61 protein-coding genes and 3 pseudogenes (1 of these 64 running past the window's edge) are annotated in these 55,379 nt (G+C 62.0%); 19 read left to right on the top strand and 45 right to left on the bottom strand.

Annotated features, from left to right (window positions below):
- Positions 1-12: 12 nt before the first annotated feature.
- Together R3F00_RS16150 and R3F00_RS16155 are read right to left on the bottom strand one after the other, a co-directional pair.
- A complete protein-coding gene (locus R3F00_RS16150; protein ID WP_371282799.1) occupies positions 13-729 on the bottom strand; it encodes an HD domain-containing protein in 717 nt (238 codons plus the stop codon).
- Between the two features lie 226 nt (positions 730-955).
- Positions 956-2,530, bottom strand: coding sequence for an Arm DNA-binding domain-containing protein (locus tag R3F00_RS16155; protein WP_371282800.1), 1,575 nt, complete (start codon positions 2,528-2,530; stop codon positions 956-958).
- Between R3F00_RS16155 and istA the strand changes: the two genes are divergently transcribed.
- Complete coding sequence (gene istA, locus R3F00_RS16160; RefSeq protein ID WP_371282869.1) at positions 2,515-4,011, top strand: IS21 family transposase; 1,497 nt, start codon at positions 2,515-2,517, stop codon at positions 4,009-4,011. The genes R3F00_RS16155 and istA overlap by 16 nt on opposite strands.
- Positions 4,004-4,810: an IS21-like element helper ATPase IstB gene (gene istB / locus R3F00_RS16165; protein ID WP_371282801.1), complete on the top strand. Its 807-nt coding sequence runs from the start codon at positions 4,004-4,006 to the stop codon at positions 4,808-4,810. Before istA ends, istB begins: the two co-directional genes overlap by 8 nt.
- A 234-nt stretch (positions 4,811-5,044) precedes the next feature.
- Here istB and R3F00_RS16170 read toward each other — a convergent pair whose 3' ends face one another.
- Both R3F00_RS16170 and R3F00_RS16175 read right to left on the bottom strand, forming a co-directional pair.
- Positions 5,045-5,530: a hypothetical protein gene (locus R3F00_RS16170; protein WP_371282802.1), complete on the bottom strand. Its 486-nt coding sequence runs from the start codon at positions 5,528-5,530 to the stop codon at positions 5,045-5,047.
- Between the two features lie 260 nt (positions 5,531-5,790).
- Positions 5,791-7,380 (bottom strand): hypothetical protein, encoded by a 1,590-nt coding sequence (locus R3F00_RS16175; protein WP_371282803.1) that lies wholly within the window; start codon positions 7,378-7,380, stop codon positions 5,791-5,793.
- A 673-nt stretch (positions 7,381-8,053) separates the two neighbouring features.
- Here R3F00_RS16175 and R3F00_RS16180 point away from each other — a divergent pair.
- The 3 genes from R3F00_RS16180 (at position 8,054) to R3F00_RS16190 (ending at position 11,626) form a co-directional block, all read left to right on the top strand.
- Positions 8,054-9,034 carry a transporter gene (locus R3F00_RS16180; protein ID WP_371282804.1) on the top strand — a complete coding sequence of 327 codons (981 nt, stop codon included), beginning with the start codon at positions 8,054-8,056 and terminating at the stop codon, positions 9,032-9,034.
- Between the two features lie 170 nt (positions 9,035-9,204).
- Positions 9,205-10,629, top strand: a complete 1,425-nt coding sequence (gene hemN, locus R3F00_RS16185; protein ID WP_371282805.1) for an oxygen-independent coproporphyrinogen III oxidase — start codon at positions 9,205-9,207, stop codon at positions 10,627-10,629.
- A gap of 250 nt (positions 10,630-10,879) precedes the next feature.
- The gene (locus R3F00_RS16190) at positions 10,880-11,626 is read left to right on the top strand and encodes a helix-turn-helix domain-containing protein (protein ID WP_371282806.1); all 747 of its coding nucleotides are present in this window, start codon (positions 10,880-10,882) and stop codon (positions 11,624-11,626) included.
- Between the two features lie 12 nt (positions 11,627-11,638).
- Here R3F00_RS16190 and R3F00_RS16195 read toward each other — a convergent pair whose 3' ends face one another.
- From R3F00_RS16195 to ccoN, 10 genes are all read right to left on the bottom strand, one after another.
- A complete protein-coding gene (locus tag R3F00_RS16195; RefSeq protein ID WP_371282807.1) occupies positions 11,639-12,346 on the bottom strand; it encodes a sulfite exporter TauE/SafE family protein in 708 nt (235 codons plus the stop codon).
- Between the two features lie 8 nt (positions 12,347-12,354).
- The gene (gene ccoS, locus R3F00_RS16200; RefSeq protein ID WP_371282808.1) at positions 12,355-12,531 is read right to left on the bottom strand and encodes a cbb3-type cytochrome oxidase assembly protein CcoS; all 177 of its coding nucleotides are present in this window, start codon (positions 12,529-12,531) and stop codon (positions 12,355-12,357) included.
- Positions 12,528-14,984, bottom strand: a complete 2,457-nt coding sequence (locus R3F00_RS16205) for a heavy metal translocating P-type ATPase (RefSeq protein WP_371282809.1) — start codon at positions 14,982-14,984, stop codon at positions 12,528-12,530. Before R3F00_RS16205 ends, ccoS begins: the two co-directional genes overlap by 4 nt.
- The gene (locus R3F00_RS16210) at positions 14,981-15,226 is read right to left on the bottom strand and encodes a hypothetical protein (RefSeq protein ID WP_371282810.1); all 246 of its coding nucleotides are present in this window, start codon (positions 15,224-15,226) and stop codon (positions 14,981-14,983) included. The genes R3F00_RS16205 and R3F00_RS16210 overlap by 4 nt, the downstream gene beginning before the upstream one ends.
- Positions 15,223-16,683, bottom strand: a complete 1,461-nt coding sequence (gene ccoG / locus R3F00_RS16215; protein WP_371282811.1) for a cytochrome c oxidase accessory protein CcoG — start codon at positions 16,681-16,683, stop codon at positions 15,223-15,225. Before ccoG ends, R3F00_RS16210 begins: the two co-directional genes overlap by 4 nt.
- An 867-nt stretch (positions 16,684-17,550) precedes the next feature.
- Entirely contained in the window at positions 17,551-17,877 is a 327-nt protein-coding gene (locus R3F00_RS16220) for a hypothetical protein (RefSeq protein ID WP_371282812.1), read from the bottom strand.
- Positions 17,874-18,815, bottom strand: coding sequence for a cytochrome-c oxidase, cbb3-type subunit III (gene ccoP / locus R3F00_RS16225; RefSeq protein WP_371282813.1), 942 nt, complete (start codon positions 18,813-18,815; stop codon positions 17,874-17,876). Before ccoP ends, R3F00_RS16220 begins: the two co-directional genes overlap by 4 nt.
- Entirely contained in the window at positions 18,812-18,964 is a 153-nt protein-coding gene (locus tag R3F00_RS16230) for a cbb3-type cytochrome oxidase subunit 3 (RefSeq protein ID WP_371282814.1), read from the bottom strand. The genes ccoP and R3F00_RS16230 overlap by 4 nt, the downstream gene beginning before the upstream one ends.
- Complete coding sequence (ccoO, locus tag R3F00_RS16235) at positions 18,961-19,584, bottom strand: cytochrome-c oxidase, cbb3-type subunit II (protein WP_371282815.1); 624 nt, start codon at positions 19,582-19,584, stop codon at positions 18,961-18,963. Before ccoO ends, R3F00_RS16230 begins: the two co-directional genes overlap by 4 nt.
- 11 nt (positions 19,585-19,595) lie before the next feature.
- Positions 19,596-21,020 carry a cytochrome-c oxidase, cbb3-type subunit I gene (gene ccoN / locus R3F00_RS16240; protein ID WP_371282816.1) on the bottom strand — a complete coding sequence of 475 codons (1,425 nt, stop codon included), beginning with the start codon at positions 21,018-21,020 and terminating at the stop codon, positions 19,596-19,598.
- A gap of 264 nt (positions 21,021-21,284) precedes the next feature.
- Here ccoN and nirK point away from each other — a divergent pair, with 264 nt between their 5' ends.
- The 4 genes from nirK to R3F00_RS16260 all read left to right on the top strand — a co-directional run bounded on the left by nirK (position 21,285) and on the right by R3F00_RS16260 (position 24,843).
- Entirely contained in the window at positions 21,285-22,799 is a 1,515-nt protein-coding gene (gene nirK, locus R3F00_RS16245; RefSeq protein WP_371282817.1) for a copper-containing nitrite reductase, read from the top strand.
- A gap of 83 nt (positions 22,800-22,882) precedes the next feature.
- Positions 22,883-23,635 (top strand): formylglycine-generating enzyme family protein, encoded by a 753-nt coding sequence (locus tag R3F00_RS16250; RefSeq protein WP_371282818.1) that lies wholly within the window; start codon positions 22,883-22,885, stop codon positions 23,633-23,635.
- On the top strand, positions 23,632-24,219 hold the full coding sequence (locus R3F00_RS16255; RefSeq protein ID WP_371282819.1) for an SCO family protein: 588 nt from the start codon (positions 23,632-23,634) through the stop codon (positions 24,217-24,219). Before R3F00_RS16250 ends, R3F00_RS16255 begins: the two co-directional genes overlap by 4 nt.
- A 453-nt stretch (positions 24,220-24,672) precedes the next feature.
- On the top strand, positions 24,673-24,843 hold the full coding sequence (locus R3F00_RS16260; RefSeq protein ID WP_371282820.1) for a DUF1328 domain-containing protein: 171 nt from the start codon (positions 24,673-24,675) through the stop codon (positions 24,841-24,843).
- A gap of 206 nt (positions 24,844-25,049) precedes the next feature.
- On the opposite strand, the gene R3F00_RS16265 is transcribed toward R3F00_RS16260, so the two are convergent.
- Both R3F00_RS16265 and R3F00_RS16270 read right to left on the bottom strand, forming a co-directional pair.
- Complete coding sequence (locus tag R3F00_RS16265) at positions 25,050-25,184, bottom strand: hypothetical protein (protein ID WP_371282821.1); 135 nt, start codon at positions 25,182-25,184, stop codon at positions 25,050-25,052.
- A gap of 41 nt (positions 25,185-25,225) precedes the next feature.
- Positions 25,226-27,259, bottom strand: a complete 2,034-nt coding sequence (locus tag R3F00_RS16270) for a transglycosylase SLT domain-containing protein (protein ID WP_371282822.1) — start codon at positions 27,257-27,259, stop codon at positions 25,226-25,228.
- Between the two features lie 142 nt (positions 27,260-27,401).
- Here R3F00_RS16270 and R3F00_RS16275 point away from each other — a divergent pair, with 142 nt between their 5' ends.
- From R3F00_RS16275 to R3F00_RS16290, 4 genes are all read left to right on the top strand, one after another.
- A complete protein-coding gene (locus R3F00_RS16275; RefSeq protein ID WP_371282823.1) occupies positions 27,402-28,472 on the top strand; it encodes a class I SAM-dependent methyltransferase in 1,071 nt (356 codons plus the stop codon).
- On the top strand, positions 28,469-29,185 hold the full coding sequence (locus tag R3F00_RS16280; protein ID WP_371282824.1) for a pseudouridine synthase: 717 nt from the start codon (positions 28,469-28,471) through the stop codon (positions 29,183-29,185). The genes R3F00_RS16275 and R3F00_RS16280 overlap by 4 nt, the downstream gene beginning before the upstream one ends.
- Positions 29,182-29,769 (top strand): DUF1415 domain-containing protein, encoded by a 588-nt coding sequence (locus R3F00_RS16285; RefSeq protein ID WP_371282825.1) that lies wholly within the window; start codon positions 29,182-29,184, stop codon positions 29,767-29,769. Before R3F00_RS16280 ends, R3F00_RS16285 begins: the two co-directional genes overlap by 4 nt.
- Before the next feature lie 63 nt (positions 29,770-29,832).
- A complete protein-coding gene (locus R3F00_RS16290) occupies positions 29,833-31,677 on the top strand; it encodes a diguanylate cyclase (protein WP_371282826.1) in 1,845 nt (614 codons plus the stop codon).
- Between the two features lie 431 nt (positions 31,678-32,108).
- On the opposite strand, the gene R3F00_RS16295 is transcribed toward R3F00_RS16290, so the two are convergent.
- From R3F00_RS16295 to R3F00_RS16320, 6 genes are all read right to left on the bottom strand, one after another.
- A complete protein-coding gene (locus R3F00_RS16295; RefSeq protein WP_371282870.1) occupies positions 32,109-32,912 on the bottom strand; it encodes an endonuclease/exonuclease/phosphatase family protein in 804 nt (267 codons plus the stop codon).
- A gap of 115 nt (positions 32,913-33,027) precedes the next feature.
- Complete coding sequence (locus tag R3F00_RS16300) at positions 33,028-33,390, bottom strand: hypothetical protein (RefSeq protein ID WP_371282827.1); 363 nt, start codon at positions 33,388-33,390, stop codon at positions 33,028-33,030.
- Between the two features lie 182 nt (positions 33,391-33,572).
- Positions 33,573-33,704 carry a hypothetical protein gene (locus tag R3F00_RS16305; RefSeq protein WP_371282828.1) on the bottom strand — a complete coding sequence of 44 codons (132 nt, stop codon included), beginning with the start codon at positions 33,702-33,704 and terminating at the stop codon, positions 33,573-33,575.
- A 132-nt stretch (positions 33,705-33,836) separates the two neighbouring features.
- Positions 33,837-34,223 carry a hypothetical protein gene (locus R3F00_RS16310; RefSeq protein ID WP_371282829.1) on the bottom strand — a complete coding sequence of 129 codons (387 nt, stop codon included), beginning with the start codon at positions 34,221-34,223 and terminating at the stop codon, positions 33,837-33,839.
- Positions 34,220-34,429 (bottom strand): hypothetical protein, encoded by a 210-nt coding sequence (locus tag R3F00_RS16315; protein ID WP_371282830.1) that lies wholly within the window; start codon positions 34,427-34,429, stop codon positions 34,220-34,222. The genes R3F00_RS16310 and R3F00_RS16315 overlap by 4 nt, the downstream gene beginning before the upstream one ends.
- Before the next feature lie 196 nt (positions 34,430-34,625).
- On the bottom strand, positions 34,626-34,910 hold the full coding sequence (locus R3F00_RS16320; protein ID WP_371282831.1) for a cytochrome c: 285 nt from the start codon (positions 34,908-34,910) through the stop codon (positions 34,626-34,628).
- A gap of 435 nt (positions 34,911-35,345) precedes the next feature.
- Here R3F00_RS16320 and yihA point away from each other — a divergent pair.
- Both yihA and R3F00_RS16330 read left to right on the top strand, forming a co-directional pair.
- Positions 35,346-35,888 (top strand): annotated as a pseudogene (gene yihA, locus R3F00_RS16325) (ribosome biogenesis GTP-binding protein YihA/YsxC); the annotation flags it as partial.
- 145 nt (positions 35,889-36,033) lie between these two features.
- A pseudogene (locus tag R3F00_RS16330) lies at positions 36,034-37,365 on the top strand (glutamate--cysteine ligase).
- Between the two features lie 311 nt (positions 37,366-37,676).
- Here R3F00_RS16330 and R3F00_RS16335 read toward each other — a convergent pair.
- The 4 genes from R3F00_RS16335 to R3F00_RS16350 form a co-directional block, all read right to left on the bottom strand.
- Positions 37,677-37,913 (bottom strand): DUF1761 domain-containing protein, encoded by a 237-nt coding sequence (locus R3F00_RS16335; RefSeq protein WP_371282871.1) that lies wholly within the window; start codon positions 37,911-37,913, stop codon positions 37,677-37,679.
- A gap of 797 nt (positions 37,914-38,710) precedes the next feature.
- Positions 38,711-38,851, bottom strand: a complete 141-nt coding sequence (locus R3F00_RS16340; RefSeq protein WP_371282832.1) for a hypothetical protein — start codon at positions 38,849-38,851, stop codon at positions 38,711-38,713.
- Between the two features lie 411 nt (positions 38,852-39,262).
- On the bottom strand, positions 39,263-39,520 hold the full coding sequence (locus R3F00_RS16345; protein WP_371282833.1) for a hypothetical protein: 258 nt from the start codon (positions 39,518-39,520) through the stop codon (positions 39,263-39,265).
- 1,111 nt (positions 39,521-40,631) lie between these two features.
- Positions 40,632-41,051 carry a hypothetical protein gene (locus R3F00_RS16350; protein WP_371282834.1) on the bottom strand — a complete coding sequence of 140 codons (420 nt, stop codon included), beginning with the start codon at positions 41,049-41,051 and terminating at the stop codon, positions 40,632-40,634.
- A gap of 47 nt (positions 41,052-41,098) precedes the next feature.
- Between R3F00_RS16350 and R3F00_RS16355 the strand changes: the two genes are divergently transcribed.
- Entirely contained in the window at positions 41,099-41,728 is a 630-nt protein-coding gene (locus R3F00_RS16355; protein WP_371282835.1) for a hypothetical protein, read from the top strand.
- 537 nt (positions 41,729-42,265) lie between these two features.
- Here the strand turns inward: R3F00_RS16355 and R3F00_RS16360 are convergent.
- The 11 genes from R3F00_RS16360 to R3F00_RS16410 all read right to left on the bottom strand — a co-directional run bounded on the left by R3F00_RS16360 (position 42,266) and on the right by R3F00_RS16410 (position 47,622).
- Complete coding sequence (locus R3F00_RS16360) at positions 42,266-43,147, bottom strand: SDR family NAD(P)-dependent oxidoreductase (RefSeq protein WP_371282836.1); 882 nt, start codon at positions 43,145-43,147, stop codon at positions 42,266-42,268.
- A gap of 128 nt (positions 43,148-43,275) precedes the next feature.
- Positions 43,276-43,737, bottom strand: a complete 462-nt coding sequence (locus R3F00_RS16365; protein ID WP_371282837.1) for an SDR family NAD(P)-dependent oxidoreductase — start codon at positions 43,735-43,737, stop codon at positions 43,276-43,278.
- A gap of 442 nt (positions 43,738-44,179) precedes the next feature.
- Positions 44,180-44,449: an acyl-CoA dehydrogenase family protein gene (locus R3F00_RS16370; RefSeq protein ID WP_371282872.1), complete on the bottom strand. Its 270-nt coding sequence runs from the start codon at positions 44,447-44,449 to the stop codon at positions 44,180-44,182.
- Positions 44,385-45,044, bottom strand: coding sequence for a hypothetical protein (locus R3F00_RS16375; RefSeq protein ID WP_371282838.1), 660 nt, complete (start codon positions 45,042-45,044; stop codon positions 44,385-44,387). The genes R3F00_RS16370 and R3F00_RS16375 overlap by 65 nt, the downstream gene beginning before the upstream one ends.
- Before the next feature lie 163 nt (positions 45,045-45,207).
- Positions 45,208-45,723, bottom strand: coding sequence for an acyl-CoA dehydrogenase family protein (locus R3F00_RS16380; RefSeq protein WP_371282839.1), 516 nt, complete (start codon positions 45,721-45,723; stop codon positions 45,208-45,210).
- A 67-nt stretch (positions 45,724-45,790) separates the two neighbouring features.
- The gene (locus R3F00_RS16385; RefSeq protein WP_371282840.1) at positions 45,791-46,045 is read right to left on the bottom strand and encodes a hypothetical protein; all 255 of its coding nucleotides are present in this window, start codon (positions 46,043-46,045) and stop codon (positions 45,791-45,793) included.
- 11 nt (positions 46,046-46,056) lie between these two features.
- On the bottom strand, positions 46,057-46,287 hold the full coding sequence (locus R3F00_RS16390) for a hypothetical protein (protein WP_371282841.1): 231 nt from the start codon (positions 46,285-46,287) through the stop codon (positions 46,057-46,059).
- 114 nt (positions 46,288-46,401) lie between these two features.
- Entirely contained in the window at positions 46,402-46,878 is a 477-nt protein-coding gene (locus R3F00_RS16395) for a MaoC/PaaZ C-terminal domain-containing protein (protein ID WP_371282842.1), read from the bottom strand.
- On the bottom strand, positions 46,784-47,152 hold the full coding sequence (locus R3F00_RS16400; RefSeq protein WP_371282843.1) for an acyl-CoA dehydrogenase C-terminal domain-containing protein: 369 nt from the start codon (positions 47,150-47,152) through the stop codon (positions 46,784-46,786). Before R3F00_RS16400 ends, R3F00_RS16395 begins: the two co-directional genes overlap by 95 nt.
- Entirely contained in the window at positions 47,149-47,412 is a 264-nt protein-coding gene (locus R3F00_RS16405; RefSeq protein ID WP_371282844.1) for a hypothetical protein, read from the bottom strand. The genes R3F00_RS16400 and R3F00_RS16405 overlap by 4 nt, the downstream gene beginning before the upstream one ends.
- Positions 47,413-47,430: 18 nt before the next feature.
- On the bottom strand, positions 47,431-47,622 hold the full coding sequence (locus R3F00_RS16410) for a hypothetical protein (protein WP_371282845.1): 192 nt from the start codon (positions 47,620-47,622) through the stop codon (positions 47,431-47,433).
- A 118-nt stretch (positions 47,623-47,740) separates the two neighbouring features.
- On the opposite strand from R3F00_RS16410, the gene R3F00_RS16415 reads away from it, so the two are divergent.
- Positions 47,741-48,019: a hypothetical protein gene (locus R3F00_RS16415; protein ID WP_371282846.1), complete on the top strand. Its 279-nt coding sequence runs from the start codon at positions 47,741-47,743 to the stop codon at positions 48,017-48,019.
- Between the two features lie 940 nt (positions 48,020-48,959).
- On the opposite strand, the gene R3F00_RS16420 is transcribed toward R3F00_RS16415, so the two are convergent.
- A complete protein-coding gene (locus tag R3F00_RS16420) occupies positions 48,960-49,253 on the bottom strand; it encodes a hypothetical protein (protein ID WP_371282873.1) in 294 nt (97 codons plus the stop codon).
- A 360-nt stretch (positions 49,254-49,613) separates the two neighbouring features.
- Here R3F00_RS16420 and R3F00_RS16425 point away from each other — a divergent pair, with 360 nt between their 5' ends.
- Positions 49,614-49,847 (top strand): hypothetical protein, encoded by a 234-nt coding sequence (locus R3F00_RS16425; protein ID WP_371282847.1) that lies wholly within the window; start codon positions 49,614-49,616, stop codon positions 49,845-49,847.
- Positions 49,848-50,438: 591 nt separating this feature from the next.
- Here R3F00_RS16425 and R3F00_RS16430 read toward each other — a convergent pair.
- The 7 genes and pseudogenes from R3F00_RS16430 to R3F00_RS16460 form a co-directional block, all read right to left on the bottom strand.
- On the bottom strand, positions 50,439-50,687 hold the full coding sequence (locus tag R3F00_RS16430; protein WP_371282848.1) for a hypothetical protein: 249 nt from the start codon (positions 50,685-50,687) through the stop codon (positions 50,439-50,441).
- 54 nt (positions 50,688-50,741) lie between these two features.
- Positions 50,742-51,032 (bottom strand): 3-hydroxyacyl-CoA dehydrogenase NAD-binding domain-containing protein, encoded by a 291-nt coding sequence (locus R3F00_RS16435; RefSeq protein WP_371282874.1) that lies wholly within the window; start codon positions 51,030-51,032, stop codon positions 50,742-50,744.
- Positions 51,010-51,114: pseudogene (locus tag R3F00_RS16440) on the bottom strand (3-hydroxyacyl-CoA dehydrogenase NAD-binding domain-containing protein); the annotation flags it as partial. The pseudogene R3F00_RS16440 and the gene R3F00_RS16435, both read right to left, overlap by 23 nt.
- 169 nt (positions 51,115-51,283) lie before the next feature.
- The gene (locus tag R3F00_RS16445) at positions 51,284-52,204 is read right to left on the bottom strand and encodes an enoyl-CoA hydratase/isomerase family protein (protein WP_371282849.1); all 921 of its coding nucleotides are present in this window, start codon (positions 52,202-52,204) and stop codon (positions 51,284-51,286) included.
- A gap of 35 nt (positions 52,205-52,239) precedes the next feature.
- Positions 52,240-53,061, bottom strand: coding sequence for an alpha/beta fold hydrolase (locus R3F00_RS16450; RefSeq protein ID WP_371282850.1), 822 nt, complete (start codon positions 53,059-53,061; stop codon positions 52,240-52,242).
- Positions 53,058-54,113, bottom strand: coding sequence for a phosphotransferase family protein (locus tag R3F00_RS16455; protein ID WP_371282851.1), 1,056 nt, complete (start codon positions 54,111-54,113; stop codon positions 53,058-53,060). The genes R3F00_RS16450 and R3F00_RS16455 overlap by 4 nt, the downstream gene beginning before the upstream one ends.
- Complete coding sequence (locus R3F00_RS16460) at positions 54,113-54,826, bottom strand: 2-phosphosulfolactate phosphatase (protein ID WP_371282852.1); 714 nt, start codon at positions 54,824-54,826, stop codon at positions 54,113-54,115. Before R3F00_RS16460 ends, R3F00_RS16455 begins: the two co-directional genes overlap by 1 nt.
- A 248-nt stretch (positions 54,827-55,074) precedes the next feature.
- Here R3F00_RS16460 and R3F00_RS16465 point away from each other — a divergent pair, with 248 nt between their 5' ends.
- Positions 55,075-55,379: the beginning of an acyl-CoA dehydrogenase family protein gene (locus R3F00_RS16465; RefSeq protein ID WP_371282853.1), read on the top strand. Its footprint extends 934 nt past the window's final position; 305 of the gene's 1,239 nt are visible here — the first part of the coding sequence; it begins with the start codon at positions 55,075-55,077; its stop codon lies beyond the right edge, outside the window.

Genomic DNA, 55,379 nt, shown 5'->3' on the forward strand with positions numbered 1-55,379 from the left:
TCGGTCCGGTGATCATGATTCGTTGGTTTCCGTGATCAACTCCATCGGTGTGCGCAGGGCTTCAAGTGCATCGAGTGGGTCTTTGAGAAGGAGGACGCCGGCAAGTTCGTGACCCAGTTCTTGAGAAGACGTAAATCCCTCCTTCCCGTAGCACAGAATCTTTCCGACATCGTGGAACAAAGCATAGACGATAGCGAGATCGCGGTCGTTGGGCGATGTGAAAGGGGTGCGGGCTACCCGTTCGGCCATTTCGATTGAATGCACGGCCAGCCCGCTCGGAAGTGCGTGGTGGTAGTCCTGCGATGCCGGACAGGTAAAAAAGTGTCGGTAGACCTGACTAAGCGTGAACACGTCATCGATGAAGTCAACGAGTGGAATCGCTTCGACTGTCTCAACGACGTTCCTGAGGCGATCAGCAAGGCCCGTCGCATTGCTGCAAGAGGGGAAAATCAACGGGAGAATCGGTGCGTTTTGTGCAGCCACCATGTTTGTGATCACGGGACACCAAGAGAAATCATCGGCGAGCGCATCGACCTCGGTCACATGGACTTTTCGCATCCTTTCCGCGCCCACTGGTTTGGGCGGAATCCAGGTCCATGCCTTATGGATCCCTTTGCCACGACACAGCTTCATGCGGAACGGAGCCGCGCTGCCCCGGTCCGCAGGCTCGTGCGCTTCGAGAATCGCGGTGTAGCCGATCGTGGACGGCGCTGCCATTACTGCTTCCATGACGTTGCTCCTTGATTCATTTCGCCTGACTCAGGCTGGCTGGCATTCGGCAGGCTATGCACCACGCGTTCATGCATCCTTTCTATGTCGTTCGCCGACATTGCGAAGGAGAAGGGTGGTGTGCGCCTTGTCCCCTGGCTTGATCGGTCATTGGTGGTGGTCGCTCGGCGTGCCTGTCCGGCACACGTCACAAGCCCCGTCGGGCATATGTAGGCCAATGTATTCATCAGCTGAACCCTCCGTTCGCCTGCTGACGTGACAGTTCCGCAAACAGCGCTGCTTTCTGCGTAGCGGTCATGCTTTCCACCGTCGTTGACATTTCTTCGCAGTCGTTATTGGATCCCGCCGTGACTTCGCGTGCATTGAGCAATCCCGAGAATGCGCGGCCATCGTTGCGCGTGTTGTTAGGTACGAATCGCGAATAAAAGCGGAACAGCATCTCGGTGGTTGAGTGGCCCAGAACCTGTGCCACCCATTCCGGATTTTCTCCGGCTGCCAACATGAGCGTCGCCGCCGTGTGTCGCATCTGATAGGGAGGCCGCTTCGGCAAGTTCAGGTACCGAAGCAACGGGTACCAGACGCGGTTGGTGAAGTTCACGGCATCAATAGGACCACCACGACCCGTCGTGAATACCCACGGGCATCCCTCGACGGCGCGCAACTGCTGTTGCTCAAAGGCGGCTCGAACCTGGGGAACCATCGGGATCTCCCGTTTCGACAGTTCTGTCTTGGTGTCCCCGTCGCCGTCGCGGGAATGGGTCCGCTCGACGCGAAACACATTGCGCTCAAAATCCAAGTCGCTCCATTGCAATCCGTTGGCTTCGCCTGTGCGCAGCCCTGTGAGGCAACGCACGGTGACATAAAACGTGTACTCGCTGCGGATGCCGCTAATCAGAGCTGCAACTTCGTCCAGCGAGAAAGGGCGGATCTCGGAACGCTTCTGTTTAAGCGGCTTGATTCCGCGTGCCGGGCAGTCCAGTCCAAAACGATCGCAGCCCTCGGCAAGGATGGCCTTGAGCTGCATCATCAACTTGTTGATGCGTTTGGCCGAAAGGCTCTGGCCGGCCCGCCCTGGCCGCTTCGCAATCTGCGCACGGAATGCCAGCACGTCGGCGCGACCGATCTGCGACAGATGCTTGTCGCCAAAGGAGGGATTCAGAATCTTGTCCAGCGTGGCTCGAATGGCCAGACGATATCGCTGCCGCCAGCGTGGCTCGGATTCGTGGAACCACACTTCAGCGAACTCGCGGAATGTCGGTGTGGTGGAAGCCGCTTCGGTTGTGGATCGTGCTTCGTGGGTGGTCGAACCGCCGAGTTCCGTGTTGCCACCGGCAGGGACTTTGGCGCGAGAGCTATCCGGGAAGTAGTCGGCATACACGAAGGTACCTTGGCGAATGGCCTTGTCGATTCGATCTGCCAACTTGCCGAGCCGGACGCGATTGGCCGTTGTGTCCGGAAGTCGCGTATGTTCCCGGCAACGCTGGCCCTGGTAGCGGAAGTCTAGAAGCAAGAGGCCGGTGTCCTTCCGGCAACTGACGTTAGCCATGAGCGACACCCCCACCGGCCATCGGAATAGCCTCAGCGAGGGAGCAGCGCTTGATGTCGCGTTCGATCGCCTCCCAGACAAAGAGCAACTTGCGACCGCCGAACGGGCGGAAGTAGTGAATTGTTGCTGCCCGTTGAAAATTGACCATAAATCGAGGGTTCTGCTCGCTGAAAATTGACCAGGGTGTTCTGACCTAACCTGCCGGCCTTTTGGACCGGTAGGGAGACGAGGTGCACACCATGGCAACGTACGCAAAGGTGCGACGGATGCGGCTCCGCGAGGGGCTGTCGATTAGCGAGATCGCCAGACGAACGAGTCTGTCGAGGAATACGATCAAGTCGTGGCTGCGGGAGTCGACCCGCAGTGAGATGAGCTACCGGCGCGAGGCTGGTCCGAAGAAGCTCGATGGGCATCGAGAGTGGTTGCGACAGGCGCTTGAGATCGATGCCCGTCGGCCAAGAAAGGAGCGGCGGACAGCGCTGCGGCTATTCGCTCAACTGCAGGCGGAGGGCTTTGCCGGCAGCTACACCCGGGTCACGGAGGCGATCCGCGCCTGGCGTGCCGAGTCCGGCGCAGTGACGGCGCGCTCGGCCTTTGTGCCGTTGCGCTACGAGTGGGGTGAGGCGTTCCAGTTTGATTGGAGCGAGGAAGGTATCGTCATTGGCGGCGTCTGGCGCAAGGTGCAGTTGGCGCACATGAAGCTGTGCGCGTCACGGGCCTTCTGGCTGGTGGCCTACCCGGCGCAGAGTCACGAGATGCTGTTCGATGCGCACCTGCGTTGTCTAACCGGACTGGGCGGCATCGCTCGACGCGGCATCTACGACAACATGAAGACGGCAGTGGACCGGGTGCCGGGCCGAGGCAAAGCGCGGATCGTCAACGCACGATTTGCCGCTATGACCGCCCACTACCTGATCGACCCGGACTTCTGCAATGTGGCGTCGGGTTGGGAGAAGGGGCGTGTCGAGAAGGGCGTGCAGGACGCCCGCCGCCGTATTTGGCAGCGAGCGCAGGAGCAGCGCTTTTCCAGCTTTGCTGAGCTCAATGTGTGGCTGGCCACGGAGTGCATCGAAGGCCGCAGCGCAGCGCATCCGGAATTTCCGGGCATGAGCATTGCCGAAGCGCTGGAGCACGAGGTACCGCACCTCATGCCGATGACGGCGCCGTTTGATGGCTATATCGAATCACCCGCACGGGTATCGAGCACCTGCCTGGTATCGGCGGCGCGCAATCGCTACTCGGTGCCCTGCGCCTTTGCGGGTCACCGGGTCAGCGTGCGGCTGTATCCGGAGCGCATCGTCATCGTGGGTGACCAGGAGGTCATCGCCGAGCACCCGCGGGCGACCGAGCGCGACCACGTGGTCTACGACTGGCAGCATTACGTGCCGCTGATCGCGCGCAAGCCCGGCGCGCTGCGCAACGGCGCGCCGTTCGCCGACATGCCCGAGCCGCTCAAGCGGCTCAGTCGAGCGCTGCTGCGTCGCGCAGGTGGTGATCGGGTGATGGCGCAGGTGTTGGCGGCGGTGCCGCGGCATGGGCTGGAGGGGGTGCTGGTCGCTGTGGATCTCGTGCTCGAAGCAGGGCATCCCAGCGCCGAGCACGTGCTCAATGTCCTCGCCCGACTGAGTGAGGGGCCGCCACCGGAAGCGGTCAGCACATCGCTCGTTGTTGAAGAGCCACCGACTACCGACACCCGTCGCTACGACACCCTGCGCGAGGAGATGACCCATGTCTGACCTGATATCCGAACTCAAGCAGCTACGCCTGTACGGCATGGCCAGCAGCTATGCCGAGGTACTGCAGAACAGCGCCGGCGGCGGCACCGAACAGGCCGAGTGGCTGCTACGCCATCTGATCACCGCCGAGCAGACCGACCGCGGTCTGCGCTCGATTCGCTACCAGATGCATGCGGCCAAGTTCCCCGTGCATCGCGATCTCGCCGGATTCGAATTTGATCGATCCAAAGTCGATCGCCAGCAAATCAGCGTGTTTGCCAGCACCGAGTTCACCGAGCGGGCCGAGAACATCGTCCTGGTCGGCGGCACCGGGACCGGCAAGACCCACCTCGCCACCGCGCTGGGCATCCAGGCGATCACCCGCCACGGCAAGCGCGTGCGCTTCTATTCCACCGTCGATCTGGTCAATCAGTTGGAGCAGGAGAAGGCCGCGGGACGATCCGGTCGACTGGCCAACCAGCTCATGCACCTCGATCTCGTCATCCTCGACGAACTCGGCTACCTGCCGTTCTCGCAGGCCGGAGGCGCGCTGCTGTTTCATCTGCTATCCAAACTCTACGAGCACACCAGCGTCATCATCACCACCAATCTGGTGTTTGCCGAATGGGCCAACGTGTTCATCGACGCCAAGCTGACCACGGCGCTGCTCGACCGACTGACCCACCACTGCCACATCGTCGAGACGGGCAATGAATCCTACCGATTCCATCAGAGCAGCGGACAGGCCAAAGCCCGAATCAAGTCGCGTGAGCAGGCCAAGCAGCGAGCCAACAAGGAGGTGATGGAAGAACCCTTCTGATCCCACTGACGCCACGCTCGGGGCTACACTCCGACCAAGCCGAGGGAACTCTCCCTCGGCTTCCATCCCTGGTCAATTTTCAACGAGCAGAGATGGTCAGTTTTCAACGAGCGCCAACACCTTCTTCTCTTGCACACAGAAGCGGGGCATGTCGCGCAACGATTTGCCGCACACGTTTCTTACGTTGTGAGGCAGCCAGTGCGCGGCTGTGTTTGCGCGAGGCAATCGAATCGGTCAGTTCTTCAGTCCGGGGAGAACTTTCCATCCCGCGTGCTCCGATAGTAGTTGTAGGGGTGCCTCAATGTCTTTGCGAAGTCGCACGGCCGAATAGCAACTATGCCGTGCATAGGGCTCTTCCCCATGTGCTCCATGACCAAGCAATGCGTCGATTGACTGCGCAGGGACATCCAGCTCACGTAGTCGAGTTCGCAAGTAGTGCCGTTGTGCGTTCATCGGATACACATGAGACTTTGGTCCAACGCGCTTCAACGTATCGATTCGTACAGGAACAGCATGAGCATCGTCATCGATGAAGTAGAGCTTTTTCCCCTGCCCAGCGAGGTCCGGAAACAGTGCCTGCATTACCTCCAGATGCTCAAGGTAGGTATCGATCTGACGTTGAGCAATCGGCGGGATCCATACGACGCGTGAGGAGTAGTAGCTGTCTGTATTCTTGTCGGAAACGCCGAGCATTCCCGTTGATCGATCGTAGAGAGCCATCTCCACTCCATCGGTCACGGCCCGAATCCCGGTATGCCACATGACTAACTGGCAAGTGTAGGCAACGAGAGCGTTGTGCACCCGGCGAGTCCGCGCAAGATCACGGCGACCTCTTAACGTGCTCCGAAAGTGATTGATCAATGCTTGAACCATCGAGGCCACGCCGACATCAGTCGGGCAGCAGCCACTGCCGAGGTAGGGGCCGGCTGGTTCGATCGAGGATTCCTGGTCTGTCCGCGTTGATTCGTTCGAGCTATCCCTCACGAACAATCCCATTCCCCTGTAGATGCCTTCCCAGATCGATTGTTGGCACTTCCGCAAATGGGCGATACTGGGGCGTAGTAGTAAAGGCGTGCGTCCGCCATTCCTCCGGTGATCAGCGCAGCATCAGCGCGGTCTCCACTCGTGGCAACAAGTTGGCGCGCCAGAAATTGACTGATTCGTGCGGGAGTGAGCCGCGAACCAAACCGATCGTTGACAGCTTGCGTAAACAGTCCCACATACTCGACATATGCCGGCTCGCCAAAGGGTTGGTTGCCAATCTGCTGATTGGCGAAGTCAAGCAGAAGCTGAATCCAGTTGAGCCGTTGAGGGAGCTTCAAGGTCAGGCGACTGAGAACGGGGCGATAGTGCTGGCTGTCATTGTCGGATGGGACAAACCCGCCTTTCAGTCGCGGTCCCGGGATGACGAGGAGCGCGTCGGGCGCAACTAGGTAGTGCTTCGTCGGGACAGACGGTACGTCTGCCAACGTCTTGGCGACCTGCAGGTCGCGGATGCCCTCCATGGATAGACCCGTGACAAGCATGGCGGCGGCCACAATGGCCCCTTGGGTCGATTCGACAGACGGAGATCGAATACCGCCTTCTCTCAATTCGGTCGCGTATCGCTCGCCCGCTTCGAGATCCACGAGCTGCAATCGATCGCCGGCGAGCAGAAGTGATTGCGCGGAGGTCCTGATGCCACGAGCCGCGTACGTTGCCCGCCAGAGCATTTGCTGAGGACCCACAAACGCGGCTGGAACCGTAAGGGGCACGCTGACGGTGATGGTCGATCGCTGTGGCGATTCGGCCACGGCGGCAGTGCCTTCGGCTATGTCTCCCAAGTCCGGGAGACCGTCTTCTATTTGCTCATGGATAGAGTGCTGAGCAACCAAGTCATCGATTTCTGCGGCAGGGGCAGCTATCCGCTGGCGACGCCCGCCCGAACTCTTTCGGGAACGGGGCATCCGCTCGTCCACCGCATCTTTGACGAGCACGCTGATTCCAGCCAGCAACGCATTCTGCCGGGGGGTCAGGACTAAACCATCGCGACGAGTGAATTCCACCGCGCAAAGCACTTCAACCAAGGATTGAGCGCGACCCAATGCTTCAGAAAACCCCGTCGGGGTATGTTCATTCTGTCCGATCCTCCTTACGGAAAGGCAGGCCGTCTGGGCGGCTGCGGGAAACCAGACCAGACCGGTTTCATCCTCCTCAAGAATGGCTGCGGCAAGCAGAACTGCGGCCTGCGCCACCCGACCTGCTCGCTCAAAAGCTGCCAGTGGCTGCGCCCAAAGTGCGCAGTACAGAGGCATTTTGGTAATCCATCCTTTGGTCGGTTGAAGCCCGGGTTGCACGCGCGGAAGACTGTCTATCGGAGTACCTGAGCTGAGTGCTTTCCGTAGAGCTGGTGGCGTCTCTGGCCATTGCTCCAACAACGGGGCCAGCCGCGCCAGGGAATACTCCACAGGCAAATCCGCAGCCACGAATTCAGCAAAAGGCAGGGTGTAGCCAGGATCGCCAGCAGCGGTACAGATGGGCGACCAGCGAATCAGGTCTGAGAGAGCTGCTACCCGCATTAGTTCTGTCATGAGAATCCCATCCCACTGCGTGCATCGAACCAGCGCATTGAGGCCGGTACGAATTCAGCCCGGGATATTTTCTCCGTCGGGTCCTCGATCCTCGACTTCGCTGCCTGCCAGCAAAGCAGCGGGCGCGATAGAAACTCTAGTTCCGAAACCCCTGAATTTGCCCTCACAATGTAGGCCGATACTCAATAAAATGCCACATCATGCCTTATCACTAGTGACACGAATAGGGCCCAAACGGTGTCGATCTGTCCTCGGACAGATCCGTCGAGTCAGCGCAACTTAATGAAAATACAGGGTATAACAGATTAAGACCAATCTGGGTCGATCTAGCCATGGTTGGCAGTTCGCCCTCCGAAGGCGGTGGTCGGGGGTTCGAATCCCTCCGGGCGCGCCAGTCTCCTCGCCGCTTTGTCGGCCCCGCCCTCGTAGGAAGACCACCGGCGTGCGCCCGCTCCTGGGCGAGGGTATGCCGCATCGTGCTATTCGCCAGGCTCCGAAAGCTACGTGGATCCTGGCGATCCGGTTCACAATCGGCCGGGCGCAAACGGTCGTCTCTGGCGCACTGCCGTAAAGGGCTCGGCAGCAGTGATGTTGTCGGGAGACTATTGAGTGCCGATTGTTGCGTAGTCATAGTAGGGGCGGCTGCCATGCTGGCAATTTCAGGGAAGACCCGATGTCGAGGTCCACGATGATGCACTGCTCGTTCCGACCTGCTTGCCTGGCGGCTGCACTTTCGACGCTGTATCTCGCGATCGGTGCGACCGGTCTCGCCCGGGCCGATGAAGGTGGCGTTCCGTTCTGGTTTTCCGGGGCCTACGCCAGTCTGGCCGCCGTGCCGGCAACGCCTGGATGGACATTGCCGGTGCAGGGGTACTACTACAGCGGTGATGCGTCTGCGACGAGGTCGTTCCAGCAGGGAGACAGCATCAGCGCCGGAGTCCGCTCGACGAGTCCGCTCATTCTGGTTCAGCCCACCTATGCGCCGAAGACGAAGCTGTGGGGTGGACAGGCGGCACTCGGGCTGGGTTTTGGTTACGGTCAGAACAGGACCAGGGCCGACGTTTCCATCACCCCGGGCGGGACAGAGTTCGGCCGCAGCGACACCACCCGTGGCGGCACGGATCTGTATCCCGTCGCCAGCCTCGCCTGGAACCACGGTGTGCACAATGCCATGGTCTACATCACCGGCGATATTCCGATCGGGTCCTACGACAGCAATCGACTTGCCAATCTGGGTATTGGCCATGCGGCCGTGGACATGGGTGGCGGCTATACCTATCTCGACGAGAAATCAGGGCGAGAGTTCTCCGCCGTACTGGGCCTGACCTACAACTGGGAAAACGAGGATACGAACTACAGGAACGGCGTCGACTCGCACCTTGACTGGGCGGCCTCGCAATTCCTGTCAGCCAACTGGCAAGTGGGCATTGCGGGCTATGTGTACTACCAGCTAACCGGCGACAGTGGCTCTGGCGCGGTTCTGGGCCCGTTCAAGTCCCGGGTTGCGGCAATTGGCCCTGAAGTCGGTTATGTCTTTGCCATGGGCGGCAAACAGGCCTATACAAATGTGCGCGGCTACTACGAATTCTGGGCCAGGAATCGCGTGGAAGGCCATGCGGTGTTCGCCACGCTTGCCATCCCGCTGGGCAAGTAGGCCGATCCGGGCGAACAGGGCTTTGGGCCACTCGATCACGGGGGTTCCTGGCAAGCGACAGGGGCGGTTGCACACGGCAATGTCGACGCCCAGGCAGGTCCCTGGAATGACCGAGCCTTCGATTGACGTGGATCAAGGTGGCGCAGCCGGCTTGACGGCAGGATGCGCTCATGGAATCGCCGACGCTACTGCACCCACAACTCTCGCGCGCGCCCGTCTTCGATGCGGAGCTGATCTCGCGCTACGATGTCAGCGGACCACGCTACACCTCCTATCCGACTGCGCCGCAATTTCATGATCGCTTCTCGGAAGTCGATTTGCGCAGGATCGCACAGGCCTCCAACGAGGATCCGATTCCACGAGCGCTGTCGATCTACGTGCACGTGCCGTTCTGCCTGAGTCCGTGCTTCTATTGCGGTTGTACGCGCATCATCACGCGCGACCGACGCAAGGCCGATGAATACATGCAGCGCCTGCTGCGTGAAATCGCCATCACTGCGCCGCTGTTCGACAATGACCGCCACGTCAACCAGTTGCATCTCGGCGGCGGCACGCCGAACTTCCTTGACGAGGAGCAGATGCGATGCCTGCTCGGGGCGCTCGCCGAAGGCTTCAGTTTCTCTGACGAGAGTGATCGCGAGTTCGGTATCGAAGTCGACCCGCGCTATGCCGATGCCGACACGATCCGCATGCTGGCCGCGGTCGGATTCAACCGGATCTCGCTGGGCATCCAGGATTTCGATGCCGAGGTCCAGCGTGCGGTAAACCGCATACAGAGTGTCGAGCAGACCCGGGAAGTGATCGAGACGGCGCGCGAGTGCGGCTTTCGCTCGGTCAGCGTCGATCTGATTCATGGACTCCCGCTGCAGACTACTGCGCGCTTTGCCAGAACCCTTGAAGAAGTGCTGACGCTGAAGCCCGACCGCATCGCAACGTATTCCTACGCGCACATGCCGGCCCGCTTCCGCGCCCAGAATCAGATCATTGAAAGCCAGCTGCCCGACGCCGCAACGCGCCTGGCTCTGATCGGCCAGACCGTGGAAACCCTGACCGGTTCCGGCTACCGCTACATCGGTCTCGATCACTTCGCCTTGCCGGAGGATGACCTTTCGATAGCGCAGCGTCGCGGAACCCTGCAACGCAACTTCCAGGGCTATTCCACGCACGGCGATTGCGACCTGATCGGACTCGGCATGAGTTCGATCGGTCATGTCGGACGCAGCTTCCACCAGAACGCACGAGACCTCAACGGCTACTATGCCGCCATCGAAGCAGGCCACCTGCCTGTGCATCGTGGCATGGAACTTAGCGACGATGACGTGATTCGCGCCGATCTCATCCAGCAACTCATGTGTCACGGTGATCTCGATATTGAAGTCTTCGAGCGGCATCACGGCATTCATTTTGGCGATTACTTCGCCCTTGAGATGCGTCGCCTCTCCAGACTCGAAGCGGATGGTCTGGTGACCACGCGGCCCAATGGAATCCGGATAACGGCGCGCGGTCGATTCCTCATGCGCATTGTCGCCATGAACTTCGATGCCTATCTTGGAAGGACCCTGGAAGCGGCACCTGCCTACTCGAAGGCACTCTGAACAGAACGAAGCCGACGCCCTATCGATTCCTGACTCCAGTCGGCCAGGTCCGCGAATGGCGATCAACCAGGGATTCGTTCTTGCTCCACGCTCCATCAAGTCCAGGATTTTCCCCGGAGCGAAAGGGGTGCGCGCAGTCCTGACTAACATTGCGATTTCGCCCTGATCGACGCGCCAACCCGTCCACTGTGCCTGTCGGAAGCACTTAACAGGGATGGCGCGAGCACCGGCTTGTGCGAAGATGCGCGCCATGCGTGAATCCGGCAAAGTCATCAATCTTCGCGAACTGCGCCAGTCCTGTGCGGACTGCGCGCTGAACCAGCTTTGCTTGCCGGCATCGATTGGCGGCGAGGACATGCTCAGGCTGGACTCGGTGGTCAAGCAGCGCCGCCCACTGGAACGCGGCGAGTGGCTGTATCGCGAAGGCGATTCGCACGCGGCCCTGTTCGTAATCCGAGCCGGATCCCTGAAGACCTACACCACCTTGCCCGAAGGTGATGTGCAGATCCTGGGCTTCCATATTGCCGGCGAGCTCATCGGTTTCGATGGTCTGGCCGGTAACGGCAATCACTGCACGGCCGAGGCACTGGAGCACTCCAGCGTGTGCGAGGTTCCACTGGACGCCCTGTCCGATGTGGCGGCACGCGTCCCCGGACTCCAGCGCCAGCTGTTCCGCATCATGGGTCGCGAATTCGATCGCGAACAACAACACCCGGTCATGATGGGACGCAAGCAGGCGATGTCGAGGCTGGCGATTTTCCTGCGCAGCCTGTCCGAGCGCCTTCAAGGCATCGACCACGATCCCAGCGTGCTCAATCTGTCCATGTCGCGCCAGGAGCTGGCCAACTATCTCGGCCTCGTGATCGAGACGGTCAGCCGGCTGTTTTCGCGTATGCAGGCACTAGGCGTGCTCAGGGTCGAGCGGCGCACCGTGCATATTCTCGACATGGCGGGCCTTTCCGCACTGGCCGAAAAAGCGGACGACGACAACGGCTGATCGACCCGGGTTTCAGCTGCAGTCGAACGGAAGCCAGCGCTGCAGCCAGGGTGCGTGTCCGACCAGCATCGGCGCCGCGAGCGTGATCGCCGCGCAGGCCAGCAAGACGACGCCGGCCGAGCGACGCAAGCCGAGGCTGGAAGAAAACCGCATCAACTTCGGCGCGCCCCAGGATGTGGCCAGCATGGCCGGCAGGGTACCGAGGCCGAATGCGGCCATCACGCCCGCCGACTGGATGGGTTGCGCACCGAGCGCCGCGACCAGCAGGATGGTGTAGACGAAACCGCAGGGCATCCAGCCCCAGACTGCGCCGAAACCGATCGCGCGCGGCAGCGTGTTGACCGGCAGCAGGCGCTTTCCAATCGGCGCGAGTCTGGGCCAGAGCCGATTGCCGAAAAACGAGCCGGGGTCGCGCAGCACGCCGAGCATGACCAGCGCAGCAAGCAGCAAGGCCGCAGCGCTGGCGATGCGGAGGGCCAGGCGAACCTCGTTGACATCGAGCAGCGCGATCAGCGCGCCACCCGCGCCGCCCACCAGCAATCCGGCCAGGGTGTAGGAAAGAATGCGTCCGAGCTGATAGCCCACCAGCAAGTGCCGTCGCGGCTGACCTCGTTCATCCTTGTCGGTTGCGACCCCGAGGGCGCCGGCAATGCCGCCGCACATGAGCACGCAATGGCCACTGGCGAGCAGGCCAAGGAAGAAAGCAGCGAAAAGGCTCATCGGACTGTTCACGATTCCGGCTCTTCGCTCACCTCGGCGGCTGGGTCGGACTCCTCGCTCATCGGCGTCAGGGCGGGGGTGTCGAGGTCGTCGAACTGGGAATGATTGACCGCCCAGAAGAAGGCCCAGACGCCGAGGCCGAGCAGGAGCAGGCTGATCGGGATAAGCAGAAGGATGATATTCATGTGACAACACCAGCGGTGCCTGAGCCCGCGTGGACTCGACGGTCGCTGTGAGCTGCATCGATACCTCGTCCAACGCCTCGGCCAATGCGCAGGGAGTTGAGCAGGACCAGGATCGAACTCGAAGACATGCCGATCGCCGCCAGCCACGGCGGCACGAAGCCGAGTGCCGCCAATGGAACGGCCGCCAGGTTGTAGGCCAGTGCCCAGTTGAGATTCTGATTCAGTCGCACCAGCATCTCGGCAGCGATTGCGCGCGCCTCGGCCAGGCTGTCCAGTCGCGACGACGCGAGCAGGATTCCACTGGCGGCATGCGCGACGGCGCTGCCTTCGCCGATAGCGATGGCGACGTCGGCGCCGGCCAGCACCGGGGCATCATTGATGCCGTCGCCGATCATGGCAACGACATGCCCTTCACGCCGCAACGCTTGGAGACGCGCGAGCTTGTCCGCAGGCGTTGCTGTCGCCGTGGTCTGCCTGATATTCAACAGGCGCGCAATGGACGCCACCCGGCTGCTGCTGTCGCCACTGAGAATTTCGCAACCGATACCGATCTGTTGCAGGGCATCGATCTGCGCGAGTGCGCCCGGGCGCAAGCGTTCCTGCATCGGAAATCGTGCAATCACGCCCTCGCCGTCGGCAAGTATCAGTGCATCGCAGGCACTGCTTTCGTCTCCGACAGGCGAGGACAGGGAGAAGGCGCTGCGTCCGAGACGATAGTGGACGCCGCTGATCTCGCCTTCGACACCCGCGCCGGGAATCTGTCGCAATGAGGCAGCGGTCAAATCGGGCGCGCTTTCAGCGATGCGGCGCAGTGCAATGGCCAGCGGGTGGCTGCTGCCATGTTCCAGTGCGCCGGCAATGCTCAGCGCCTGCTCACGGGAGCCGCGAAGCACTTCGATTGCTGCCGGGTCGAAGCTGGGTTCGGTCAGGGTGCCGGTCTTGTCGAACACGAAGTGGTCTGCCCTTGCCAGGGCTTCCAGCGCGTCGGCATCAATCACGAGGATGCCGCGCCTGGCGAGTACGGCGATGGCCCGGGTCAATGCTGCCGGTACCGCAAGCGCAAACGCACAAGGGCAACTGACCACCAGCACGGCCAGCGCTGCAGGCAGTGCGCGCGCGGGATCGAACCAGGCCCAGGCGGCCGCAGTGAGGATGGTCAGGATCAACACTCTCAACACGAAGCGTGCCGCCCGCGTATCAGCCAGGCGGGTAAGTCGGGGGCGTTCGCTGGCAGCGCGTGACACCAGACGCACGATGCCGGCAAGCACGGTGTCGGCGCCGACATGGCGCACTTCCACCTCGACCGGACCATCAATCACGTGACTGCCTGCAATGACGGTCTCTCCGGGAAGGCGTCGCACCGGTGCCGACTCGCCGCTGACCAGCGATTCGTCGATGCGGCAGGCCGGGCCGAGCAGCAGTCCGTCCGCAGGAAGAGCCGAACCTGCACCGACGCGCACGATGTCACCGCTCTGCAACTCGTGAATGGCAACAGTCACGAAGTGCTCGCCCTCGCGCCGGTCGGCATGCACCGGTTGCAGGCGCGACAGTGCATCGACGACATCGCTGGCCCGGTGGCGTGCGCGCATGGCCAGGTGGCGTCCGACCAGCAGAAACAAAACGAACATGCTGACCGAATCAAAGTAGATCTCGTGGCCACCGGCCAGGATGCCGATCAGGCTGGCCAGGTAGATCAGTGCGATGGCCAGAGCCACGGGCGTGTCCATCGACAGTTGTCGCGAACGCCATTCACGCAGGGCACCCTGGAAGAAGGGCTGTGCCGAGTAGAGCACGACCGGCGTTGCGACGAGAAAGCCGAGCCAGCGAAAGAACTCGCGCACATTCGGATCGATGCCGTCGAACACGCCGGCATACAGTGCCACTGCCATCATCATGGCCTGCATCGTGCCGAGGCCGGCCACGACGAGTCGCTTGAGTGCGCCGCGCGATTCGCGCTGACGTTGCGAATCGATCATGTCGGCTGTCAGCGGAGAGGGCGCATAGCCCAGTTGCGCCAGTGCCCCGAGCAACTCGGCCAATCCCGTCTGTTGCGGGTTGAACGCGAGCACGACCCGACGCGCCAGCGCATTCACGCCGACATCAAGGACTCCGGTCGTCGATCGCATTGCCCGTTCGATCAGCCATGCGCAGGCCGGACAGCGCAGTCCATCGACCAGCACGACAACCTCGCAACGTTCCTCGCTGACATCGCGCACGTGCAGACGTCTGAGTGCCGGGCGCTCCCAGGCTGAAAAATCCGGCACTTCATCGTGGCGCAAGGCAGGCTCGCTGCGCAGCGTGTAGTAGGCGCCCAGGCCGAGCTGCTCGATCCATTCCGCGGCTGCCTTGCAGCCGACGCAGCAGACCGCATGCTCGCCGCCGCGCACGTTCGCGAGCAGGCGCGGCGAAGCGGGGTTCAGCTCATCGCAATGAAAACAACGCTCCGCGTTCACGGCGTGTTTCCGTTCTCTCCACGGGTCGCTTCGGCTGGCGGCTTCGCGGCCTCGCTTGGCGGAATGCGGCTGGGTCTGGGTACGTCATTGGGCACGGTGACGTGAGTATCGGATGTTCGTATCGCCGTTGCCAGCAAGGCAAACGAACCGACTACCGTAGCGCCGAGCATGATCAGGATCAGCCACAGCTCGGGAACCCTGTACCAGGCCAGGAACGGCGTGCCGACGGGGTGCTTGCTCATGGTTGTTCCGGTGCAAAGAAATGTGAGTCGCCGCGCGCAAGCTCGGTGCCCTGCGCGTCCAGCACCAGCACCACGATGGGCTGGCGTCCCGAGGTCGTGCCGCGGTCGGCGCGCAGGGTCAACGGCAGAGAGAATACTTCGTTCGGAGCCAGGGTGACCGAAGGCTTGCCGATCATGCGAAGCGGCAGATCCGATTCGGTGCGCAGGGATACGGTCTTGTCCGCATCAGTCTTGTTGACCAGCTTGACGTTGTAGCTGTTTTCGATCGCACCCTGACTGATCTCGCGGAACAGGGCGTTGCGATCGTGCAACACCTCGATGATCACCGCATCGCGGGCGCCAACCAGCCAGGAGAACGCGGCGATCACGCCGGCGAGGATGCCCGCGTAGATCATCGTGCGCGGACGCAGCAACCGTTTGGGTCGACCGAGCAGGGCGTTGTCGGTGGTATAGCGAATCAGCCCGCGCGGGTATTCCATCTTGTCCATGACCGCATCGCAGGCATCGATGCAGGCGGCACAGGCAATGCATTCGATCTGCAGGCCATTGCGAATGTCGATTCCGGTCGGGCATACCTGCACGCAGGCCAGGCAATCGATGCAGTCGCCGAGCACCCGTTGCTGTCCGGCAGGTACTTCGGGGTCGAGCGGGTTGGCGGCGTCCAGGGAAGCCGAAGCGGGAGCAAAGCGGGCCGCATTGCGCTTGCGATGCGCGCGCGGTTCCCCTCGTGTTTCGTCGTAGCTGATGACCAGCGTGTCGTGATCGAACATCGCACTCTGAAAACGTGCGTATGGACACATGTACTTGCAGACCTGTTCGCGCAGATACCCGGCGTTGCCGTAGGTTGCAAAGCCGTAGAAGAGAATCCAGAACGTCTCCCAGCCACCCAGTGTTCCCGTTGCCACTTCCGCACCGAGCTCGCGGATCGGCGTGAAGAATCCGACGAACGTGAAACCGGTCCACAGGGCGAAGGTGATCCAGACGAGCTGCTTGGCCGACTTGCGCCAGATCTTTTCAGCCGTCCACGGCGCTGCATCCAGGCGCATGCGCGCATTGCGGTTGCCCTCGATCTTGCGCTCCATCCAGAGGAACACTTCGGTCCATACGGTTTGCGGGCAGGCGTACCCGCACCAGAGGCGGCCGGCTACCGCGGTGAAAAAGAACAGGCTCAACGCAGCCATGATCAGGAGCAGGGTCAGCAGATAGAAATCCTGCGGCCAGAAAGTCATTCCGAAAATATGAAAGCGCCGGGCAGGCAGGTCGAACAGCACGATCTGCTGGCCACCGACACTGATCCACGGAAACGCGTAGAACATGCCGAGCAACCAGAACACGGCAATCGTGCGCAGGCGCTGGAATCGACCCTCGATCTCGCGAGGGTAGACCTTGGGTTCCTTCGCGTACAGGGAGCCGGACCCGTCGACGACCTTGATGTCGAGTTTTGATTTGTTGCTCATTGGCGTGTCCGCCACGGAATGTTCACCGCCCCAATTCTTGCCGCTTTGCTGCGCTCTTCAATTGCAAAGCATTCACACGCCTGCGGCGCGCGAGTCACTTCTCTTTGACTGGCCACTGCGCCGCAGGAGCGGCGCGAACAGCGCAGCTGGCCCGAAGGGCGTAGGGCAGGAAGCCCGGAGTCAAGGAAGTAACCAAGAGAAAGGCCACCCCGATGCAGCGGTCTCCGGGCATCCTGCCCTGCGACTGCGCGAAGCGGCTTCGGGGTTGTCTGACAGTCCATCCATGGCCTGGCAGCCAACTGGCTCGCATCCCTGCGAACCACCCTGCGGGCTTTTCCTACGCCACTCCGCCACTGCAAAGGGGCCCCATTCACTGCGCATCCTGCACAGCCAGGACGAAGCAGATTCCCGCAAGTTTGTGACTCTGTCGCTGCCCTTGATCTTCCTTCTCCCGCCTCGCGGGAGAAGGTCCCGGAGGGGGATGAGGGCGTTCTTGCTCTGGCGCGCAGGAAGCGCGCTAACAGGGTCCCGTAAGCGGTGGCGACAGGGTGCAGGAAAGGCCCGAAGGGTGGGCGCGAGGGATCGCGCCCAGTTTGCTGCCAGCACAAGGATGTGCTGTCAGCGAACCCCCGGAACCCTGTTTCGGAGTCGGAGGGCAGGAGCCCGGAGACCACCGCTTTGGGGTGGCCTTCTCTTTGCCTACTTTCTCTTGGCCACGCAAGAGAAAGTAGGGCGCGCGCCGAAGGCGTGTGAAAGCCTTTGTCCGATGCCGCGCGTCGAACAGGCGTATGAGCGCAAGCGCGCAAACATCCATGTCGAGCCAAAGAGCGCGATTCCTCAAGCCCGATCAAACCACCACCACACGTCTCAACCTTTCCCATGACCACCCTTGCCCCCATTGCCGTCGGGCAACGGCGGCGCGACCAGCATGGCCGTAAACAGGCAAGCCGAGATCGTGCACAGCCAGAACATGAAGAAACCGATCGAGTAGCCGGTCATGCGCGTGATTTCGATGTTCGGCCAGGTGATCCCGGCCAGCTCGACCGGGTCCACGATGGCGAAGAACATGATCGTTGCCACGCCTGCGGCAAAAAAGGACGGCCAGACCACCGCGCCGACACGGCGCACCATCGAGTCGTGCGGGTTGTCTTCGAGCGGACGCAGTGCGCCCGGTGGCGGGTGGTAGGTGGTCACGGCGAGGCCCCGCTGTGGGCGGCATCCTCGCGCTCGGACTCCGTCGCCGCCGTCGCCTGCGCCAGGATCCAGGCGGCCGCCAGACGAGCGCGATCTTCGCCGATGATCGGACCCCAGGCGGGCATCACGCCGCCGACGCCGTGCAGGATGATGTTGCTGACACCTTGTGCCGTGCCCTCGCCATGCAGCCAGATGCCGTCGGTGAGATTGGGTGCGCCGAGTGCGTGATTGCCCTTGCCGTCGGCACCATGGCAGGCCGCACAGATGGATTCGAACTTGGCCTTGCCCGCTGCCGCGAGCTTGCTGTCATGTTCGAGGCCGGAAAGGCTCAGGGTGTACTGGGTCACCTCGGCGACGCCATTGCCGGGCAGGGTTGCGCCCATCGGTGGCATCAGGCCATTCCTGCCATTCATGATGCTGGCCAGCACGGTTTCCGGCTCGCCCCCGTACAGCCAGTCGCTGTCGACCAGATTGGGGTAGCCCTTGGCGCCGCGGGCGTCGGAGCCGTGGCAGGCCGCGCAGTTGTTGGCGAACACGTTGCGCCCGACCTTGGTCGCAGCAGGGTCGGCCGCGAGCGCGCTCAGCGACTTGCCGCGGAATCCCGCGTACAGCGATTCCAGCCTGGCCTGATTGGCGTCGAGATTCTCCTGCACCTGCCGATCCGAGGTCCAGCCCAGAGTGCCGGCGAAATTGCCCATGCCCGGATAAAACACCAGATACGCAATGCCAAAGATGAAGGTGAGGATGAACAACCCGAACCACCAGCGTGGCAACGGATTGTTGAGCTCCTCGATGTCGCCATCCCAGACATGGCCCATGGACTCCGCCGCAGGCTTGTCATTCTTCGGTTTGGCTGCGGTTGCCAGCAGCAACCATAGAATTCCGACCATGTTGGCCACGGTCAGCACGATCACATACCAGCTCCAGGCACCGTTCATGCTTCGTCCTCCTTGGTCGGGGAGGCATCATCTTCCAGTGGCAGCCTGGCGGACCTGGTGAAATCGGGCTTTCGCTTCTTGCTCCAGGCCCAGATCCAGATGCCCACGAAAACGATCAACAGGATGGCGGTGTAGATTCCGGAAATCATGGCTGGGCCTCCTCTACGCCGGTGTCCGACTTCACGCCGAGGCCTTGCAGATAGGCGACGACTGCATCCAGCTCGGTCTTGCCGACAACACTCTCGTTGATGCTGGCAAAATCCGCCTCGGTGTACGGATGGCCCATCCATGCCAGCGTGCGCATCTTGGTTTCGATCAGTTTCGGATCGATCAGGGCCTCGGTCAGGTTCGGATAACCCGGCATGTTCGATTCCGGCACGACGTTGCGCGGATTGAGCAGGTGCACGCGATGCCAGTCATCGGAATAGCGTCCGCCGACTCGGGCCAGATCCGGCCCCGTGCGCTTGGAGCCCCACAGGAACGGGCGGTCGTAAACCGATTCGCCTGCCAGCGAGTACGGTCCGTAGCGCTGCGTTTCCGAAGCCAGGGTGCGGATCATCTGCGAGTGGCAACCGACGCAGCCTTCGCGGATATAGATGTCACGACCGGCCAGTTGCAGTGGCGGGTAGGGCTTCACGCCCGGACTGGCGTTGACGGTCTGCGCCTGGAACATCAGCGGAATGATTTCGACCAGGCCGCCGATTGCGATCACGATCACGATCAGCACCGCCATGAGCCCGACATTCTTTTCGATTATTTCGTGCTTCATCAGGATTCTCCTCAGGCGTGGGCCGGGGCGGGAATACGCACAATCGGAACCTCGCGCGCCGGGAGACAGGTTTTCCAGACATTCCAGACCATGATCAGCATGCCGATGAAGAACAGCAGTCCGCCGAATACGCGGGTCACGTAATAGGGATAGGTCTGGCTGACCGATTCGATGAACGTGTAGGTCAGCGTGCCGTCAGGATTGGTCGCGCGCCACATCAGGCCCTGCATCACACCGGCGATCCACATTGCCGAGATGTAAAGCACGATGCCGATTGTCGCGATCCAGAAGTGCGCATCGATCGCCTTGATCGAATACATGCGCTCGCGGCCATACAGCTTCGGCAGCATGCTGTAGATCGCGCCCATGGTGATGAAGGCAACCCATCCCAACGCGCCGGCATGCACGTGGCCGATGGTCCAGTCGGTGTAGTGCGAAAGTGCGTTGACGGTCTTGATCGACATCATCGGGCCTTCAAAGGTCGACATACCGTAGAACGACAGCGAAACGATCATGAATTTCAGGATCGGATCGGTGCGCAACTTATGCCAGGCACCCGACAGCGTCATCATGCCGTTGATCATGCCGCCCCAGCTCGGAGCGAGCAGGATCAGCGAGAACACCATGCCGATCGACTGCGCCCAGTCCGGCAACGCGGTGTAGTGAAGATGATGCGGGCCGGCCCACATGTAGATCGAAATCAGGGCCCAGAAATGCACCACCGACAGGCGATAGGAATAGACCGGCCGTTGTGCCTGTTTGGGCACGTAGTAATACATGATGCCGAGGAAGCCGGCGGTCAGGAAAAAGCCGACTGCGTTGTGGCCGTACCACCACTGCACCATCGCATCGACCGTGCCGGAATAGATCGGGTAGGATTCCGTCCATGACACCGGGACCTGCAGGTTGTTGAAGATGTGCAGCACCGCGATGGTCAGGATATAGGCGCCAAAGAACCAGTTGGCGACGAAGATGTGCTTGATCTGGCGCTTGACGATCGTCATGAAGAACACGATGGCGTAAACCACCCAGACCGCCGTGATCAGAAGGTCCAGCGGCCAGATCAATTCCGCGTATTCGTGGCTTTGGGTCAAACCCAGCGGCAAGGTGATCGCCGCGCCCACGATGACTGCCTGCCAGCCCCAGAACGTGAAGGCCGCCAGCCGATCGGAAAACAGGCGCGCGTGGCAGGTGCGCTGAACTACGTAGTACGAGGTCGCGAACAGGCCGCTGCCGCCAAAGGCGAAGATCACTGCATTCGTGTGCAGGGGTCTCAATCGACCATAGCTGAGCCAGGCGATATCGAAATTCAGCCAGGGCCAGGCCAGCTGTGCGGCGATGAACAGGCCGACCAGCATGCCGACGACGCCCCACACGATCGTGGCGATCGTGAACTGGCGGACGACTTTATCGTTGTAGGTTTCCGCGGATGACATGACTCGTTCCCCTATTCCGGCAGGCGTATTGTGGCAGTGCGGCAAGAAGTTTCCCTTGACGTCAGTCAAACTAGTGTCGGCAGTGACAGATTGCCGCATGTAGAGTGCTGGCCCATCACCATCAGGATGGATTCTGCCAAGTTTGAGTTGCGCGTGCAGAATGCCTGCCGGAGTGCCCTGCCTCTTGACGCATATCAAGGGTGGAACAGGGCGTGAGGACTAGAATTCCCGCCATCGAGCAACACCCATTACGGGGAACAACCCATGACACGCATGATTTTGTCCATAACACTTTCGGCCTTGTTGCTTGCCGCCTGTTCTCCCGCGGCAGACAAGACGGCCCCCGCTGATTCATCAGCGACCGCCGTCAGGGCAGATACCGGTGGTTCGGCCAAGGGTGATTTCGGGCCGCCCCAGGGCGAGCCGATTGTCGCCGAGTTGACCTCGCCGCCACTGGTTCCGCCGGCAACCGGGCGCACCCAGCCGGCCAAGGTCATCGTCAACCTTGAAGTACGTGAGCTGGATCTGGAGATCTCCGAAGGTGTCACCTACACCTTCTGGACGTTCGGCGGCACCGTACCCGGCAGCTTCATCCGCGTGCGTCAGGGCGACACCGTCGAATTTCACCTGAAGAACCATCCCGATTCGAAGATGCCGCACAACATCGACTTGCACGGCGTGACCGGGCCGGGCGGTGGCGCAGCCTCCAGCTTTACCGCACCCGGCCACGAATCGCAGTTCACCTTCAAGGCACTCAATGCCGGCCTGTATGTCTACCACTGCGCGACGGCGCCGGTCGGCATGCATGTGGCCAATGGCATGTACGGCCTGATACTGGTCGAGCCACCCGAGGGCCTGCCGCCGGTCGACAAGGAGTTCTACGTGATGCAGGGCGATTTTTACACGGTCGGCAAGTATCGCGAGAAGGGCCTGCAGGCTTTCGACATGCAGAAAGCCATCGATGAGAACGCAACCTATGTCCTGTTCAATGGTTCGGAAGGCGCGTTGATCAACGACAACGCGCTCAAGGCCAATGTCGGACAGAACGTTCGCCTGTTTGTCGGCAATGGTGGACCGAACCTGGTATCGAGCTTCCATGTCATCGGCGAGATCTTCGACAAGGTCTGGTACGAAGGCGGCACGCACTTCCAGGAAAACGTGCAGACCACGCTGATTCCGTCCGGTGGCGCGATGATCGCGGATTTCCACGTCGAAGTGCCTGGCAGCTACGTGCTGGTCGATCACTCTATCTTCCGTGCCTTCAACAAGGGTGCCCTGGCCATCCTCAAGGTGGATGGCGAAGAGAACAAGGCCATCTATTCGGGCAAGGAAGTCGACTCCGTTTACCTGGGCGACAAGGCCGCCAACCTGGCTCCGGTTACCGCTGCGCGTGATGCCGCTAGCACCGGCACGATGACCCTCGAGCAGCAGATCGCTGCCGGCAAGGCGCATTACACCGGCACCTGCTCGGTTTGCCACCAGGACAACGGCGAAGGCATGCCGGGCGTGTTCCCGCCATTGGCGAAGTCGGACTTCCTCGCCAAAGACCCGCAAGCGGCGATCGGCTACGTGCTGAATGGCCTGACCGGGCCGATCAAGGTCAACGGCCAGGACTACAACTCGGTGATGCCGCCGATGAGCCAACTGAACAATGACGAAATTGCCAACATCCTCACATATGTCTTCAACAGTTGGGGCAATGATGACGGTGTGGTCAGTGCAGAGCAGGTGGCCAAGGTTCGCGGCGAGACGCCGCGTGCCGAAGGTGCCGCGCACTGAGCTGGCAAGAGAACCTCTTGTTTCACTGCGTCTCCAACGCAGCCGTGCCAACGATCAGGAAATAGGGCCAGATCGTTGGCACCATGGTTCTGGTCCTGAGCGCGCTGTCGCTGCAGGCTGCCGAGTATGTGGAAATCCCGGCAGGTGCGTTCCAGTCGGTATTGCCTACCGCCGATACGCCGCTTGATGTGAATGTTGGCGCATTGCGGATGCGCACCGAGCCGGTCACCCAGGCCGAGTTCCTCGAATTCGTCAAGGAAAACCCGGAGTGGCGGCGCGATCGCGTGCCGGTTGTCTTCGCCGAGTCGCGCTATCTGGAGCAATGGCCGCAAGCCGATGCCATTGCCGAGGTGCAATCTCGGCAACCGGTGACCAAGGTCAGCTGGTTCGCTGCCCAGGCCTTCTGCGAAGGCGAAGGCGGCCGCCTGCCGACCTGGCACGAATGGGAATATGTCGCCGCTGCCGATGCCACGCGCACCGACGCGCGCGCAGATCCGGAATGGCGCAGTCGCATCCTTTCCTGGTACTCGCGGTCTTCTGCAACCGAGCCCGCCAGCATCGGCGGCGAGCCGAATGCCTTCGGTGTGCGCGACATGCACGGCCTGGTCTGGGAATGGGTGGATGATTTCAACGCACTGATCGTCAGCGCAGACAACCGCGAACAGGGCGACCCGGACACGACAAAATTCTGTGGCGCAGGCGCCCTGTCGATGCAGGACCGCGACAACTACGCGATTCTGATGCGCATCGCCATGCTGTCATCTTTGCAGGCCGCGAATGTCACCGGCAACGTGGGCTTTCGCTGCGTACGCCCCGCCCACGGAGATGCAAGATGATTCGACGGCTCGCCGCCCACGTCATTCTGGCAACGCTGCTGCTTTGTGCGCCGGCGCATGCCGAGCCGTCGAAGTCACTTCCCGGTGATTCGATCTACCAGCTCGATATTCCGCTGGTCGATCAGGATGGCAAAGCGCACGCCTTGCCTTCCCTGCGCGGGCAACCACGCATCATCAGCATGTTCTACGCATCCTGCCCGTACATGTGCCCGTTGATCATCGACACCGCCCGCATGACCGATCGAAAACTCGATCCGGCACAACAAAACAAGCTGCCCGTGCTGATGGTAAGCATGGATGCCAAGCGCGACGATCCCGCCGCGCTGAAGGCATTGGCGGCACAACGCAAGATCGACACGACGCAATGGACCCTCGCCCGCACAGACGCCGCTAACGTACGCAAGCTCGCCGCAGTGCTCGGCATCCGATACCGCGAGCTCGACGACGGCGAATTCAGCCACACCAGCGTACTGATCCTGCTCGACGCAGAAGGCCGGATCGTTGCCCGCACCGAAACGATGGGCAAGACCGATCCGGATTTTGTCGAAGCGGTCGAGCGAGCACTGGATTCGTCCGGATCCTGAGTCCTGGCATGCTCCTGTCCGCAGGCCTGGCAGCGGGCGGGTATTTGGTCCTGGATTTCGCGCTCGCGCATGGCTCGACTGCCACAAGCCCGACTTCTCGCGCAGCGCCCAGCAGGTTCCTGCAAGCCCGCTGCGAGCGTACCGTCATGAGCAGGGTCTCCAGCCTGGCCATGCCGGACCCACCCGACCGGGTGTTGCCGAGGCTCCTTGAGTTCAGGTTTCTTCGCGACTCCAAAGCGTCCGTACAAAAGCGATCCAGGCGTTCGCGATCTTCAGGCTGAACCCCGCCCCTCGAATTTCATGCTGGGCCCTGAATGACTTCCCGCTAAATTGCCATTGCGCTGCTTCCGCGTGGCAGAATGAAATGCGTGTCTAGATAACTAGAGACATAAGTAAATAGGGAAAAAGCAAACAGGATGCGTATTCTCCCGCACAACCAGAGGAGCGTTCACCATGTTGAAACTCGCGATCATCTTCGGAGTCATCTCGCTGATTGCAGGCGCACTGGGATTCACCGGTATCTCCGGTGCCAGCGCAGGCATCGCCAAGATCATCTTCTTCATATTCCTGGTCCTGCTCGCACTGGCGGTGGCAGGCGTGCTGCTGGGCGTCGCTGCTTTCTAGAGCCCGTGACACGTGCTCTCCGCCGAGGCGTGGCCTGTCCCAGCCTCGCGGATGGCCCAGGCCTCGGCTGGCCGAACCGCTCCTTCCTCCCGAGCAGTCGAAGCGCGTTGGCGTGCGGGTTCTCAGCAGCCGAATGCTGCCTTTGGTCTTTTGCATCGTCGTCGTCTTGCCATGAGGGGATGGCTGGCGCCATGGACGATGCGCCGCTACGCGATGAGTGCCTGGACTGCATGCATGCGTGCGCAAGGCAGCGGCCAGCTTGTCTCGCTGGCCAGCTCATGGGTACGGATCGGTTCGCACTCGGCCACGCCAGTTCGATGCGGGGCTTGGGCGAGCTGCATGGGTAGAGCGTTTCGGGATGAACCGGGCCAGACCTTGCCGATCAATCGCCACCCTGCGGATTCGCCGCAGTCGTCGCAGGCGCGGCGCAGACGACCGCCTTGCGCTGGGCGTCGTCCTTCGGTGCCTTGTACGGTTGGCCGATCTTGGGCAGGCGCGTGGCCAACGGTATGACCTTGCCGTTCAGACGCCAGTCGTAGAGAACGCTGAACGCGAGCACGCGGGCGACGTAGTCGCGTGTTTCCTTGTACGGAATGGTCTCGATGAAGAAGTCCGGCTCGAGATCGGGGCGTGCGCCGAGCCAGCGTCCGACCGGGACGCCGCCGGCGTTGTAGGCGGCGCTGGCAAGCCACGGACTGCCCTGATACTGGCGTGCCATCTGGCCGAGGAACATCGTGCCAAGCTGAATGTTGAGTCCGGGTTCGAACAGGTCACTGGGCTTGGAGTAGGGAAGCTTCGCTGACTTGGCAACCTTGTTGGCAACGCTCGGCAGCAACTGCATGAGTCCGTAGGCGTCGGCGTGTGAGCGTGCATCGCTCATCCAGGCGCTCTCGGCGCGGATGATCGCGTAGGACCAGGCCGGGTCGACACCGACCTCGCGGGCGACCCGGGTGACTCGTGGCCTTTGCGCGAGCGGAAAGCGCTGCTCGTAGTAGGTGAGGGTGTCGCTGTCGGAGGACAGCAGAAAGATCGGGCGATCGTACCAGTCGTTGCGGTAGGCCAGATCCGCGGCCAGCAGCTTCTCCTGTGCATCGAACTTGGTCAGCGCGAAACTCCATTCGCGTCGCGCCGGGGTGAGCTCGCCCATGGCGTAAAACTCGAATGCGCGGGCGAGGTCGGGCTGTACGGCCATCGCCTGCTCAGCGGCCTTGTCGGCATTGATCGTCGACGGACAAATCGAATACGGGGCCTTGATCCAGTCTGCGGCGAGGAAGCCATGGAAGTTGGCCTCGCTTGCGACCGCGGCGAACTCGGGTGCCGCTTCGGCGTCGCGACCGAGCTTGCTCAGCATGCGTGCGCGCAGATAGCGCCAGCGTGCATCGGCGAGTTGTTCCGGTTCCATTGCATCAAGCGCGGCCAGGGTTTCATTCCAGTCAAGCTTGGCCAGTGCTACACGCACCCGCCATTCGCGTGATGTATCGTCCTGCGCGTCGTCCGGCAAGGCCTTGAGTCGCGCAAGAGCATCGTCGCCGTAGTTCGTCGCACGATAGATGGCGATCGCATTGACGACCCGATTCTTCTGTTGCGGCGTCCAGCTGAACTTGCTCTCGAGCTTGTCCCAGAGTGCTTCTGCTGCAGCGCTGTTCTTGCGTGCATAGCGATACATGCCGAGTGAAACGGCATCGCGATTGCGCGGCGTATCGGTCCAGCTGCCGGCCTTGGCGAGTGCGCCGGCCGGATCGCGCACGCTGGCGGCAATGCGTTGCGCCGCGGCCCTGTCGCTTGCATCGAACAGGCTGGAAATGGTGGATACGGTGCCGGGATTGGCGGCTTCGGCGGCCGCCTCGATGCGTTTCCAGATTTCGGCATCGTCGAGTTCGCCGTTCTGACGTGCCCAGGTGAACAGGGGTTCGCACATCGACGGTGTCGGGCGCGGCTGCATCCAGAGCGACTCGATATCCTCCGCGTAGGTCGGCTTCTCTCCGGCAGCAATGCGCGCGCGCTGGTGTGCGCAACGAAGGTCGATGGCCTGGCTGTCCACCCAGAGCGAGCGAAAGGCCGGCCAGTTGCTCTTGTCGGCAAGTGCACGCAGTGTTGTTTCGGTCAGGGTTCGCGCGACCAGGGTGTCCGGCCAGCGCGTGTTGAAGGCCTGGACCTGGGCGGTGGAAGGTGTGGCATTGCCGCGCTCGAGCAGGGCCAGTTCGAGATAGGGAAGCAGGGGGTAGTCGGCAAGGTCGACCACGTACGGCTTCCAGGCGTCGGCCGGACCCCGTTCGATCGCGTGCATGGCGTTGCGGTAATGCTGGCGCTGCTCGCTGCGGTCGCTGGCTGCGAGAGCCTGATGGCTGGTAGCGATGGAAAAGAGACAGAGCAGGGTTGCGTACAGGGATGGTGTCGCGACTTTTCGATTTCTCATCGGCCCAGTGTATCGCGCCGCCGGATCGGGTCCCAAGGGGATTCGATTGCAAGCCGGCAACCGCGTTGCAAGAGTTTTCAGACTCGAGGAGCCGGGCAACGGCTAGAATTGCGGCACTCCCGACGCGCCGAGAACCCCCCGCTTGTCTGCGACACTTTCCACTGCAACTTCGGACGCTGCGCTGGATGCCTTGCACCACGCGCTCGGCGCAGGCGTGGTTGATTGGCCCGCAGACGATCGCGTGCTGTTCCTGCGGGCCCGCGACGGGCACTGGTGGTACGGACATTCGCGCAAGGAATGGGTCTGCCAGCAGAGTTTCAAGCCGTTCGCCGCAGCGCTTGAACGCTCGGGACTTCAGGTACGTGAACCGCTTGAGGGCGAGAAATTCCCGCTGGTGCTGGTATTGCCTCCGAGGCAACGCGATGAAGCCAGGGCCTTGCTGGCACGCGCGCTCTTGCATGGTCTGCCCGGTGGCACCGTGCTTGCCGCGATGGCCAACAGTGAGGGTGCGCGTACCGGAGAATCCGACTTCCGCAAGCTGGCTGGCTCCGCGCAGGTGCTTTCCAAGCATCACTGTCGGGTCTTCTGGAGTTCGCCCGTTGACTCGAATATCGACCACGATCTGCTCTCGGAGTGGCTGGCGCTGGACGCACCAAGAACCATAGCCGGCGGTCGCTACCTGAGCAGGCCCGGTCTGTTCGCCTGGAACCGAATCGATCGGGCTTCGGCCTTGCTGGCCGCCCACTTGCCGAAGGATCTCTCGGGTCGGATCGCCGACCTGGGCGCCGGCTATGGCTACCTTGCCGGTGAAGTCCTGCGCCGATGCCCCGGAGTTACCGCCCTCGACCTCTACGAGGCCGAGGCGCGGGCGATAGAACCGGCGCTCGGCAATCTCGAGGCACTACGCGCCGAAAGCGGCAGGGAGATCGAAATCAACGTGCATTGGCACGACGTCACCGCAGGACTGTCGCGTCGCTACGATGCGATCGTGAGCAATCCGCCGTTCCATCAGGGCCGTGCCGACCAACCCGAACTGGGGCAGGCTTTCATTGCCGTCGCCGCGGATGCGCTGAATGCATCCGGCAGCCTGTGGTTGGTGGCCAACCGTCATTTGCCCTACGAGGCGACGCTGAGAGCCCGCTTCTCCCATGTGGAAACATGCGCACTCGAGGACGGCTTCAAGGTCTTTCAGGCCAGCGGAGTCCGCGCATGAGGCTGGTCAGGATGATTGCCAACCTTGGATACGGCAGTCGTCGCGAAGTCGCGATGATGTTTCGCGAGGGCCGCGTAACCGATGCCGACGGCGAGGTCCTGTACGCAGACGACAAGCGCGAGCACGCCGAGATCCGCCTCGACGGTGAGCCGCTTGATCCGCCCCAGGGACTTTGCCTGGTGCTGAACAAGCCGGCAGGGGTGACCTGCTCGACCAGGGACACAGGACGGCTTGTCCACGAATTGCTGCCGGAACGCTTTGCCCTGCGCAATCCGAAGTTGTCGACCGTGGGCCGGCTGGATCGCGAAACCACGGGTCTGCTGCTGCTGACTGACGATGGCGCGCTGCTGCACCGGATCATTTCGCCCAGGTCACGGATCGCGAAAGTCTATGAGGCCGAGCTGGCCGAGGATCTGCGTGGCGATGAAGTGGGCACGTTTGCCAGTGGTAATCTCATGCTCGAATCCGAACAGACGCCTCTACTGCCCGCCGAGCTCGAAGCGCTGGCTCCGCGCAAGGCACGCCTGACCCTGCACGAGGGCCGCTACCACCAGGCCCGGCGCATGTTTGCTGCGGTCGGAAACCACGTCTTGCACCTGCATCGCGTCGCCATCGGAGGCCTGACTCTGGACGGCCTTGAAGAGGGCGCATGGCGCACCCTCGACCCGGGCGGCATCCAGCGTGTATTTGCTGCCGAAACGGAGCAGGAATGACTCGCGAAGCGGATCAGGAGCAGTTGTCCGAAGGCGACCGCACGGCCATCGCGAGCATCCGGCAATGGATCGAGCGCGCCGTGATTGGCCTCAATCTGTGCCCGTTCGCTCGTGCGCCTCATGTCTCGCAACGAATTCGTTACCGGGTCAGTCAGGCCGTCGATACCGAAGCGCTTCTCGATGATTTATGCAGTGAACTGCAAAGCCTGCGTGCGGCCGATGCGTCCGATTGCGAGACGACCTTGCTGATCATTCCGCATGTGCTCGCGGACTTCCTCGATTTCAACGACTTTCTGGACGAGGCCGACGCTGCGATCGAGGTGCTCGGATTGGAAGGGGAAATCCAGGTCGCCAGCTTTCATCCGCACTACCAGTTTGCCGGTACCTCTGCCGATGACATCGAGAATTTCAGCAACCGCTCTCCGCACCCTGTCCTTCACCTGTTGCGCGAAGCCAGCATCGAGAAAGCGGTCGACGCGATGGCCGACAGTGAAGAGATATACCGGCGCAACATGGCGACCCTGCGCACGCTGGGACCACGCGGCTGGGCCGACTTGTGGCGTGACCCTGACGAGAACGCGTAACATCGGATGCGGAGATGGCGGCCCCGGTCGCTGTGCGCCAGGCACTTTCCAACAGGGGGAGGCGTGAAAAGGCCAGCATCCCGGAGATGGAACAAGCTGCGGTCCGGATGGCGCGTCTGCCTGCTCGCCATGGTCGGAATCGGATTGCTGCTGGCAGGCGCCACCGAAGCTGCGCAAAAACCCGTGGTGCTCAAGCCGGGACAGGAGATTGTTGACCTTGCGCCCGGCACCTCCTATCTCGTCGACCCCGATTCCAGTGCCGGTGCCGAGGATCTGTTCAGGCAGCTCGGCAGCGAGGAATTCCAGCCCTTGCCAAATGGCAGCGCCACGTTCGGGTTTGTCGATGGCACCTACTGGTTTCATGTCCGGCTGATCAACGAAAACCCGCTGGCGCATCGACAGGTGCTTGTACTCGGTTATGTCCTGCTCGATGAAATCGACGTCTATCTCCGTCGTGCCGATGGCTCGATCACGCATGCGACATCGGGAGATTTTCGTCCGTTCAGCGATCGCGCCTTCAGCTACCGCGAACCGAACTTCATTGTTGACCTCGCCGACTTCGAGCAGGCCGACCTGCTCGTCCGCGTGCGCAGCAAGAGTTCGATGCAGGTTCCGTTGACGCTCTATTCGCAAAAAGCGTTCTTCGAGCTGGCCCGCGATTCGCAATTCGGCGTCGGGCTCTACTACGGCATCCTGCTCGCCCTGCTCTTCTATAACCTGATCCTGTTCCTGTCGCTGCGAGACTGGAACTATTTCTTCTACGTGCTGCATGTCAGCGGTACCGGAATGGCCTTGTTCTGCCTGAACGGTCTTGCGTTCGAGTTCTTCTGGCCGCAATCGCCGTGGCTGGCCAACGTCGCCGTTCCGATGTCGATGTCGCTCGGGATGCTCTGCATGCATCAGTTCGTGCGCCGTTTCCTCGATCTGCGCACGCGCCTTCCGGCAGGCAATCGCATACTGCTCGGATTCATGGCCTTCCATGCGGTGATGTTCCTGCTGTCGATGTTCATCGACTACCGGGTGGCGATTCTGCTCGGAACGGCATCCGTGATTCCGGGAAGCGCGATGATGCTGGGGAGTTGCCTGATCCTCGCCCGACGCGGTGACCCTGCGGCGAAAATCCTCCTCTTCGCCTGGAGCATGTTGCTGGTCGGCGTGACCGCCTATGCGATGGTTTCGTTCGGCCTGCTGCCCAAGGTCTTCGCGACCGAGTACGGTATCCAGCTCGGTTCCGCGCTCGAGATGATCCTGCTTTCGTTTGCCCTGGCCTACCGTTTTGCGGAACTGCGCGAGGAAAACGTGCGTATCGTGCAATCGGCAAGGAATGAGCTCGAGCAGCGGGTCGGCGAGCGCACCCGCGAACTCTCCACCACGCTCTCCGAACTGGCGGTCGCGAACGATCGATTGCGCGAATCGAGCCTGCGCGATGGCCTGACCGGCGTCTACAACCGGCGCTACTTCGACGCGGCGTTCGAAACCGTACTTGCCGAGTGCCGCGCAAGCTCGCGATCGCTGGCCCTGCTGGTGGCCGACATCGACCACTTCAAGAACGTGAACGATGAGGCCGGGCATCTGGTCGGCGACGATTGCCTGCGTATCGTGGCACGACACATCGAGCAGCTTGTCGGGCAGGATGGCAGCGTCATTCGCTACGGTGGTGAGGAATTCGTCGTGATCCTTCCCGGCTTCGACAAGACCGCGACACGAGGCCTGGCCGAGTCGATCCGGATCAGGCTTGCCGAATCGGCGTTGCCCAGCCAGGGCGAATCCCTGCGCCTGACCATCAGCATCGGCGGCGTGGTGAGCATGCCGAATGATCATGCTTCCGCAATGGAACTGCTGCAGCGCGCCGACGCGGCCATGTACAAGGCCAAGAAGGAGGGTCGCAATCGTGTCGTGATGGCTTGAGGTTGAGGCAGGAATGGCCCTGGTCGGACCTTGGCCACTGACCGGATTCGCCGTTGTGAAGCGCTTCGGCCCAGGCTCATTGCAGTCGGGAGAAAGCCGGTATCCATCTGGACTCTGTCCATCCCGAAAATGGATCCCGTCCTTCGCCGGGATGAAGAAACCATGCGTGACTTCTCGATTCTGCCCGAACCACACTCCACCAAGGGTTCGCAATTCCTTCACGCAGCATCAAGTCCATGCTTTTGCTCGGACAACAGCAAGTGCAGGCTGAATATCCAGGTCCATTGCCCCTCGGAAGACTTCGCATTGCATACCGCTACCGAAGCACGCTTGTCGGGCCAGCCGCTACGCGAATGTTCGTTGCGGCCTCTTCGTTCTCGGTCCTGCTTGCGCCGGGATGACCAAAGGCAGTGAGCGTTGCCAGGTCAGGCCTATTCGGTTCCGGCGTTGCTTGCCGATTGCTCCATGCGCAGGGTAGCCGGCAAATGGATCGTGGCGGCGATCGGCAAGTGATCCGAGACCAGCTGCGGAAGGGTTCTGAGATCGTCGACCCGCAGCGATGAAGACGCGAAGATGTGATCGATCGCCCTGTTCGGGGCCCAACTCGGAAAGGTGGCGGGCGGGTTTTCCGGTGGCTGCAGCGAGGTGCGCGCAAACAGGGCGCGCAACTCGGGACTTTCGATGGGCGTGTTCAGGTCGCCGACCAGGAGCGCATGGGGGTGGCCTTCAAGCAGCTCGGTGATATAGCCGAGTTGATGCGCTCGTGCCTGCGGGCCGAGCGAGAGATGCGCCACCAGCACCACCAGGGAGTGCTTGCCACTGCCGTAGCGCGCAAACAGAACGCCACGGCCCCGAATACGCCCGGGCAGGGGGTAATCGAGCACTTCCGCTGGCTTGATTCGCGACAACAAGCCATTGCTCGATGCAGCCACCTTGGCCACGCGCCGATTCGGTTGATGGCTCCAGTAGGGGAAGCCCGCGTTCTCGGCGAGGTATTCGGTCTGGTTGAGAAAGCCCGAGCGCAGTGAACCGAAGTCGGCCTCCTGCAGGGCGACCAGATCGAAATCGCAAAGGACGTCCGCCAGATCATTCAGATTGGCACGCTTGCCCGTTGGCAGCACATGCTTCCAGCTTTGGGTGACGTACTCCCGATAGCGCTTGACCTGACCGCCAGCGAGGATGTTGCAACTCAGTACCCGCAGGCTGCTGGGGCTGGATGAATCGCGGGTGGGCAGTTCTCGGTCATCAGCTCGCTGTCGGTGCTGTTGTCGTCGACAGAGGCCATCGGGGGCCTTTGAAAACGAAGGCCGCCATCAGGCGGCCTTGGTCAGGATAACTTGCCGCAGATGCCTATTTCCCGGCTTTGGCTGCAGCTTTTTCGTCGTGTTCCTTCTTGACCAGATACTCGACCAGGGCAGACCTGGGGTGGCCACCGGCCGAGGCACCGGTAATTCGGTACTTGCCATTGACGATCACACTGGGTGTGCCGTCCACACCGAGTTTTCGGGGCACCATTTCGAGTGCGAGCTTGCTCGGAGACTTCGAAGGAATAGGCGATCTGGCCGACTTCATATCCGCACCGTGCTCTCCGTAGAACGTCACGAGATGTCGCCAAACGAACGAAATGCACGACGGATCGCGGTGGATCGCATCGAACATGGCCTGCTGGGTCTTCTTTTCCTGGATGCCCATGGCTTGGTGCCGAGAACGCACGCGCGAAGGCCTCCCATTGATCGCTGAAGATCGCCGGCAGATAGTCGAATTTCGCATAGGCCGGCAACTTGACTTGATCTCGTCTGCGTACGGCTGGAAGTGCGCGCAATGGATGCAGGCGTAGCTGAAGACCTCGAGGATCTTCGATCTTGTCGCCGCTGGAAGTCACGGGGGCGGATCGATCAGGAAGGCAGTTCTTGCCGGCTTCGCAGCCACGGCGCCGCGGCGGCGTGGTCCGAATGCTCCTGGGCACAGGCGTTGAAGGTAAGGGCAAGCAGTGCGCCAACCAGCATCTTGGGCAGGTATTTCAGCATCGGAACTCTCTCCTCGGTAATCGGATACGGCTGTCAGACAGCGAATCGGGCGGCAGAAGGCCCGCCGCTGCGCGCAGGGCGGGATCTCGGTGAATCAGCTGCCCTGGCTTTCCTTGGCAATCAGGTATTTGATCAGGGTTCGATGCTGGCGTAGCCGCCAGCGGTCTGCCCGGTGACGAGGTACTTTCCATTGATCACGAAATTCGGCGTGCTTTCCACGCCATAGGCCTTGATCAGGGCATCGTTGTAGCTTGAGTCGCGTTTCGATGGCGAACGAACGCGAGGCGAACCCGCCGAGACACCGTACTGCGAGTAGAACTCGGCGAGCGAGGCGAAAGTCGGCGAGCGGATGTCGAGCTTCTTGTCGACGTAGATGGCGCGGAACATGGCATCGTGGGACTTGTCGAGAATGCCCAGCGCCTGTGCCATAGAACGCGCGGCATAGGTCTTCCAGGCCTCGAAACCGAACTGGGCCGGGATCGAGACGAATTCCGCGTTGGCGGGCAGACGCTTCTTCATGTCCGCAACCAGTGGCGCGACTTCATTGCAATGCGGACAGCGTAGGAAAACACCTCGAGGACTTCGACCTTGTCGCCGGTGGTCGTGACCTGCGCCGGCTCGATCAGGGTGTAGTGCTTGCCTTCCTGCCATTCGGTCGGTGCCTGGGCCGAAGCCCCGGCGGCAAGTCCCAGACCGAGGCCCAGGGCGAAAAGTGTCTTCAGCATGAGGTGTGCTCCGCAACAAGGGCGCGCGAGGGCGAGCTGCACAGCAGCTGCCTGCGCGCGCGCTGAACGATCGTGTAAGTCACTTCTTCTCGCGGCAGTTGGCGCGGCGTGCAGGCCCTGTGCGCAGGAGGCCAGCGCGCAGCGGACGTCTTCACTCAGGCGCTTGGCGATATCGGGCATGATCTTGGCATTCTCGTCACTGCCCCAGACCGTTCCGCCGCCATTCGCCGAATTTGGCCATGACGTAGTCGGTCCACTGGCCGGACAACTGCGGGCAGGCTGCTCCGGCGATGCCGCGACCGGCGGGTCCGTGGCAGGGCCATGCAGGCCGGCATCGCTTGGCGTCAAAGGACCGGTACAGCAGCTGGGCACGTTCGACGAAAACCTCGTCGGCTCGTCCAGGAGTCGCCTGCTTGCCGGCAAAGTAGGCGCCGAGATCGTGCATGTCCTGCTCGCTCAGGGTCATGGCAAACGGCGCCATGATCGGGTTGGCGCGCTCGCTCTTGAAATGCTTGAGCTGACGGACGATGTAGGCTTCGTTCTGGCCCGCCAGCTTGGGATAGGTCGTCGACGGAATTCGCCGTCCATGCCGTGGCAGGCACCGCAGGCAGCGGCCTTGGATGCGCCGGCTTCAGCGTCACCAAGCAGGAGGTTGCCGGGCGTCTCGGCATGGGCCAGTGTGGCGCAGAACAGCACGCCCAAGGCAAAAACTCGCGGAAAAACTCATACACTGACTCCGGATAGGCGGAAAATCCATGCGTGCCAAAGATTTCGAGGGCAGCGCCAAGGCGAAAAACCCCCGAATTATCCGGGTCAGCCGGAGGCCGGTCAAACGGCCCTCAACCGATCGAGCAAGCGACCCAGCCCATGCATATCCTCCATACGGTAAATTCCAAGAGTGGCCAGTCTGCGTGACATGCCGGCCGACCACACCGAAGTGGCCTTCGCCGGCCGCTCCAATGCGGGCAAATCCAGTGCCTTTGAATGCACTCGCGACCCACAAGGGGCTGGCTCGGGTCAGCAAGACCCCCGGCCGCACCCAGTTGCTCAATGTTTTTGCTCTGGACGACGAACGCCGGCTGGTGGACCTGCCCGGCTATGGCTACGCCAAGGTTCCGGTCGGGGTGCGCGATCAGTGGCGCGGCATGGTCGACGGTTATCTGCGTTCCAGGGAAGCACTCAAGGGCCTTGTCCTGATCATGGACAGCCGTCACCCGCTGAAGGATTTCGATCGCCAGATGCTGGATTACGCAGCCGGCATCGTAGCCCTGTCACGTCTTGCTGACAAAGGCGGACAAATTGTCGCGCAATGAGGCTGCTAGGACCCTGAGCGCCGTGCGCAAGGACCTCGACCTCGGCGACATCGGATGCTGCTGCCGTCAGCGTCCAGCTGTTTTCCTCGACCGCCAAGACCGGCCTGGACGAAGCCCGCGCGGTCATCTCAGGCTGGCTCGACCTGCCTTCCGTCACTGGTGGCCCGGCCAGTCCCAAAGCATGTCCTCGCCACACTCGGCTCACTTGCGCGCGGCCGCAGCGGCCCCATATCGCCGTCTTGGCAGAGAAGGAAACAGGCATGTCCGGACCCAGGAAAAACCCGCGAGCCGATCACTCGCCGCGAGCAACTGCGGGCTATATCGCTGCCGGTGAAAAGCCCGAGCGCGACTGGCGCATCGGCACCGAACACGAAAAATTCGGTTTTCGACTCGACAATCTCAGGCCGCTGACCTGGGAGGGTCCGCAAGCATTGGCGCCCTGCTGGGCGGCTGACCTGATTCGGCTGGCAGCGCGTGGTCGAGAAGGACAAGCTGCTGCCCTGTCGCGCAATGGTGCGTCCGTGACCCTGGAACCGGCCGGGCAGTCGAGGGGGCTGGGCGCCCCGCTGGAAAACATCCACCAGACCTGCAGCGAAGTACACACACACCTCAAGGAAGTGAAACCGTCGCTGACAACCCTGGTGGTTTCTCGGTACAGCTTCCAGCCGAAATGGCGACGCGAGGACATGCCGTGGATGCCGGCGTTGTCGCTTACGCCATGACGCGGCGCTACATGCCGACCAGGGAGATCTTGGCCTCGACATGATGACGCGCACCTGCACGGTTCAGTCATCCTCGATTTCTGGACGAAGCCGACATGGTGCGGAAGTTCCGTACTTCGCTCGCGCTGCAGCCGATCGCGACCGCCCTGCCTGCGGATTCGCCGTTCACCAACGGCAAGCCCAACGGATACCTCAGTTATCGCTCGCACATCTGGACGATACCGATCCTGACCGCACCGGCATGCTCGATTTCGTCTTCGAGGACGGATCTTACGAGCGCTACGTCGACTACATGCTCGACGTACCGATGTACTTCAGCTATCGTGATGGCATCTACCACGACCTCGCCGGCGAATCCTTCAGAAGTTTCATGCGCGGCGAATCCAGGCAGCTGCCGGGTGCTACCCCGACCATGACCGGACCGGGTCGATCACATGACCACCGCCTTCCCGGGAAGTTCGCATGAAGCGATTCCTGGAATGCGCGGCGCCGATGGCGGACCATGGAATCGGCTATGCGCACTGCCTGCCTTGTGTGGGTCGGCTTGCTGTATGACCGCAGCGCGCTCGATGCCGCTCTGGGACCTGGTCAAGGATTTCACCCGCGAGGAACGCAATGCCCTGCGTGATGGCGTACCGAAACATGGGCTGAAGCTGCCATTCCGTAACGGCAGCTTGCGCGACATCGCCGCCGAGGCCCTGAAGATTTCCGCGCAGGGACTGCGCAACCGGGCGCGCATGAGTGTCGAGGGCGTTGATGAAAGCCACTTTCGACCCGTTGACGAGATCGTCGAAGCCAACGAAACACCCGCCGAGTGCAAGCTGGCCCTGTACAACGGGCCGTGGAATACGATGTCGATCCGGTGTTCCGGGCGAGTTCCTGTACTAGGAGCCGGGAATAGGGAGTGGGAATCGGGAATCGGGAATCGGAGAGCTTTGAGCTCTCAAGTTCCCTCGAGTCTCAGAGGGTGTTTACAAACCTCTGGAAATTTCCAGGACCAGATTCCGACGAGGCCTGTATCTGGCCGAGGCGGAAGACTTCAAGGTGCTCTACACGCCTGCTGCGGCGAGTCACTTCTCCTTGAGTGGCCACTGCTGCCGGAGCAGCGCACTGGTTACTTTCTCTTGGCCACGCAAGAGAGTGAGGTGGTGCTCCGGTTGTGAAAAACTCATCCATCAACTCAAAAGCAGGCGCAAATAAGCAGGCCCCCGCTCAGGGCCACAAGGCCAGGATCAGGCCGATCACGGTGAACTGCACGGTGTGATAGCCGGCATTGACCAGGAACAGTTTCAGGCTCTTGCCTTCGAACAGGTAGTTGATGCCGAAACTGGCGCCGACCCAGCACAGGCCTGCAGCGAACCCCGCGCCCAGGCCAAGCGCCAACGGCGGGCGAGGGCCGAGGAACAGGGCAAACACGACCGCAGCGATCAGACCCAGGACCAGACTCAGGGCCGAAGATCATCGGCATGTTGGCACTCTTCATCGCTGATGCTGGCTTCGCGCTGCCAGACCTTGCCGAACAAGGCCGGTGAATACCACAGTCCGCCAATCACGAAGGCAAGAGGCGGCGGCGATGACCGCCCAGATATTGAACTCGGGTACGGGTAGTCTCCTGTCGGATGGATTGAAGGACAGCATGACGGCAGTCTTGGCGCCATCGTGTATTGGAAAATGTGATCGGTAGCGGCGCCGTTCGGTGCAGGCGATCCGTGGCTCGAGTTCCCGGGCTGGATTTGCCCTGGATACGCTGCTGCGCTCGGCTGCTTGGTCCCGGACGCGCCCTGGCCTCCGCCATCCTGCCATCCGGCTCCTGATTCCCGACTCACGGCGCCACAACGATGCTGCTGTCAGGTCGCGCGCGCAACGCGGACCAGCTCGCCCGGTGACATGCCGCTGAAGGTCTGAAGTCCTGAATCAGATGGGATTGATCGTAGTAACCGCAGTGCGCTGCCAGCTCGACCCAGGAATGCGCTCGCAGCGCCCCAGCCATTGCAGGGCGAACTTGAAGCGGTGCACGCGGGCCAGGACTTGCTGCCCAGTCCGATTTCACGGCGCAAGGTCTGACCCAGATGCCTGCGGCTGACGCCGGCTTGCCTGGCCAGCGCGTCGACACTGGTCCTGCCGTAGCTCGATTCAATTTGGTGCAGCGCCCAACGGCGAGTCCGGTGGTCTCGGAATCGCGGCTGCAGGCGTTGCATCAGCCACTCTTCGACCATGCCAAAGCGCCGGCTCGTCGATGGGCACTGCTACCCGCGAAGCACCAGCGCGCTGTCGCCGAGCAGATCCGTCAGCGGCAGGACGCGATCCGCACAATGATCCGCATCGACATGCAGCCAGGGACGAACGCCGTGTCCGCGGAAGGCGATCCCGGAGGATCGATCCGCCATCAGGGGACTCTTCGGTTTCAATCGGCGTCTGGTGCATGCCGCAGAACCAGATGTCAATATTGGCGATGCGCTCCGGTGGACCGGCTTCGATGCGGTACTGGGTGGGGCCCAGGTTGATCAGCCAGGAAACTGCCGCCGCCGGGCAGGATGCGATCGCGCCGATAGTTGACTTGGCCTTCGCCGAACCAGAGCTGGCTGACCAGGGGTGCCAGCGCAGCGCGCGGCCGGCACACGTCCAGGCGCCCGAGCGCGCTGTCCTCGATCAATGACTGGATGCGAGAAGTGCTGCCACCGTCCACATCAGGCCCCGCTGCAACGTTGGTTCATTATAGGGACGTTGTCGTGACGCCGGCATGCGGTGCGCGACTGGGGTTCCACCAGCGCACGGACTGCAGAAGCCCAGCGGCGTCGCTATCGGCCTGCGGGCCGACCCGATGGCGCGGGCAATCCGCGCCCGGCATCGGCCGCGGGGAGTGTCGCGCAGGTGTGATCACCGAACTTCAGACGCAGGGTCATGCCATAGGTGCGCGGGCGCCGAGGAAGGCATTCCACGAACCGGTTTGCAGGCGCGTCGAAGCCGACCTGCTGGTAGGTTTCGTCGGTCAGGTTCTGTCCCCACAGTTCCAGCATCCACAAGCCATCCGCACGACCGAATCCGGATGCGTGCATTGACCAGGGTGTAGGCGTCCTGCAGCTTTTCCGGATCGAGATCGGAGCCCGTGTTGTACTCGGACGTGTAGCGAGCAGCGATGTTGAAGCGATCATCAGGTGTCGGCGAACGGCCATTCATAGTGAGCGCAAACTCTCTGAATCCTGCCACCGGGGCGAAGCCGCCGCGTGCGCCCGGGAGCAGGACCAGACCGGCATCCGGCAAGGGATCATCGCCATACTTCGAATCGAGATAGGTGATGCCCGCCTGCATGCTGGAGGCCTTCCACGCCGGTATTTAGATCAGATCGAGGTCCGCGCCCTTGACGGTAAGCTCGGGAATCGAACGCACGACGTAGCTGGTGCCGAGGAAGCTGTTGAGCTGGAAGTCGGTGAATCCCGGTGTAGAACAGCGAACCGTTCAGGAGCAGGTTGCCGTCGGCCAGAGTCGATTTTGAAGCCGAGCTCGTAGCTGTCGGCAAACTCGCCTGGGAATGAGGTGTCATCGACGGTGAAAATGCCGGCACCGCCGCTGCTCAGGCCGGTCGCAGGTCTGCACGCGATCCAGATTGAAGCCGCCGGACCTTGTGCCACGCGCAGCCGAGAAGAAAGTCATGAACGACTGTTCCAGCGATACGCCGTTTGAACGTGCCCGACCATTCCGTCTCGTTTTCATCCTGCTGGGTGCTGCGGCCGTTGTGCAGGGATTGGCCCAGGGCAGGCACACATGAATCCGATCAGGGTCGGGATCACCGATGGCGCTGCCGCAGCCGGACGCCACCGGGCGACGAGAGCGGCGCCGAGTTGCTCGGGATTGCCCAGTGCCGCGCTGCAGCCGGTCGACCCATTCGGGTTGCTGCAGTTCGAGGTGAGTTTCTTGTCCTCGCCGGTGTAGGGCGCAGGCCGACGGTCAGATCGAGCGCGTTTGCGGCATGGAAAGTCTCGTTCGTGAACAGCGCAAAGCCGTTTGCATTCTGCTTGTAGAGATCAAGCGAACCCTGGCCCGTATACAGCGTTCCGGGCGGCAGGCTGGTTGCCTGGGCCAGGAATGCGCCCGGGTTAAGCCAGGTCGACCACGCCGGCCGGGAACAGGCTGGCCACGTTGTTGATCAGCGCAATCGACAGATAGGGTTCATAGGCATTGCCCATGGTGACCGATTCGTTGCGGGTCAGATCCTCGTCGCCGTAATATGCCGACCATCCAGTCGACGATGCCGTTCGAGCCGGTCAGCCTGAACTCCTGGCCGAAGGTCTCGAACTCCACATATGCTTTGTCTTCGCCCACGCGATAGAGGATATCGGCACCGCTGTAGTCGATGTCGGTTCCGCTGATGGCATCCCAGCCGCGCAGCGGTGATGGAAGTGAAAGTGGAATCGCCGAACCACGGCGTATACCAGTTGACCTGGCCGAGATGCCCTGGTCCGTTATTTCCTGGTTGGTATCACGGTTGGCATAAGCCAGATAGTCCGACGGGTCGGCGACCGGAACGATGCCGTTGCCGCCTGCAAGGGCATTGACGATGGCCGCGGTCGGGCCGCGAACCGTGGTCACGCCCACGCAGCAGTATTCGTCGCGCGTGGAATAGTCGCCGATGATGCGTGGATATCGACGGCGTCGTTCGGGCGCAGCATCAGCTGTCCGCGAACGGAATTGAAATTCTGGGTGACATCGTCGGTCTTGGTGCGCGGACCGACGCCCGTGTGTTCACGTCCACGGAAACCATCGCGCTGGCGCGTCGTGCCGGCGATGCTGAATGCGGAATTCTCACCGACCTGATCGTTGTAGCTGGCATCGAGTCCGATGGCTCCCGTAGTTTGCCCACGGTGACGTTGGCTGTCGTCTGGCGCAGGTTGAGCGGTGCCTGGGTGATGACGTTGATCAGGCCGGCCGAAGTATTCTTGCCAACACCGTGCCTTGCGGACCCTTCAGTACTTGATGCGATCAAGCTGGTCGAGATCGCCGAAGCCGACACCGGTGCGTGCGCGGTAGACACCGTCGATGACGACACCCACCGAAGACTCGAGACCCGGATTGTCGCCAACCGTGCCGACACCGCGAATGCGCGCGCCGTGGTTTGCGCTTCGTTGCTGGTGCTGGTGACGCTGAGGCCGGTAACCACGATCTGCAGGTTCCGATATCGCGGCCCACGTCCTTCATCAATTGCTGGGGCACCACGCGTTCATCGTGATCGGCACGTCCTGCAACTGCTCTTCGCGCCGGTGCAGTGACGACCGTGCCGCCGAGCACGGTGACGTCGTCCGTCATGTCGTCTCTGCGCTGATCCGAATCCTCCTGCGCAAGAAAGTGGAACGCCGGCCAAAGCGACAACAATTGATCACGCCAAGGCCTGGCGGCCCAACTTGACTGATTTCCCTTACGGTTTCATCCTCCCCGAAGATTTTGTGCCTCCATCCGGATCCCCGCGACCCGAATCTTGGCTGCCTGACTACGTGATGCCTGTGACGCTTGCTATCGAATCCTGTTCAATTTCGAAACTCTGTTTCACGTTCCGAGTCGCCCTGCTTTGAAGGGCCTGCGGCCTGTTGCGGTGAACCTAGCACAGATCATTTAACGAAAATGAAACTTTCGCCCAGCCGTTTGGGACACCTCTCTGCGGCACCTGCAGCATGTCGAATCGTCGGCCCTGATCGTCCGGGGCATGCCACGCGCCCGAGACCGCCAACTGGCTGTCCGTATCGGCTCGGCCCTGAGCCCGGAATCCCTGTTGTTTTGCTCGATTCCAGCCTACTCATGCAGCGCCTTGATCATTGCTTCGCGCAGGCCGCCAGCGGATCGGTCGGATTGCGCATTGCAACAATATCCTCGGCGCGCTGACGCACTCCTTCGAGCGCCTTGGGGGTGTGAGGCGATATAGAAGCGACTCGCGCACGGCCTCGAAGGTCATGCGGGCCACATCGGCCGCGCTGATCTTGCCCGCTGAATGGACGGCCTTGTCCATGGCTGCCTGAGCGACCCGCTGGGAGCGCGTAAGCGGTTCCGCACAAGCCGCTGCGCGGGCCGGTTCCGCGCTGTGAAGTGCTGATGCCTGTCGGCACGTAGAACGGACACAGCACTGAACAATGCACTTGCGTGGTTACCAGAGAGAGATCGTGATGAAGCGATTCCGACAGCGACACGACGGCACTCTGGGAAATGCCGCTCGCTGGCGGGTTGAGCAAGCCGGCCATCGATGCGGTGTTGACGACGTGTCCCTGGTAGTCGGGCGACGCCTTGGCCGACGCGAGCATGCGCGGTACGAAGGCACGCATGCCATGGACCACGCCCCCAGAGGTTGATACCGGCGTCCATTGCCAGTCGGCGACACTGTTTTCCCAGATCAGGCCTGCCGTGCCGACGCCGGCATTGTTGAACAGCAGGTGCACCTCGCCGAACGTTTTCGCAGTCGCTTCGGCCAGGGCGTCAACCTGGGCTGCGTCGGAAACATCAAGAACCTGGTTCAGCACACGGCCCTGCCGGATTCGAGTTCTCCTGCTCGAAACGGCCTGCAAGGCTTCGGCTTGCACATCGGCAAGCACCAGCGACATGCCAAGTTCGGCTCCAAGTCGGGCGAACTCGTGGCCAAAGCCCGAGCTGGCACTGGCAGTAATGACGGCCACCTTCTTGCCGCTGAAATCCTGAATGCTCATACCGCCGATACCCCGCCATCGACGGCGAGAATCTGGCCGGTAATGTGCTTGCCTGCATCCGGGAAGCGAACAGGGGGTTGCGCCCTTGAGATCTTCCTCGCCGAAGCGGTTGAGCGGCGCAAGGCTCTTCAGCGTATTCCGCACTGACGCTTTCGATGAGGCCCTTCGACATCTTGGTCGGAAAGAATCCGGGAGCCAATGCATTGACGGCAGGTGATGTCGTAGGCGCCCCACTCGCCGGCCAGCGTGCGCGTGAAATTGACCAGAGCGCCCTTGGTCGTGTTGTAGGCGATCACCTCATGGCGCCGGGCGGGTTGCCGCGCAGACCCGCGATCGAGGCAATGTTGATGATGCGACCGCTGCCTCCGTCCGATCATCGAGCGTTTGGCGATCTGTTGGGTCAACAGAAACAGGCCACGGATGTTCAGGTTGAATACCTTGTCCCAGGCTTCGACCGGATAGTCTTCGGCCGCTGCGCCCAGCTCGCGCCAGCGCTGTTGATCAGGATTGCCGACATGGCCGAGCTTTCCAGCGTGGCATCGACCAGCGAAGTGATGGACTCTTCCCTGCCGCCGTCGGCTGCGACCCATTCGACATCGATGCCGCGTGCCTCGAGATGAGCCTGGCCTTCTCGAGCTCGTCCGACTTTCGCGCCGAGATGACCAGACGCGCACCATAGTCACCCAGTGCCGGCCATCTGCAGGCCCAGGCCACGCGAGCCGCCGGTTAATCAGCGCGGTGCGTCCATCGAATCAAACAGGTTTCGTTTCGCACTCATGGCCAGCCGCCACCTTTTTCCTGCCTTTTGATAATTCGAGATTGCGTTCCGCAAACAGGGAGAACATCGGTTCAGCTTTCCTGCAACGCCGAACGGTACATTTCCAGATGTTCGTCGGTCGTGCCAGCAGTTCGAATGCCAGCGAGCGCTTGAAGCAATGGCTGACATCGGATCGGCACGCTGTACCTGACGCTACCAGCCACCACCGTGCAGTGCACGGCCTGCTGGCCTACGAACCGAGGCGGCCTGGCCAATCAGCGCCTTGGCTCCGATTGCCTGCGACGCGCGCCCGCGTTCGAGTCGTTGCAGGATTCGGTCGCCAGATACATCATCGAACGCGCCTGCTCGAACTGCATCAGCATGTCGGCCATGCGATGTTGCAGGGCCTGGAAACTGCCGATTGGCATGCCGAACTGCTTTCGCGAACGACTGTATTCGATGGTCGCCTTGAGGATGCGGTCAAGCGCGCCGAAGGCCTCGGCGCAGGCGCGGCAGTGCCGCGATCGACGACCCGGATCGAGGATTCCTCGACATCACCACCGAGGCGTGCATCGGGCTCGAGAAGGACGTTGTCGAGTGCGAGATCGGCGGCGCGCTGTCCGTCGACGAGGTGCCCTTGGGCGCAAGCTGACGCCGTGATGCCGGCGTCGATGGCGAACAGGCCGAGACTGCCGTCGTCGACACGTGCCGAGACCAGATACAGATCTGCCATCGGCGCGTGATGAACCACGCTCTTGCTTCACCATCGGGGTCAACCTTCATGCTGCGTGGCGCGTGTCGGATCTTCGAAAAATCGATGCCCGCCCGCTTCTCGTCATGAGCCAGCACGGCGATGCTTTCACCGCTGGCCATGTCCGGCAGCATAAGCGCCGCTGCATCGGACCCGAGCTGCACGATGGCCTGTGGGTAGCCACGATCGCGCTCGACGAAGGCAGCTCCAGGACCAGGCCCAAGTGGCCGACTGCCGCAATGAAACGAAGGCATGACGCCGACAGGACCGGCACCGATGCCACCATCGGCTTCGGGGATGTCGGCAAGCAGGCCCAGTTCACCCAGCTGCTTCCAGAGTTCGCGCGACCAGCTGCATCCGAAATCGAGCAGCTTCCTGGCGCTGATCAATTCGTATTCGCTGGACAGGAATCACGCTGCGTCGTGTCGAGCAGCATCTGTTGTTCGTCGTTGAATGAGAATCCATGGGGATTCCGTCAAACCTGAAGGATCATCTGCGCGTCGATGTTGCTGGATTCGTTGGAGCCGCCGAAGATCGTCAGCTTGCGCTGGTTCAGATAGGCCTCAGTGGCTGAGACATCTTCGCCAGATCCTGGTCGGCGAATCGGCGATCAGGGCGCGGGCGCCCAGCGATTCCACTTGCAGCTCGGTGATGCGCTGCATGATTTCGGTGCCGCGTCTTCAGGATCGAAGCCTCGGGTCCAGGCGCGTGGTTCTGTTCTTCGGCGAAGATCACGCGCAGGTTAGTATTCTGTTGAGCGCCTTCAGTTCGAGTTTCGACCTGGGCGATGCGCAGGGAAAAAACCGGATCCTCGATCAAGCGACGGCCATTGCGCTCGATCAAGCCGGCCATCTTGCTTGAGGCGGCGCAATTCGCGCTGGCGCCGATCCCGGCGATGTTGGTGCCTTCATAGCCGAGCAGGTACTTCGCGTAGGTCCAGCCCGCATTTTCGTCGCCGATGCGGTTGCCGACCGGAACGCGCACATTGTCGAACCAGATTTCGTTGACCTCGTAGCTACCGTCGAGCAGGCGCGTCGGACGCACGCTGATTCCGGGCAAATATTTCATGTCGATCAGCAGGAACGAAATGCCACGCTGCGGCTTACCGCTGGCATCGGTACGGACGGAACGAAGATCAGTCGCTTAAACTGTCGGCGATGTTCCAGACCTTCTGTCCGTTGACCGTAGTGATCGCGTCAGTTCGGCTTTGGTTTTCGGCGATGCCAGGTCGGGAGCCTGACCCCGGCTCGGAATAGCCCTGGCACCACCGATCTTCGGCGGCAAGGATGCGCGGCGGGAAGCGCTGCTGCTGTTCGCTGCTGCCGAAACGCATGATCACCGGTGCCACCATCTTGACCCCGAAGGCCAGCTGGGCCGGAGCATCGGCCAACGCATTCGGTTTCAGGGGATGAACTGCCGTGCCTTGCTCCAGCCGGTGCCACCGAACTCGGCAGGCCAGGCCGGCGCACAACCGCGTGCGTTGGTATTTTTGCCAGTTCGATGTCGTCTCGAGTATGGCTGTGGTCGCCGAAGGTGGACGCGAAGGCGTATGTCATCCGGCAGCTTGTCGCGCAGGAGCAGCGCGAACTTCTTCATGAACGCCTGCTCTTCTTGGTTGAATGCGAGATCCATGTGAGTTCTCAGTCCTGAGGTGTTGTGGGCCGAGGTGATGCAAGCGCGCGAGCATCTGAGCAGCGCAGGCCGGCTTGTCACCGCCCTCGATCTCGATGGTCGCGGCCAGTGCGCCTACATGCCGCCGGCGACCGGGTCGAGTTTCCAGCACAAGGCGGCCGCGGATACGCTGCCCAAATCACCCGGTGCCGGCAATCGCACCCGATCCAGTCCGTAATTGATCGACATGGACAGGCCGTCGATGCGCACGCTGGATTCGAACATCGCCGGCAACATCGACAGGACCAGATGGCCATGTGCAATCCGGTGCCTGTAAGACGACTCGCGACGGCAACGCTCGACATCGAGATGAATCCGCTGGTGGTCATCGGTGGCGTCGGCAAAGGCCTGGATGCTTGCGCGCCTGGTCGACAAGCAACCATTCTTGACAGCGATTTCCTTGCCATGCCGAGGTCGGCCAGTCCGTTGATGGTTCTGTGCGCTCATCGGGATGACTTCAATCTTGAGCGCCGTCCATGTCCTGGCGAAAACCGGGATGACGGCGGAGGTCGGTCGGCTCGCATGGATCAAACGGCCGCTCATCAAAACCATTCGTCCTGCATGTCGAGGGTGGTGCGATCGAGCTGGCGAGCAGGTCGAGCTGGGCATCGACCTGGGCAACTCCCAGCGGAAGAGAATACTGCGTGGCGGCGCGCTTGCCGTCGTAGAAGTCACCGGACTTGCCTTCGGCGGCGAGCGCCTGCTCGAGGCAGATCGATCCGGCAATGACGATGTGTCCGAATACTTCGAGGTAGAGGCTGGCATTGGCCAGGGTGACGTTTGCATCCCCGGCGGCCCAGAGTTGCGCGGTGACGGCCTCGGTCAACCGCTGCAGTCGCGCCTGAAGCGCATCGGCATGGTCGAGCAGGCACCTCCGCCTTCGACGCGCGGGTCAGGCTCGCGCCGACGCGTTCGGCGAACATCACCTGATGCCGCGCCGTCGTGCACGCCCGACAGCCTTGCGACGAGCAGATCCAGACCCTGGATGCCATAGGGTACCGCCATGGATGGGACCAGACGATTGTCGCGATAGAACTGCTCGACCTTGTAGCTGCTCGCGCGTGTAGCCGCCCAGCCGCCATGCACCTGGATGGCCAGATCGTGCTACAAGGCCGCCATTGCGAGGTCCAGCTCTTGGCAACGGGCGTAAGCAGATCGAGCAACAGGGTCAGCTGACTGCGCGCTCAGCTGGTCGATCACTAATTCCGGCTTCGTCGACGAGGCGTGCGCAATACAGGTTGAAAGCAGCCCGCCTTCAACATACGACTTCTGTGCCAGCAGCATGCGATCGGACATCGGCGTGCTCGATGATGCGCGTTTGCGCTTGCGGGCTTTGTCGGATCCTCTTCCTTCCGGCCCGATCGGTCGGCCCTGCGGACGATTGCGCGCGTATTCGAGCGTGCAGGTAACTGACATGGCGAGGCCGACGGCGCCCATGCCGACGCCGATGCGTGCGTGTTATCATGTGGAACATGCAGGCCAGGCCCTGGTGCAGGTTGCACCCGACACGGTAGCCGATCGCGCCGGGTTTGCCTTCGGGCGCGTAGCGGTGCCTTCGCCAAAATTGAAGACAGTTGATCGTGCCGCGATAGCCCATCTTGTGATTGATGCCGGCCAGCTGAACGTCGTTGCGCTCGCCCAGACTTCCATCCTCGTTGACCAGGAACTTCACCCCGGCACCAGCATCGCTTGAATGCCCACATGACCCCTGCAATCAGCTTTCCGTTTTCGTCGGGCACCTTGGCCAGCACGGAGATGCACGATGTTTTCCGAAGGCTCGTGGTGCGCCACTGAGATCCGGCATCTGTTGCGGTAATTCGATAGCGGGGCCCGTACACGGAATCGCCATCCGGTTCGGCGCGTGTCGTGATATCCGACAACGAGGACCCTACCTACCGGTTCCACGGACAGGCACGCGCCGTGCCGAAGAAGCGCCCTCCAGCTCGGGCCGGACAAACGCATTGATCTGCGCCTGCGTGCCGTGTGCCAGCAGCAGCCTGGCATTGCCCATGGTCAGCAGCGGATAGGCACACTGGTTCCGACATTCGCCGCACAGCCAGGCCAGTGCCGCGAACTCTGGTAACCCTTGGGCACCTGCATGCCACCGGCGGCTCGTAATCGAGCAGGCTGATCCAGGCCGGTCGAGGCAAAGGCTTCGGTGCCGATTTCTCACCTCGCGATCATCGATACCAAGTCTCGCCATCAGACCGGGAGCTCGTTGCGATCGGATTTCTGGTAGTGCGGCGCGAAGCATTCAAGGCGCGCACCCGTGTCGAGCACGGCGTCGAAGGTCTCGCGCCCGTGGTCGGCGTGGCGTGCGGCTGCCGTCAGGGACTCGACATCAACTACTCATAGAGCAGGAAATCGACATCGCGACGCGAGAGCAGCAGATCGGTCACGGCCTCAGAGGACCTATCAGAACAGGCCGGCTGCACCCTGGCCGCCGATGCCTGGTTACGACGACGAGCTTGGCGCCGCGGCATCTGCCTTCGATCAGGGCATGCCCGACCAGGCGTGCGCCGCTGACGCGCCATAGGGATGGCCGCGACTGCGATGGCGCGCCGTCCACATTGATGCGGTCGTGCGGAATGCCGAGCGTGTCCATGCAGTAGAGAACCTGCACGGCAAAGGCTTCATTCCAGTTCCCACAGGTCGATGTCGTCCACCGTGAGCCCGGCGCGCTTGAGCAGCTTCGGAACCGCAAAGACAGGCCCGATGCCCATTTCGTCCGGCTCGCAACCGGCCACGGCAAATCCGCGAAGAGGCCGAGCGGCTTGATGCTGCCGCGCTTCTGCGCAACATCCCCATCCATGACCACCACAGCCGACGCCCCGTCGGAAAACGCTGGCATTGCCGGCCGTGATGGCCTGCCGCCGGAAGACCGTGCGAATCTTCGAGACGCCTTCATACGTTGTATCCGGACGGATGCACCTTCATCGGCCGAAATCGTGACTTCGCGTATGCCGAGCTGGCGGGTTTGGATCAGCGGGCTCCCGCGGTCACCGTGATCGGCACGATTCATCGTCAGGTAGCGCCTGCCGGCAGCGGCCGCCTGCTGCTGCGCGGATCTGGCTCTCCGCCCCGCGATGCGGCGTTCGCGGTCGATCTTGTAGCGCTTTGAAAAGAAGAACCACGATCTCGGCGGTCTGCGCTCGAGCCGGCCAGATCTCCGGCTTGTGTTCCATGATCCAGCCGTCCTGATCATGTGCAGGTTGGCGTGCAGGAGATGCTCTCGACGCCGCCATAAGCAGCAGCTTTACCTTCGCCGGCAATCACGCTGGGCTGCCATGGCGATCGTCTGCAGGCCGGTTCCACAGGCGCAGAACCGGTTGACGGTCGCACCGGGCACGCTGACCGGCAAGCCGGCACGGATGGCAATCTGGCGCGCGATGTTGCGCAGTCGCGCCTTCGGGCCAGGCGCAGCCATCAGCATCTGCCTCGACTGCATCGACGGCGATGCCGGCACGTTCAGTGGCATGCTGGACGACATGTCCGCAGGGTCGCGCCATGGGTCATGTTGAATGCGCCCTTCCAGCTCTTGGCCAGGCCGGTGCGTGCGGTGGAGACAATGACGGCTTGTTTCACGATGAACCTCGATTTGATTGCAGAATGCAGCTTCGTTACATCTTCCCGCTGGCGGGAGAAGGTCCCGAACAGGATGAGGTGGAGATGCATGTTGGGCGAACATGGCGGAATTCGCTAGATTGACTCCCTCATCAGCCTGTCGGCGCTTCTCCACGCGCCAGCGGGAGATCACATGATCGATTGTCACGCTCATGCAGGTGAAATTGACTGTTTCTCCTTGAGCACACCCAGTCAGCCCGTAAACGACTTGCCCGCCTCGGCCAGCTCGACCAGCAGCGGTGCAGGTTCCCAGCTCGCGCCCTGATAGCCGCGCGAAAATCCGCGCATGGTCGCGAGGGACGTTAGCAGAGGCCGACCGTGTCGGCGTGAACATCGGTCCGCCACGCCACCGGGAAGCCGTATCCGGTGAGATAGACGATGTCGATGTCCAGCGCGTAACGAAGAATACCTCCTCAGTATCCGCGCCCTCGTTGGCCAGCGCAAAGACGGGCGCTGGACGATCTCCTCGTCGCTGATGTCGCGCTTCTTCAGGCCCAGGTCACGCGTTTCTTCTCGAGAATCGCGGCTACCTCGTCGGACAGCGGGTAGGCGGTACTGGTCGCCGGGCGCTTGTAGTCGTACCAGCCCTTGCCGGTCTTCTGGCCAAAACGTCCGACTTCTGGGTAGGTCCGCCGTCTTCCGAATAGACCATGTCGGGTTTCTCGACATAGCGGCGCTGCGGATGGCCCAGCCGATATCGTTGCCCCGGCGAGGTCATATGCCCGGAACGGGCCCATAACAAATCCGATTTCTCCATGGCCTTGTCGACCTGTTGCGGCGTTTCGCCCTCGTCAAGCAGGAAGCCGCCCTGGCGTCCGTATTGTTCGATCATGCGGCTGCCGATAAAGCCGTCGCAGACACCTGAGAGACGACGGCGGTCTTGCGAATCGCCCCGGCAACGCCATCACCGTCGCCAGCACATCTTCGCAGTCTTCTCGCCGCATGACTTCGAGCAGTTTCATCACGTTGGCCGGGCTGAAGAAATGCATGCCGACGACGTCCTGTGGACGTCGAACGCGCGACCTGTCGACATCGAGTGTGGAGGCCGTTGGCCAGGATCGCGCCGGGCCTGGCGATCGCATCGATCTGCTTGAACACCGATTCCTTGACGCCGAGTTCCTCGTAGACGGCCTCGATGATGAGATCGGCGTCCTTGGAGGTCATCGAAAGAAAGTGTCGGTGTCAGCAAACCCATGCGCTGCTCGACCTGCTCCGCTTGAGCTTGCCTTCTTCGCCGTGCGCCTTGTAGTTGCTGGCGTATGGTCGCAACACCGCGATCCAGGGCTTCCTGTTTCGTTTCACAATCGTCACTGGATGCCGGCATTGAGGAAATTCATGGCGATGCCGCCACCCATGGTGCCGGCGCTGATGATGCTGACGCCTTTGACTTCGCGCGGCTGCACGTCTCGCGACATCGGCGACCTTGCCGCCGCACGCTCGCCGCAGTTGGTGGCAGGGCCTTGGATTCAGTGGAGGTGACCAGGCTGATGAAGCCGGCCCGCTCGACCGCCATGCCTTCATCGAATGGCTTCTGGAATGACGCTTCAATGGCCTCCAGGCACTTCATCGGCGCCGGGTAGGGCCCGGCCATCGCCGCAACGGTATTGCGTGCAACATCCAGGAAGCCTTCCGCATTGGCGTGGTCAACCGTGAGATCGCGGATCAGCGGCAGTTCACCATCGCCGGCAACGCCCTTGGCAAAGGCAACGGCAGCAGCCACGACATCGGCGTCGACCACCTTGTCCAGCAGGCGGGTGTCGGCGAGCTGCCCGGCCGGGACGGGCTCGCCGGAGACGATCATGTTGACGGCGGCTTCGAGGCCGACGGCGCGCGGCAGGCGCTGGGTGCCGCCACCACCCGGCAGGATGCCGATCTTCACCTCGGGAAGACCGAGCAGCGCGTCCCTGGCGGCCACCCGGTAGTGCCCGGCCATGGCGACTTCGAGGCCGCCGCCAAGGGCGGTGCCATTGATTGCCATGACGATCGGCTTGCTGCTCGCTTCGATGGCCGCGATCACGTCATGCAGATTCGGTGCCTGCTCTGCGCGAGGCGTGTTGAACTCGGTAATGTCGGCGCCGCCGGAGAACATCTTGCCGCCACCCGTGATGACCATGGCCTTGACCGTCGCATCCTCGATCGAAGCTTGGATGGCCTCGACCAGGCCGCTGCGCACGGCAAGGCCGAAACCGTTCACGGGCGGGTGGTCGAAAGTGATGACGGCGATGCCGTTTTCGAGAGTCGTGTGCACGGGCATGATTCTTGTTCCGTAGTCTGTGAGTGAAGTCGGCTTCAGTGGCCGAGAAATTCGAGGGCGGCGGCGATGAACTGCGGCTGCCTCACGGCGCCGAGATGGTCGCCGGGAACCTTGATGCAGCGGCCGCGCGGAATGGCTGCAGCGAGCTGCTCCGGGTGGATGGCCAGTGTGTCCTTTTCGCCGGCCAGTACCAGGCACGCAGCGGCGATTCGATTGAGCGGGATGACCTGGTCGAACATGCGCGAAGCCTGTGCGGCGAGCGCTTTCAGGTCGCAGCCCGTACTCTCGGCGAACAGGCGGAATGCAGCGACATCGGGCGCGGCAATGGTCGAGGGGTCGTCCGTCAGCATGGCGGCGACCACGGCATCGCGATCCATCACGCGCAGGTCAACGCCGCCAGTGGCCAGCACGCCCTCGCCAATCCCGCCGACGATCAGATGGCGCAGGCGCGTGTCTTCGCTGGCTACGATCAGGCTGACGATCGCGCCCATTGAATAGCCGAACAGGTCGAACTCGCCGACTTCGAGGTGGTCGAGCAGCCCGACCAGGTCACGCGCCATGCGCGCCTCGCCATAGCGGTCTGCATCATGCGGCTTGTCGGACTGGCCATGGCCGCGAGCATCGATGCTGATGACGGAACGACCGGCCGCGAGCAATGCGGCAACCACCCCGGTCCCGACCCAGTTGGCTTCGGTACTGGCGGCGAACCCGTGGTGGAGAGTCACGGGAATTCGCGTGTCATCGGTTCCCCATCGAAAAAAGGACACACGGATGCCGTCATCAGTGACGAAACTGCCTGGACGCGCCGAGGTGGTTGCCACGTCCTGATAGTCGATTTTTCGGGACAGGGCGCTCATTCGCTTGCCCCTGCCTTCACTGCGAACTGCCAGCCAAGCTCGGCCAGGCCGCTTGCCATGGCGCCGTGCTCGGCTGCCTTTGCATTGCTGGCCGTGCCGTCTTCGACGCGCTTGGCAATGCCCTGGCAAATGGCCGCCAGGCGGAACAGGTTGTAGGCCAGGTAGAAATTCCAGTCTCCGGAGACCTTGCGTCCGCTGCGACGTTCGTAGTCGGCGATGTAGGACGCTTCATCGGGAATGCCGAGTTCTTCGAGGTTGACGCCGCCCAGTCCGCGCATGGCGCCGCGTGGAATGTGCCGGCTCATCATGTGGTACGCGAAGTCGGCCTGCGGGTTGCCCAGGGTGGAAAGCTCCCAGTCGATGACCGCGAGGATGCGCGATTCGGTCGGATGGAAGATCAGGTTGTCCAGGCGGCAGTCGCCATGCACGATGGCGACGGAGTCGTCTTCCTCCGGCAAATTCGCGGGCAACCAGTCGATAAGGCGGTCCATGGCCGGAATCGGAATCGTGCGGCTGGCATCGTATTGGCTGGACCAGCGCCGGATCTGACGCGCCAGGTAGTCACCGTGCTTGCCAAAGTCGCCGAGACCGATCGCGTCGGGATCGATGCGGTGCAGGGCGCTGATCACGCGATTGAAATCGTCGTAGATGGCGGCGCGTTCGCTGCGGCTGGACTCTGGCAATGCCTGGTCCCATAGGACCCGGCCCGCAACATGCTCCATCACGTAGAACGCGCGCCCGATAACCGATTCGTCCTCGCACAGACAGAACATGCGCGCGACCGGAACATCGCTGCCGGAGAGTGCCGATTGCACGCGGTACTCCCGCTCGATGGCATGTGCGGACGGAAGCAGGTCGGCAACCGGTGCCGGTTTCGTGCGCAGCACATATTGATGGCTTGGGCTTTCGAGCAGGAAGGTCGGGTTCGACTGACCGCCCTTGAAGCGCTTGATTTCCAGGCTTCCCTGCATTCCTTCGATGCGATCGCGCAGCCAGGCCTGCAGGGGTTCGGCAGCAAATGGCACGCTCTGGCGGGTGTTTTCGGGTTTCATCAGGCAGCTCTTACCAGTGATCCTTCAACCAGGGTCGGCACGATGTCGAGCGTATCGTGGCTGCTGGCGAAATCGATCTCGGCGTCGAGCGCATGCTCGGCCATCATCCGGCCCACTCGGGATGCGCGCAGGGCCGATCGCGTATCACTGCCGCGGTAGGCGTGCAGGGCAGCGATGGCGGCGTCGGTCAGGGTGTAGTCGGCGCGACCGATGAAATGGGCGATCAGGTGTCCGGCGCCGTGGAAATCCTCGAGATTGAATCGGTCCAGCGATCCCGAACAGATGATCAGCACGGAATTTTCCGCATGGCGCGCAACGACAAGGTCGACCAGCGCCTTGCCGTTCAGCAGCGATCCGACATAGACATGTGCGGCGTGGGCAACCGAAACCAGCGCCTGGGTGCCGTTGGTCGTGCAATAGACGATCTCGGCGTCATCCAGCCCGGTATCCGCCAGCGCCATCGGCGTCGCCGGGCCAAACCCGGCAATCGCCTGGGCCAGATGTTCGCCGGCCAGCACACAGGGGCCGACATCGTCCGCCACGCGAAGCCCCTCCTCGCGATTGCGCACCGGATGGATGCGGCTTGCACCCCGGGCGAGTGCATGCACGATCGTCGTGGTCGCGAACAGGATGTCGAGCACGATGATGACCTTGCCTTCAAGTCGGGCAGGGTCGAGCTCTTCCCTTTTCAGCAGGACATGGAGTTTCGGCATGGGTCGCGGGGCTTCGCAGGATGGCTTTAGTTTCGTATCGTGGAATTGAGTTTCTGGAATACCTTGCACTCTAGCTTGCCCGTTGGAGAGGCACAAGCCGTGAAGTACGGCAAAATGCATTGCTGCGATGCACAAGCGATTCTTCGCTCGCTCGACTTGCGCATCCCGAAAGACGCGCCTACTATTTCGAAACGATGGAACACGGTTCCGTCAGGCGGAACATAACCTCCTCCCAATCAGGAAGCTGCATGGATTTCTCCTATTCCCCCAAGGTCGAGGAAATGCGGACCCGACTGCAATCCTTTGTGGATCGCCATATCACCCCGAACGAAATGCGGGTCGAGGAAGAGATCGCCGAGAACCGGCGCAACGGCAGGCCGTGGACACCGATCAGCCTGTTCGAGGAGCTCAAGACCGAGGCCCGCTCGCAGGGCTTGTGGAACCTGTTTCTGCCGAGTTCCGAGCGTGCCCCGCAAGGCTTGTCCAATCTGGAATACGCACCGCTCTGCGAAATCATGGGGCGCACGATGTGGGCCCCCGAAGTCTTCAATTG

Source organism: Dokdonella sp. (genome assembly GCF_041395345.1).
Taxonomy (GTDB): Bacteria; Pseudomonadota; Gammaproteobacteria; order Xanthomonadales; family Rhodanobacteraceae; genus Dokdonella.

Excerpts from the sequence above, each read along its gene's own strand:
- R3F00_RS16150 (WP_371282799.1), bottom strand. The coding sequence starts at position 729 with ATGGAAGCAGTAATGGCAGCGCCGTCCACGATCGGCTACACCGCGATT.
- istA (WP_371282869.1), top strand. The coding sequence starts at position 2,515 with ATGGCAACGTACGCAAAGGTGCGACGGATGCGGCTCCGCGAGGGGCTG.
- istB (WP_371282801.1), top strand. The coding sequence starts at position 4,004 with ATGTCTGACCTGATATCCGAACTCAAGCAGCTACGCCTGTACGGCATG.
- R3F00_RS16170 (WP_371282802.1), bottom strand. The coding sequence starts at position 5,530 with ATGGCTCTCTACGATCGATCAACGGGAATGCTCGGCGTTTCCGACAAG.
- R3F00_RS16175 (WP_371282803.1), bottom strand. The coding sequence starts at position 7,380 with ATGACAGAACTAATGCGGGTAGCAGCTCTCTCAGACCTGATTCGCTGG.
- R3F00_RS16180 (WP_371282804.1), top strand. The coding sequence starts at position 8,054 with ATGTCGAGGTCCACGATGATGCACTGCTCGTTCCGACCTGCTTGCCTG.
- hemN (WP_371282805.1), top strand. The coding sequence starts at position 9,205 with ATGGAATCGCCGACGCTACTGCACCCACAACTCTCGCGCGCGCCCGTC.
- R3F00_RS16190 (WP_371282806.1), top strand. The coding sequence starts at position 10,880 with ATGCGTGAATCCGGCAAAGTCATCAATCTTCGCGAACTGCGCCAGTCC.
- R3F00_RS16195 (WP_371282807.1), bottom strand. The coding sequence starts at position 12,346 with ATGAGCCTTTTCGCTGCTTTCTTCCTTGGCCTGCTCGCCAGTGGCCAT.
- ccoS (WP_371282808.1), bottom strand. The coding sequence starts at position 12,531 with ATGAATATCATCCTTCTGCTTATCCCGATCAGCCTGCTCCTGCTCGGC.
- R3F00_RS16210 (WP_371282810.1), bottom strand. The coding sequence starts at position 15,226 with ATGAGCAAGCACCCCGTCGGCACGCCGTTCCTGGCCTGGTACAGGGTT.
- ccoG (WP_371282811.1), bottom strand. The coding sequence starts at position 16,683 with ATGAGCAACAAATCAAAACTCGACATCAAGGTCGTCGACGGGTCCGGC.
- ccoP (WP_371282813.1), bottom strand. The coding sequence starts at position 18,815 with ATGAACGGTGCCTGGAGCTGGTATGTGATCGTGCTGACCGTGGCCAAC.
- R3F00_RS16230 (WP_371282814.1), bottom strand. The coding sequence starts at position 18,964 with ATGATTTCCGGAATCTACACCGCCATCCTGTTGATCGTTTTCGTGGGC.
- ccoO (WP_371282815.1), bottom strand. The coding sequence starts at position 19,584 with ATGAAGCACGAAATAATCGAAAAGAATGTCGGGCTCATGGCGGTGCTG.
- ccoN (WP_371282816.1), bottom strand. The coding sequence starts at position 21,020 with ATGTCATCCGCGGAAACCTACAACGATAAAGTCGTCCGCCAGTTCACG.
- nirK (WP_371282817.1), top strand. The coding sequence starts at position 21,285 with ATGACACGCATGATTTTGTCCATAACACTTTCGGCCTTGTTGCTTGCC.
- R3F00_RS16250 (WP_371282818.1), top strand. The coding sequence starts at position 22,883 with ATGGTTCTGGTCCTGAGCGCGCTGTCGCTGCAGGCTGCCGAGTATGTG.
- R3F00_RS16255 (WP_371282819.1), top strand. The coding sequence starts at position 23,632 with ATGATTCGACGGCTCGCCGCCCACGTCATTCTGGCAACGCTGCTGCTT.
- R3F00_RS16260 (WP_371282820.1), top strand. The coding sequence starts at position 24,673 with ATGTTGAAACTCGCGATCATCTTCGGAGTCATCTCGCTGATTGCAGGC.
- R3F00_RS16265 (WP_371282821.1), bottom strand. The coding sequence starts at position 25,184 with ATGCAGCTCGCCCAAGCCCCGCATCGAACTGGCGTGGCCGAGTGCGAA.
- R3F00_RS16270 (WP_371282822.1), bottom strand. The coding sequence starts at position 27,259 with ATGAGAAATCGAAAAGTCGCGACACCATCCCTGTACGCAACCCTGCTC.
- R3F00_RS16280 (WP_371282824.1), top strand. The coding sequence starts at position 28,469 with ATGAGGCTGGTCAGGATGATTGCCAACCTTGGATACGGCAGTCGTCGC.
- R3F00_RS16285 (WP_371282825.1), top strand. The coding sequence starts at position 29,182 with ATGACTCGCGAAGCGGATCAGGAGCAGTTGTCCGAAGGCGACCGCACG.
- R3F00_RS16305 (WP_371282828.1), bottom strand. The coding sequence starts at position 33,704 with ATGCTGAAATACCTGCCCAAGATGCTGGTTGGCGCACTGCTTGCCCTT.
- R3F00_RS16310 (WP_371282829.1), bottom strand. The coding sequence starts at position 34,223 with ATGAAGAAGCGTCTGCCCGCCAACGCGGAATTCGTCTCGATCCCGGCC.
- R3F00_RS16315 (WP_371282830.1), bottom strand. The coding sequence starts at position 34,429 with ATGCTGAAGACACTTTTCGCCCTGGGCCTCGGTCTGGGACTTGCCGCC.
- R3F00_RS16320 (WP_371282831.1), bottom strand. The coding sequence starts at position 34,910 with ATGGCGCCGTTTGCCATGACCCTGAGCGAGCAGGACATGCACGATCTC.
- R3F00_RS16340 (WP_371282832.1), bottom strand. The coding sequence starts at position 38,851 with ATGGCGGATCGATCCTCCGGGATCGCCTTCCGCGGACACGGCGTTCGT.
- R3F00_RS16345 (WP_371282833.1), bottom strand. The coding sequence starts at position 39,520 with ATGCACGCATCCGGATTCGGTCGTGCGGATGGCTTGTGGATGCTGGAA.
- R3F00_RS16360 (WP_371282836.1), bottom strand. The coding sequence starts at position 43,147 with ATGAGCATTCAGGATTTCAGCGGCAAGAAGGTGGCCGTCATTACTGCC.
- R3F00_RS16365 (WP_371282837.1), bottom strand. The coding sequence starts at position 43,737 with ATGGGTCGCAGCCGACGGCGGCAGGGAAGAGTCCATCACTTCGCTGGT.
- R3F00_RS16380 (WP_371282839.1), bottom strand. The coding sequence starts at position 45,723 with ATGAAATATTTGCCCGGAATCAGCGTGCGTCCGACGCGCCTGCTCGAC.
- R3F00_RS16390 (WP_371282841.1), bottom strand. The coding sequence starts at position 46,287 with ATGGATCTCGCATTCAACCAAGAAGAGCAGGCGTTCATGAAGAAGTTC.
- R3F00_RS16395 (WP_371282842.1), bottom strand. The coding sequence starts at position 46,878 with ATGGTTTTGATGAGCGGCCGTTTGATCCATGCGAGCCGACCGACCTCC.
- R3F00_RS16410 (WP_371282845.1), bottom strand. The coding sequence starts at position 47,622 with ATGTCCGATCGCATGCTGCTGGCACAGAAGTCGTATGTTGAAGGCGGG.
- R3F00_RS16415 (WP_371282846.1), top strand. The coding sequence starts at position 47,741 with ATGGCGAGGCCGACGGCGCCCATGCCGACGCCGATGCGTGCGTGTTAT.
- R3F00_RS16425 (WP_371282847.1), top strand. The coding sequence starts at position 49,614 with ATGGCGATCGTCTGCAGGCCGGTTCCACAGGCGCAGAACCGGTTGACG.
- R3F00_RS16430 (WP_371282848.1), bottom strand. The coding sequence starts at position 50,687 with ATGGGCCCGTTCCGGGCATATGACCTCGCCGGGGCAACGATATCGGCT.
- R3F00_RS16435 (WP_371282874.1), bottom strand. The coding sequence starts at position 51,032 with ATGCGATCGCCAGGCCCGGCGCGATCCTGGCCAACGGCCTCCACACTC.
- R3F00_RS16445 (WP_371282849.1), bottom strand. The coding sequence starts at position 52,204 with ATGCCCGTGCACACGACTCTCGAAAACGGCATCGCCGTCATCACTTTC.
- R3F00_RS16450 (WP_371282850.1), bottom strand. The coding sequence starts at position 53,061 with ATGAGCGCCCTGTCCCGAAAAATCGACTATCAGGACGTGGCAACCACC.
- R3F00_RS16455 (WP_371282851.1), bottom strand. The coding sequence starts at position 54,113 with ATGAAACCCGAAAACACCCGCCAGAGCGTGCCATTTGCTGCCGAACCC.
- R3F00_RS16460 (WP_371282852.1), bottom strand. The coding sequence starts at position 54,826 with ATGCCGAAACTCCATGTCCTGCTGAAAAGGGAAGAGCTCGACCCTGCC.